This is a genomic window from Alicyclobacillus sp. ALC3 (assembly GCF_028751195.1).
Classification (GTDB): domain Bacteria; phylum Bacillota; class Bacilli; order Alicyclobacillales; family Alicyclobacillaceae; genus Alicyclobacillus_L.
Map to the genome: position 1 here is coordinate 4434439 of NZ_CP066784.1, position 55390 is coordinate 4489828.

At 52.2% G+C, this 55390-nt stretch carries 69 protein-coding genes, 3 pseudogenes, 2 riboswitches and 1 other annotated feature (1 of these 75 cut by a window edge); of the genes and pseudogenes, 56 read left to right on the forward strand and 16 right to left on the reverse strand.

What is annotated here, in order from left to right:
* Positions 1–116, forward strand: the 3' portion of a protein-coding gene (locus tag JC200_RS20685; RefSeq protein WP_274433603.1) for a class I SAM-dependent methyltransferase. Its footprint begins 622 nt before the window's first position; only the last 116 of its 738 coding nucleotides appear in the window; its start codon lies off the left edge, out of view; its stop codon occupies positions 114–116.
* 42 nt (positions 117–158) lie between these two features.
* Here JC200_RS20685 and JC200_RS20690 read toward each other — a convergent pair whose 3' ends face one another.
* A complete protein-coding gene (locus JC200_RS20690; RefSeq protein WP_274433604.1) occupies positions 159–1121 on the reverse strand; it encodes a phosphotransferase enzyme family protein in 963 nt (320 codons plus the stop codon).
* A 294-nt stretch (positions 1122–1415) separates the two neighbouring features.
* On the opposite strand from JC200_RS20690, the gene JC200_RS20695 reads away from it, so the two are divergent.
* The 7 genes from JC200_RS20695 (at position 1416) to JC200_RS20725 (ending at position 7456) form a co-directional block, all read left to right on the forward strand.
* Positions 1416–1982 (forward strand): GNAT family N-acetyltransferase, encoded by a 567-nt coding sequence (locus tag JC200_RS20695; RefSeq protein ID WP_274436615.1) that lies wholly within the window; start codon positions 1416–1418, stop codon positions 1980–1982.
* Positions 1983–2024: 42 nt separating this feature from the next.
* Positions 2025–2290 (forward strand) — a binding site (T-box leader).
* Between the two features lie 155 nt (positions 2291–2445).
* Positions 2446–3468 carry a tryptophan--tRNA ligase gene (gene trpS, locus JC200_RS20700; protein WP_274433605.1) on the forward strand — a complete coding sequence of 341 codons (1023 nt, stop codon included), beginning with the start codon at positions 2446–2448 and terminating at the stop codon, positions 3466–3468.
* Positions 3468–4685 carry an MFS transporter gene (locus JC200_RS20705; RefSeq protein ID WP_274433606.1) on the forward strand — a complete coding sequence of 406 codons (1218 nt, stop codon included), beginning with the start codon at positions 3468–3470 and terminating at the stop codon, positions 4683–4685. Before trpS ends, JC200_RS20705 begins: the two co-directional genes overlap by 1 nt.
* Before the next feature lie 45 nt (positions 4686–4730).
* Positions 4731–5444 (forward strand): methyltransferase domain-containing protein, encoded by a 714-nt coding sequence (locus JC200_RS20710; protein WP_274433607.1) that lies wholly within the window; start codon positions 4731–4733, stop codon positions 5442–5444.
* A complete protein-coding gene (locus JC200_RS20715) occupies positions 5441–6070 on the forward strand; it encodes an HAD family hydrolase (protein ID WP_274433608.1) in 630 nt (209 codons plus the stop codon). Before JC200_RS20710 ends, JC200_RS20715 begins: the two co-directional genes overlap by 4 nt.
* Positions 6071–6072: 2 nt before the next feature.
* Entirely contained in the window at positions 6073–6861 is a 789-nt protein-coding gene (locus tag JC200_RS20720) for a class I SAM-dependent methyltransferase (protein ID WP_274433609.1), read from the forward strand.
* Between the two features lie 94 nt (positions 6862–6955).
* The gene (locus JC200_RS20725; RefSeq protein WP_274436616.1) at positions 6956–7456 is read left to right on the forward strand and encodes a GrpB family protein; all 501 of its coding nucleotides are present in this window, start codon (positions 6956–6958) and stop codon (positions 7454–7456) included.
* A 15-nt stretch (positions 7457–7471) separates the two neighbouring features.
* On the opposite strand, the gene JC200_RS20730 is transcribed toward JC200_RS20725, so the two are convergent.
* Entirely contained in the window at positions 7472–7906 is a 435-nt protein-coding gene (locus JC200_RS20730) for a GNAT family N-acetyltransferase (RefSeq protein WP_274433610.1), read from the reverse strand.
* A 186-nt stretch (positions 7907–8092) separates the two neighbouring features.
* On the opposite strand from JC200_RS20730, the gene JC200_RS20735 reads away from it, so the two are divergent.
* From JC200_RS20735 to JC200_RS20745, 3 genes are all read left to right on the forward strand, one after another.
* The gene (locus tag JC200_RS20735) at positions 8093–8617 is read left to right on the forward strand and encodes a YfiT family bacillithiol transferase (protein ID WP_274433611.1); all 525 of its coding nucleotides are present in this window, start codon (positions 8093–8095) and stop codon (positions 8615–8617) included.
* Positions 8618–8722: 105 nt separating this feature from the next.
* On the forward strand, positions 8723–9661 hold the full coding sequence (locus JC200_RS20740; protein WP_274433612.1) for a sigma-70 family RNA polymerase sigma factor: 939 nt from the start codon (positions 8723–8725) through the stop codon (positions 9659–9661).
* Between the two features lie 119 nt (positions 9662–9780).
* Positions 9781–10248 carry a hypothetical protein gene (locus JC200_RS20745; RefSeq protein ID WP_274433613.1) on the forward strand — a complete coding sequence of 156 codons (468 nt, stop codon included), beginning with the start codon at positions 9781–9783 and terminating at the stop codon, positions 10246–10248.
* 222 nt (positions 10249–10470) lie between these two features.
* On the opposite strand, the gene JC200_RS20750 is transcribed toward JC200_RS20745, so the two are convergent.
* Positions 10471–10812 carry a VOC family protein gene (locus tag JC200_RS20750; RefSeq protein WP_274433614.1) on the reverse strand — a complete coding sequence of 114 codons (342 nt, stop codon included), beginning with the start codon at positions 10810–10812 and terminating at the stop codon, positions 10471–10473.
* A 132-nt stretch (positions 10813–10944) separates the two neighbouring features.
* Here JC200_RS20750 and JC200_RS20755 point away from each other — a divergent pair, with 132 nt between their 5' ends.
* From JC200_RS20755 to JC200_RS20805, 11 genes and pseudogenes are all read left to right on the forward strand, one after another.
* Positions 10945–11448 carry a TetR/AcrR family transcriptional regulator gene (locus tag JC200_RS20755; RefSeq protein WP_274433615.1) on the forward strand — a complete coding sequence of 168 codons (504 nt, stop codon included), beginning with the start codon at positions 10945–10947 and terminating at the stop codon, positions 11446–11448.
* 151 nt (positions 11449–11599) lie between these two features.
* The gene (locus JC200_RS20760; RefSeq protein WP_274433616.1) at positions 11600–12004 is read left to right on the forward strand and encodes a hypothetical protein; all 405 of its coding nucleotides are present in this window, start codon (positions 11600–11602) and stop codon (positions 12002–12004) included.
* A gap of 95 nt (positions 12005–12099) precedes the next feature.
* Positions 12100–12492 carry a hypothetical protein gene (locus tag JC200_RS20765; protein ID WP_274433617.1) on the forward strand — a complete coding sequence of 131 codons (393 nt, stop codon included), beginning with the start codon at positions 12100–12102 and terminating at the stop codon, positions 12490–12492.
* 528 nt (positions 12493–13020) lie between these two features.
* Positions 13021–13401 carry a VOC family protein gene (locus tag JC200_RS20770; RefSeq protein ID WP_274436617.1) on the forward strand — a complete coding sequence of 127 codons (381 nt, stop codon included), beginning with the start codon at positions 13021–13023 and terminating at the stop codon, positions 13399–13401.
* A complete protein-coding gene (locus JC200_RS20775) occupies positions 13398–14003 on the forward strand; it encodes a nucleotidyltransferase family protein (protein WP_274433618.1) in 606 nt (201 codons plus the stop codon). The genes JC200_RS20770 and JC200_RS20775 overlap by 4 nt, the downstream gene beginning before the upstream one ends.
* Positions 13997–14443, forward strand: coding sequence for a DinB family protein (locus JC200_RS20780; protein WP_274433619.1), 447 nt, complete (start codon positions 13997–13999; stop codon positions 14441–14443). Before JC200_RS20775 ends, JC200_RS20780 begins: the two co-directional genes overlap by 7 nt.
* Before the next feature lie 68 nt (positions 14444–14511).
* Positions 14512–15090, forward strand: a complete 579-nt coding sequence (locus JC200_RS20785; RefSeq protein ID WP_274433620.1) for a 2-phosphosulfolactate phosphatase — start codon at positions 14512–14514, stop codon at positions 15088–15090.
* Position 15091: 1 nt separating this feature from the next.
* A pseudogene (locus JC200_RS20790) lies at positions 15092–15629 on the forward strand (GNAT family N-acetyltransferase).
* A 35-nt stretch (positions 15630–15664) separates the two neighbouring features.
* The gene (locus tag JC200_RS20795; RefSeq protein WP_274433621.1) at positions 15665–16369 is read left to right on the forward strand and encodes a Type 1 glutamine amidotransferase-like domain-containing protein; all 705 of its coding nucleotides are present in this window, start codon (positions 15665–15667) and stop codon (positions 16367–16369) included.
* Positions 16366–16875 (forward strand): annotated as a pseudogene (locus JC200_RS20800) (GNAT family N-acetyltransferase); the annotation flags it as partial. The gene JC200_RS20795 and the pseudogene JC200_RS20800, both read left to right, overlap by 4 nt.
* Before the next feature lie 18 nt (positions 16876–16893).
* A complete protein-coding gene (locus tag JC200_RS20805) occupies positions 16894–17322 on the forward strand; it encodes a VOC family protein (protein WP_274436618.1) in 429 nt (142 codons plus the stop codon).
* A gap of 377 nt (positions 17323–17699) precedes the next feature.
* Here JC200_RS20805 and JC200_RS20810 read toward each other — a convergent pair whose 3' ends face one another.
* On the reverse strand, positions 17700–18083 hold the full coding sequence (locus tag JC200_RS20810; RefSeq protein ID WP_274433622.1) for a type II toxin-antitoxin system VapC family toxin: 384 nt from the start codon (positions 18081–18083) through the stop codon (positions 17700–17702).
* Positions 18074–18325 (reverse strand): hypothetical protein, encoded by a 252-nt coding sequence (locus JC200_RS20815; RefSeq protein ID WP_274433623.1) that lies wholly within the window; start codon positions 18323–18325, stop codon positions 18074–18076. Before JC200_RS20815 ends, JC200_RS20810 begins: the two co-directional genes overlap by 10 nt.
* A gap of 324 nt (positions 18326–18649) precedes the next feature.
* On the opposite strand from JC200_RS20815, the gene JC200_RS20820 reads away from it, so the two are divergent.
* From JC200_RS20820 to JC200_RS20860, 9 genes are all read left to right on the forward strand, one after another.
* On the forward strand, positions 18650–18841 hold the full coding sequence (locus JC200_RS20820; protein WP_274433624.1) for a hypothetical protein: 192 nt from the start codon (positions 18650–18652) through the stop codon (positions 18839–18841).
* On the forward strand, positions 18828–19379 hold the full coding sequence (locus JC200_RS20825) for a GNAT family N-acetyltransferase (protein WP_274433625.1): 552 nt from the start codon (positions 18828–18830) through the stop codon (positions 19377–19379). The genes JC200_RS20820 and JC200_RS20825 overlap by 14 nt, the downstream gene beginning before the upstream one ends.
* A gap of 118 nt (positions 19380–19497) precedes the next feature.
* Complete coding sequence (locus tag JC200_RS20830; protein WP_274433626.1) at positions 19498–20052, forward strand: MFS transporter; 555 nt, start codon at positions 19498–19500, stop codon at positions 20050–20052.
* 82 nt (positions 20053–20134) lie between these two features.
* Positions 20135–20560 (forward strand): MarR family winged helix-turn-helix transcriptional regulator, encoded by a 426-nt coding sequence (locus JC200_RS20835; RefSeq protein WP_274433627.1) that lies wholly within the window; start codon positions 20135–20137, stop codon positions 20558–20560.
* On the forward strand, positions 20557–20889 hold the full coding sequence (locus tag JC200_RS20840) for a DUF3147 family protein (protein ID WP_274433628.1): 333 nt from the start codon (positions 20557–20559) through the stop codon (positions 20887–20889). The genes JC200_RS20835 and JC200_RS20840 overlap by 4 nt, the downstream gene beginning before the upstream one ends.
* Positions 20890–21362: 473 nt before the next feature.
* Entirely contained in the window at positions 21363–21506 is a 144-nt protein-coding gene (locus tag JC200_RS20845) for a hypothetical protein (RefSeq protein WP_274433629.1), read from the forward strand.
* A gap of 20 nt (positions 21507–21526) precedes the next feature.
* Positions 21527–22072, forward strand: a complete 546-nt coding sequence (locus tag JC200_RS20850) for a DUF1572 family protein (protein ID WP_274433630.1) — start codon at positions 21527–21529, stop codon at positions 22070–22072.
* Positions 22073–22183: 111 nt separating this feature from the next.
* Positions 22184–22702 (forward strand): GNAT family N-acetyltransferase, encoded by a 519-nt coding sequence (locus JC200_RS20855; RefSeq protein ID WP_274433631.1) that lies wholly within the window; start codon positions 22184–22186, stop codon positions 22700–22702.
* Between the two features lie 5 nt (positions 22703–22707).
* Positions 22708–23178 carry a DinB family protein gene (locus JC200_RS20860; RefSeq protein ID WP_274433632.1) on the forward strand — a complete coding sequence of 157 codons (471 nt, stop codon included), beginning with the start codon at positions 22708–22710 and terminating at the stop codon, positions 23176–23178.
* A gap of 22 nt (positions 23179–23200) precedes the next feature.
* Here JC200_RS20860 and JC200_RS20865 read toward each other — a convergent pair whose 3' ends face one another.
* Positions 23201–23743 carry a GNAT family N-acetyltransferase gene (locus JC200_RS20865; protein WP_274433633.1) on the reverse strand — a complete coding sequence of 181 codons (543 nt, stop codon included), beginning with the start codon at positions 23741–23743 and terminating at the stop codon, positions 23201–23203.
* A 309-nt stretch (positions 23744–24052) separates the two neighbouring features.
* On the opposite strand from JC200_RS20865, the gene JC200_RS20870 reads away from it, so the two are divergent.
* The 8 genes from JC200_RS20870 to JC200_RS20900 all read left to right on the forward strand — a co-directional run bounded on the left by JC200_RS20870 (position 24053) and on the right by JC200_RS20900 (position 29170).
* On the forward strand, positions 24053–24421 hold the full coding sequence (locus JC200_RS20870) for a VOC family protein (RefSeq protein ID WP_274433634.1): 369 nt from the start codon (positions 24053–24055) through the stop codon (positions 24419–24421).
* Positions 24422–24541: 120 nt separating this feature from the next.
* A complete protein-coding gene (locus JC200_RS20875; protein WP_274433635.1) occupies positions 24542–25156 on the forward strand; it encodes a class I SAM-dependent methyltransferase in 615 nt (204 codons plus the stop codon).
* Between the two features lie 75 nt (positions 25157–25231).
* Positions 25232–25414: riboswitch (FMN riboswitch) on the forward strand.
* 105 nt (positions 25415–25519) lie between these two features.
* Positions 25520–26377 (forward strand): DMT family transporter, encoded by an 858-nt coding sequence (locus JC200_RS20880; RefSeq protein WP_274433636.1) that lies wholly within the window; start codon positions 25520–25522, stop codon positions 26375–26377.
* A gap of 51 nt (positions 26378–26428) precedes the next feature.
* Positions 26429–26851 (forward strand): GNAT family N-acetyltransferase, encoded by a 423-nt coding sequence (locus JC200_RS20885; RefSeq protein WP_338000185.1) that lies wholly within the window; start codon positions 26429–26431, stop codon positions 26849–26851.
* Between the two features lie 145 nt (positions 26852–26996).
* Entirely contained in the window at positions 26997–27446 is a 450-nt protein-coding gene (locus JC200_RS20890; protein ID WP_274433637.1) for a GNAT family N-acetyltransferase, read from the forward strand.
* A gap of 629 nt (positions 27447–28075) precedes the next feature.
* Positions 28076–28486, forward strand: a complete 411-nt coding sequence (locus JC200_RS20895; protein ID WP_274433638.1) for a hypothetical protein — start codon at positions 28076–28078, stop codon at positions 28484–28486.
* Positions 28487–28604: 118 nt separating this feature from the next.
* Positions 28605–28832, forward strand: a complete 228-nt coding sequence (locus JC200_RS24590) for a class I SAM-dependent methyltransferase (protein WP_443111851.1) — start codon at positions 28605–28607, stop codon at positions 28830–28832.
* The gene (locus tag JC200_RS20900; protein WP_274433639.1) at positions 28832–29170 is read left to right on the forward strand and encodes a hypothetical protein; all 339 of its coding nucleotides are present in this window, start codon (positions 28832–28834) and stop codon (positions 29168–29170) included. Before JC200_RS24590 ends, JC200_RS20900 begins: the two co-directional genes overlap by 1 nt.
* Positions 29171–29239: 69 nt before the next feature.
* Here JC200_RS20900 and JC200_RS20905 read toward each other — a convergent pair whose 3' ends face one another.
* From JC200_RS20905 to JC200_RS20915, 3 genes are all read right to left on the reverse strand, one after another.
* Positions 29240–29752: a methylated-DNA--[protein]-cysteine S-methyltransferase gene (locus JC200_RS20905; RefSeq protein ID WP_274433640.1), complete on the reverse strand. Its 513-nt coding sequence runs from the start codon at positions 29750–29752 to the stop codon at positions 29240–29242.
* Positions 29749–30324: a bifunctional transcriptional activator/DNA repair enzyme AdaA gene (locus JC200_RS20910; protein ID WP_274433641.1), complete on the reverse strand. Its 576-nt coding sequence runs from the start codon at positions 30322–30324 to the stop codon at positions 29749–29751. The genes JC200_RS20905 and JC200_RS20910 overlap by 4 nt, the downstream gene beginning before the upstream one ends.
* Before the next feature lie 160 nt (positions 30325–30484).
* On the reverse strand, positions 30485–30946 hold the full coding sequence (locus tag JC200_RS20915) for an Lrp/AsnC family transcriptional regulator (RefSeq protein WP_274433642.1): 462 nt from the start codon (positions 30944–30946) through the stop codon (positions 30485–30487).
* A 147-nt stretch (positions 30947–31093) separates the two neighbouring features.
* On the opposite strand from JC200_RS20915, the gene JC200_RS20920 reads away from it, so the two are divergent.
* Both JC200_RS20920 and JC200_RS20925 read left to right on the forward strand, forming a co-directional pair.
* Positions 31094–32404, forward strand: a complete 1311-nt coding sequence (locus JC200_RS20920; protein ID WP_274433643.1) for an APC family permease — start codon at positions 31094–31096, stop codon at positions 32402–32404.
* Positions 32405–32462: 58 nt separating this feature from the next.
* Positions 32463–33368, forward strand: coding sequence for a DNA-3-methyladenine glycosylase family protein (locus JC200_RS20925; protein ID WP_274433644.1), 906 nt, complete (start codon positions 32463–32465; stop codon positions 33366–33368).
* Here JC200_RS20925 and JC200_RS20930 read toward each other — a convergent pair.
* Complete coding sequence (locus JC200_RS20930; RefSeq protein ID WP_274436619.1) at positions 33365–33970, reverse strand: aminotransferase class I/II-fold pyridoxal phosphate-dependent enzyme; 606 nt, start codon at positions 33968–33970, stop codon at positions 33365–33367. The two genes, JC200_RS20925 and JC200_RS20930, sit on opposite strands and share 4 nt — an antisense overlap.
* Positions 33971–33992: 22 nt before the next feature.
* Positions 33993–34802 (reverse strand): aminotransferase-like domain-containing protein, encoded by an 810-nt coding sequence (locus JC200_RS20935; protein ID WP_274433645.1) that lies wholly within the window; start codon positions 34800–34802, stop codon positions 33993–33995.
* 105 nt (positions 34803–34907) lie between these two features.
* Here JC200_RS20935 and JC200_RS20940 point away from each other — a divergent pair, with 105 nt between their 5' ends.
* The 7 genes and pseudogenes from JC200_RS20940 to JC200_RS20970 all read left to right on the forward strand — a co-directional run bounded on the left by JC200_RS20940 (position 34908) and on the right by JC200_RS20970 (position 43358).
* Entirely contained in the window at positions 34908–35894 is a 987-nt protein-coding gene (locus tag JC200_RS20940; protein ID WP_274433646.1) for a DMT family transporter, read from the forward strand.
* A 105-nt stretch (positions 35895–35999) separates the two neighbouring features.
* Positions 36000–36857 carry a GNAT family N-acetyltransferase gene (locus JC200_RS20945; protein WP_274433647.1) on the forward strand — a complete coding sequence of 286 codons (858 nt, stop codon included), beginning with the start codon at positions 36000–36002 and terminating at the stop codon, positions 36855–36857.
* Positions 36858–36898: 41 nt separating this feature from the next.
* Positions 36899–37893, forward strand: a pseudogene (locus tag JC200_RS20950) (zinc-dependent alcohol dehydrogenase family protein).
* A 78-nt stretch (positions 37894–37971) separates the two neighbouring features.
* Complete coding sequence (locus JC200_RS20955; protein WP_274433648.1) at positions 37972–39195, forward strand: MFS transporter; 1224 nt, start codon at positions 37972–37974, stop codon at positions 39193–39195.
* A 4-nt stretch (positions 39196–39199) separates the two neighbouring features.
* Positions 39200–40441: an MFS transporter gene (locus JC200_RS20960; RefSeq protein WP_274433649.1), complete on the forward strand. Its 1242-nt coding sequence runs from the start codon at positions 39200–39202 to the stop codon at positions 40439–40441.
* 18 nt (positions 40442–40459) lie between these two features.
* Positions 40460–41671, forward strand: a complete 1212-nt coding sequence (locus JC200_RS20965; RefSeq protein WP_274433650.1) for an MFS transporter — start codon at positions 40460–40462, stop codon at positions 41669–41671.
* A gap of 421 nt (positions 41672–42092) precedes the next feature.
* Entirely contained in the window at positions 42093–43358 is a 1266-nt protein-coding gene (locus JC200_RS20970; RefSeq protein WP_274433651.1) for an MFS transporter, read from the forward strand.
* 65 nt (positions 43359–43423) lie between these two features.
* On the opposite strand, the gene JC200_RS20975 is transcribed toward JC200_RS20970, so the two are convergent.
* Positions 43424–43804, reverse strand: a complete 381-nt coding sequence (locus tag JC200_RS20975) for an LptM family lipoprotein (RefSeq protein WP_274433652.1) — start codon at positions 43802–43804, stop codon at positions 43424–43426.
* A 350-nt stretch (positions 43805–44154) separates the two neighbouring features.
* On the opposite strand from JC200_RS20975, the gene JC200_RS20980 reads away from it, so the two are divergent.
* From JC200_RS20980 to JC200_RS20990, 3 genes are all read left to right on the forward strand, one after another.
* Positions 44155–45363: an MFS transporter gene (locus JC200_RS20980; RefSeq protein ID WP_274433653.1), complete on the forward strand. Its 1209-nt coding sequence runs from the start codon at positions 44155–44157 to the stop codon at positions 45361–45363.
* A 147-nt stretch (positions 45364–45510) separates the two neighbouring features.
* Positions 45511–46227, forward strand: coding sequence for an ArsR/SmtB family transcription factor (locus JC200_RS20985; RefSeq protein ID WP_274433654.1), 717 nt, complete (start codon positions 45511–45513; stop codon positions 46225–46227).
* A complete protein-coding gene (locus tag JC200_RS20990) occupies positions 46208–47533 on the forward strand; it encodes an MFS transporter (RefSeq protein ID WP_274433655.1) in 1326 nt (441 codons plus the stop codon). Before JC200_RS20985 ends, JC200_RS20990 begins: the two co-directional genes overlap by 20 nt.
* Positions 47534–47707: 174 nt before the next feature.
* On the opposite strand, the gene JC200_RS20995 is transcribed toward JC200_RS20990, so the two are convergent.
* Positions 47708–48970: an MFS transporter gene (locus JC200_RS20995; protein ID WP_274433656.1), complete on the reverse strand. Its 1263-nt coding sequence runs from the start codon at positions 48968–48970 to the stop codon at positions 47708–47710.
* Positions 48967–49548, reverse strand: a complete 582-nt coding sequence (locus tag JC200_RS21000; protein ID WP_274433657.1) for a DUF2087 domain-containing protein — start codon at positions 49546–49548, stop codon at positions 48967–48969. Before JC200_RS21000 ends, JC200_RS20995 begins: the two co-directional genes overlap by 4 nt.
* A 152-nt stretch (positions 49549–49700) precedes the next feature.
* Between JC200_RS21000 and JC200_RS21005 the strand changes: the two genes are divergently transcribed.
* The 3 genes from JC200_RS21005 to JC200_RS21015 all read left to right on the forward strand — a co-directional run bounded on the left by JC200_RS21005 (position 49701) and on the right by JC200_RS21015 (position 52859).
* On the forward strand, positions 49701–50693 hold the full coding sequence (locus JC200_RS21005) for a phosphotransferase (RefSeq protein WP_274433658.1): 993 nt from the start codon (positions 49701–49703) through the stop codon (positions 50691–50693).
* A 106-nt stretch (positions 50694–50799) separates the two neighbouring features.
* Complete coding sequence (locus tag JC200_RS21010) at positions 50800–52287, forward strand: class I SAM-dependent methyltransferase (RefSeq protein WP_274433659.1); 1488 nt, start codon at positions 50800–50802, stop codon at positions 52285–52287.
* 34 nt (positions 52288–52321) lie between these two features.
* Positions 52322–52410, forward strand: a riboswitch (cyclic di-GMP riboswitch).
* Between the two features lie 62 nt (positions 52411–52472).
* Positions 52473–52859, forward strand: a complete 387-nt coding sequence (locus JC200_RS21015) for a winged helix-turn-helix domain-containing protein (protein WP_274433660.1) — start codon at positions 52473–52475, stop codon at positions 52857–52859.
* 39 nt (positions 52860–52898) lie between these two features.
* Here the strand turns inward: JC200_RS21015 and JC200_RS21020 are convergent, their stop codons facing one another.
* Positions 52899–53474, reverse strand: a complete 576-nt coding sequence (locus JC200_RS21020; protein WP_274433662.1) for a helix-turn-helix domain-containing protein — start codon at positions 53472–53474, stop codon at positions 52899–52901.
* 159 nt (positions 53475–53633) lie between these two features.
* On the opposite strand from JC200_RS21020, the gene JC200_RS21025 reads away from it, so the two are divergent.
* Together JC200_RS21025 and JC200_RS21030 are read left to right on the forward strand one after the other, a co-directional pair.
* A complete protein-coding gene (locus JC200_RS21025) occupies positions 53634–53906 on the forward strand; it encodes a helix-turn-helix transcriptional regulator (RefSeq protein WP_274433663.1) in 273 nt (90 codons plus the stop codon).
* 147 nt (positions 53907–54053) lie between these two features.
* Positions 54054–54512: a hypothetical protein gene (locus tag JC200_RS21030; RefSeq protein WP_274433665.1), complete on the forward strand. Its 459-nt coding sequence runs from the start codon at positions 54054–54056 to the stop codon at positions 54510–54512.
* Here JC200_RS21030 and JC200_RS21035 read toward each other — a convergent pair.
* Positions 54503–54724, reverse strand: coding sequence for a hypothetical protein (locus JC200_RS21035; protein ID WP_274433666.1), 222 nt, complete (start codon positions 54722–54724; stop codon positions 54503–54505). The two genes, JC200_RS21030 and JC200_RS21035, sit on opposite strands and share 10 nt — an antisense overlap.
* Positions 54725–55390: the final 666 nt, after the last annotated feature.

Consider the following 55390-nt stretch of genomic DNA (forward strand, 5'->3'; position numbering starts at 1 on the left):
TGCGTGTCCAATCGCTTCGGGAATCCCGACCTTCACCGTCCGAGCTGGAGCACGACGAGTATCTTCGCAGGCTGAGAATCCCGCTCTTTTTGTTCATTTCGGCGTACAAGGATTAGGACCACGCAACAAATTGTGTAGTATCTGGGTGTCCCCGCCCTTCAGCACTTAATATAAGGTTCATCTCTCTCAACCTCTGCCTTCATCGTCATGATTGCCTTCCAGGTGTCGTCGTCCACCCCAAACGTTCCAGCATGGTGTAGAAAGAATACCAGCGAAAACAGGCGGCGATACTCGATAAACTTTGGAATAAGTTGTATCCATTCGGGCTCAAGATTGTGACGGGACAGATAACCTTCCAGAAAGGCAGATATAAATTGCTTAGCAAATGTAGTCCGGTCCTCAAGTGACACTGTTTGAACTGCATGATAGGCCGAGATGGCAATGTCGTACGAGAACCACCCATACTCACAATCGCCAAAATCAAACAACACGAGGCCCTGATCTAGCACGTGGAAATTATAGTGGTGCAGATCGTTGTGTATGAGCCCGAACGCACCGGGTGGTGTCGGCAAGGAGTGTAGCCATTCTGCGGCGTCTATCCACTTTTTCCGGACCATCTCTCCGCCTGATTTAGGAAAATCGTTCAGGTTGTTGAATAAGGCGTACTCGTACCAATAGGGTCTTCGGATCGCCGGATGTGATGGCCGAAACTGTGTGGCAGCGGCGTGCATGGTGCCCATGGCGGCGCCCCACGTTCGAAACAAGTTTTGGTTCCAATTGGGCCCTTTTGGCCCTACGGAGACACCTTGTGACTTTTCAAAACACAGAGCATGGTACATTAGGTCACCAGATACGATGTTTTCCACGAATTGTCCTTGCCTGGATAGCGTCGGTGAACACACTTTCAAACCTCTGGAGCCCAGAAACCTGACCCATTCCAGCTCAGACATGATAGCGTCCACATCAGCTATCGTTCTGGGCATTATCTTCAGGATAACGGGGTGATGGTCTTGGTACGCTTCAAAAACATTGTTGTATGAACTCTCCATAAGCCGTAGCGGCCCCAGGCATCCAAAGAAATCCGAGGCTTGTCTTATTACCTGTTCCGGAATTTGTTCCACAATGACACCTCTCTCCAATGTCTTCAACTCCATGATAATGTTCACCGTGACAGATGTCTCAGATTCTAAAGAGAGACACTTGGCTGTTCCCGCCGGAGCCATGAATTGATATACAATGTAGTTACCTAAGAAGGAGCGTGACGCTTATGGGATTCACCACATCCAAAGTATCTACGGGCGATATTGAGCACAGGCAGCGAGAAACATCGGAGAGCGTGATCGGAACCTTTGGTGTAACCTGCCAAAACTGAGGGTAGGGCTTCGACGGGTGCCTCCGATAGGGAGGTTTAAATCATACAAGGACAGAGAGTAACTCTCAAACCCTTTACGAGGGAAGCGTACCGACAAAGGTACGATTGGCAAACGGATCCTGACGTGTCGTACTACGCTCATGGACAAAAGTATGCTGTCACGGCGCCGGTTGACGCCTTTATGAACGGATATGAGCGCTGCCTGGCTGAGGACCCGAGTCGATCCGGATTGTTTGCCGTGTACGGTGACGGTGATGAATTGATTGGGGAAGTCGATTACCGTGAGATGGATCTTGTAACCCGGTCAGCGGTCATCGGAGTTACGCTCGGCAAGAAGGAAATCTGGGGTAAGGGTTACGGAACAGATGCGGTCCGAACCTTGTGCATATTTCTCTTCGAACGATTTGCTCTGGAGCGGATTCAGCTCGACACATGGGCTGAAAACACTCGTGCGATTCGGAGCTATGAAAAGGTTGGTTTTCAAATTGAGGGGACATTGCGCAAGGCAACGCTGGTCAATGGAGTGCCGTCGGATGTGGTGATCATGGGCTTGCTACGAGACGAACTCAAAGTGCGGCGGAATAAGTCGTCGTATGGTCGCACCGATTGACGAATCGAATGGTCCCCGTGTATCATGAAACAAATTCCATTTTGAACGACTTTGACGAAGACGAGTACGCATGCCACGTGCGTTTCAGAGAGTCGGCGGCTGGTGCGAGCCGATACGTGCAGGATACCGAATGGACTTCTGAGTTGCTCGCCGAACCCATGTTTATGGCAGTAGGTGTTGCCGGGAGTGCCTCTCCGTTACCAAGAGGCAGGTATCGAGATCACGCTTGTTTCAGTGACTCCGTACTGTAAAGTGCGTCAGGCAATTCCTGGCGAATTAGGGTGGCACCACGGTCTCACGTCCCTTACGGATGTGGGGCCTTTTTGTATTCACTTTTTGACCGAGAAGGGGCCTGATACCCAGTGGGTATTGTTTAGGCCCGTGAAACGAGGAGGTGGTGGTGTGAGCGATGGTTGGTGGTGGTGCAAATGGCAGTTCAATTCACATATCAGGAGTGATCTGAATGCAAAGCAATCACACGGAACGGGTGCTGACCGGAGACCGCACCACCGGGAAGCTCCACCTCGGTCATTATGTGGGAAGTCTCAAAAATCGTATTGAGATGCAACGGAAATACGATACGTTCATTCTGCTCGCAGATGTTCAAGCGCTGACTACGCACTTTGAGGCGCCGAAAGAAATGGGACGACATTTACACCAAATTGCGCTTGACTATCTGGCTGCGGGCATCGATCCGGAAAAGGCCACAATTTTTGTGCAATCCCTCGTGCCCGAAATCGCCGAACTCACGATCTTCTACTCCATGTTTGTCACGGTCAATTCGCTGCGCCATAACCCTACGGTGAAATCAGAGGCAGCCGAACGTGGTTACAACCAACTGTATTATGGCTTCCTGGGGTATCCGGTCAGCCAGGCCGCCGACATCACATTCTGCAAGGCAACGTTGATCCCAGTTGGTGAAGACCAGGTGCCTCACATTGAACAGACCCGAAAGATCGTTCGCCGCTTCAATGAGCTGTATGCGCCAGTTCTAATTGAGCCGAAGGCCGTCGTCGGAGATGTGCCGAGGCTTGTTGGTCTTGATGGCAAGAACAAAATGAGTAAGAGCATGGGCAATGCGATTACGCTGGATGCCTCGGCCCTAGAAGTGCGGGAGAAGATTCAAGTCGCAGTTACGGATCCTGCCCGAATTCGTAAGTCGGATCCCGGCCATCCAGAAGTGTGTCCTGTTTTCTCATATCATCAGGCATTCGCTTCGGGCACAGCGGATGAGATCGCCGCTGGATGCAGGTCGGGAGCAATGGGTTGCGTGGAGTGTAAGCAGCGGATTGTCGGTAGAATCAATGAATTACTGGAACCCATGCGTGAGCGCCGAGTGGCCTATGAAACCAATCCACGCATGGTTGATGAAATCCTGACTGCCGGTACAAAACGTGCGAGGGAAATCGCAAAGGAAACGATGCGGGAAGTTCGTGAGGCAATGGGATTGAATTATCGTTTTGACTACGATGAGGTTCGTGGTTGATGGGGGGCGGCGAACAGAAGATGTGTTTTGGCAACGGCGTTATCCCACAAGAACACGCCCGCACGTTCGTCTCCCTGATCTGCGCTGCAATGGCGGTGACGTTCAGTCAGGGGCTGATGATTCCGTGGATGGCATCTGTGGAAGCGGGGCACATCTCTCCGCTGATGAACAGCCTGAGCACCAGTGATACCTATGCCGGTTTGCTGGTCGCCATGGCTTTTGTTGGACGACTCTCTCGGCGAATTGGACTGCACAGTCTGTTGGTATGGGCGCTTGCAGCGGGAACATTGTCGATCTGCACGTTCGTGGTAGCAGACAACGTGCAATGGTGGTTGCTGTTTCGTGTCGTGTTTGGCTTGTCACTTGGGGCCATCCACTTTGGCACGCAGTCTTGGATTGGACGCCTTGCCACTCCGGAACATCGAGGGAAACAGATGGCGCTATATGGTTTGGCTACTGGAATCGGATTTGCGGTTGGTCCGATGTTTCTGGGGACTGGAAAACTAGCGGAGTGGCTGCCGTTCATCCTGTCGGCCTGTACTTTTGTCATCTCATTGGTGCTTGTCATGCGTTTACCACGAATCGGAAAACTTCATCAGGCTCGTGGTGCCCAACTGATGAGTATCCGGCGGATTTATCGAGTTGCTCTGCCGGCGCTTGCACTGCCGCTGGTTTTCGGATTCATGGAATCAACGTTGAATGGCGACCTTCCCTTGTTTGCCGAGCGGGTTCATTTGCCTCTTGCAGTCGTATCAGCATCTTTGGCGGGATTCGTTGTCGGGAGCCTCGTATTTCAACTTCCGCTGGGCCACTTGAGTGACCGCTTGGGGCGGCGAACGGTGCTCATTGGATGCTCGGCTGTTGGTGTTGTATTGTTCGGGGTTCTGCCATGGGTGGCTGGGTCAAACGTGACCTTTATCGCCTTGTGCTTCGTTGTCGGTGCGTTTCTTGACACGTTGTTCAGCCTCAGCCTTGGATTTTTGGGCGATCTCGTTGGGGGAAACAACCTTCCAACAGCCAATCAGTTAGCGGTGACTCACCTTGGTCTTGGCCTTATGATTGGGCCGATGGTTGGTGGTTTGACGATGGCTTGGCTCGGACCCGGCGGAATGTTCTGGGCAATGGCGTTTCTGTACCTGATCTTCGTAGGGATCATCATGATTTGGCGGCCGATTGCCACCAGTGACCATTACGAATCGATGAATGCGTCCGTCTAAACGATATACGGCCGATTACGAGCTAAAAACGAGAGGAGTCGAGAGATGAGCAAAGAAGGTCATTTGAGCTTGGACGATTTCATCTTCATCGGTCGAACTTACGACGAATACGTGCGCATGTTTGACTTGAGAGAGGCGGACATAGCGGGTAAACGGATCCTCGATTGCCCTGGTGGAGCCTGCTCCTTCGCAGCCCATGCATCGTCGCTGGGAACTGAAGTTATGGCGGCAGATGTGTTGTATGAGCTTGACGGGCCAGTGCTGCTTGCAAAAGGGGCGGCAGACCTACAAAGGCTCCGCAAGGGCATGGCCGGTGCAAAAGAGGACTACGTATGGGATGAGTTTTGCAACGTGGATGGGCTCATTCAGACCCGGCAAAACGCATTGGCAGATTTCATCAAAGATTATCAAGGGAATCGGCAACGGTATATTGCGGCTACGCTGCCGCATCTCCCGTTTGCAGATAATCAGTTCGATATCGTTCTCTCTGCACATTTTCTCTTTTGCTATGCTGAAATCATCGGGTTTGATCTTCATCTCGCCACCGTGAAAGAACTGCTGCGGGTTACCGAGAATGAGGTTCGCATTTTCCCACTTGTGAGCAACGGCGGGGTAGTGTATCCATTTTTGTCCGAATTATTGGCTGAACTGGAGTTGCTCGGCCACAGAGCGGAGGTTATCGCTGTACCGTATCAATTTCAGCGTGGTGCCAGTGAGATGTTGCGCATCAGCAAACGAAAGGGCGGAGCGGTCGAGTGAAAGCGTTCCTATTCGATCTGGATGGCACATTGCATGACAGTGAAAGCCTTGGAAGTAAGGCATACAGTGTTGCAATTCAAACAGTTCTCGGTCGGAAGCTGTCAGAGGAAGAACGGATACAGTTGATGGGCAAGCCTTTCTCCGTCCTAAGCGAGTTGTTTCCAGGACAGGAGGGTCTCATCGTCGAACAGACACTTTCATTCTATGAGCAGCGAAATCACGAGATAGAGGCCTACCCCGGCGTGTCAGAAGTGCTTGAGCACTTGAAAGCCAGAAATTATCGAATGGGAGTGGTCACTTCAAAGTTGAAGCGTAATGCTCTCAAGGAACTGCGTTGCACAGGATTGATAGACAACTTTGAAGTGATTCTCACACAGGAGGATACCGTGGTTCACAAACCCGATCCGCTACCATTGCTTGTTGCCGCCCAAAAGATGGGACTCACTCCGGCTGAGTGTTTCTATATCGGGGATCAACCGACAGATATTGAGGCATCGAATGCGGCAGGAATGCGGAGTATAGCGGCACTATGGGGAGAAGGGCAGTTGAGCAGGATGTCCCCATTCCAGCCGGAATTCATCGCCCAAACACCAGCGGATGTCTTCACAATTGTTATGGAGGATTAGCCATGGAAGTATACGATTCAATCGGCAGGTCATATAGTGCAACTCGCCATGCAGACTCAAGAATTGTTCAGCGACTGATCACGCTGCTTAATCTGCCTGCCGGTGCAACCGTAGCTGACATCGGCGCAGGAACAGGTAACTACAGCGTGGAATTAGCGGTTCATGGTTACAACGTGATCGCAGTTGAACCGTCCGCCATGATGCGGAACCAGGGAAGGACTCATACAAACCTCCATTGGATGGCGGGCATTGCAGAAAAACTCCCGCTTCAGGACAATTCCGTTGATGGCGTAATCAGTACGCTGACGATTCATCATTTTTCAGATGTCGAAACAAGCTTCAAGGAAATGATCCGGGTGGTTCGTCCCGGCGGGCCGATCGTTCTTTTCGTGTCAGATCCTCGTCTATGCCAAAACGAATGTTGGTTGGTCGACTATTTCCACCCCATCTTCACGCAATCCTACGAAGTCTATCCAGAACTGCAACATCTGGTTGAAACATTAGCACAAGTGAGCGGTTGTCAGGTTCAAATCGAAACGTTTCTGTTGCCGCCAGATATGGAAGACAGGTTCTTCATGACAGGGTGGAGGCATCCACAATTGTATCTCGATCCGCTGTTTCGGCAGGGTGTTTCTCCGTTGGCCAATGCGCCCGTTGAGCTGGTAGAACGTTGCGTGAGGCGCCTGAGGTACGACTTGGCGGCAGGAATATGGCAGGGAAAGTATGGGGGGACACTGAACCAGTCTGAATATGATGGCGGATATCGATTTTTGATCGCTCAAAATGGATGAATCGGTCCTGGGGCAGAAGACTTGCATTCCGACTTTTCTAAGCTACACAGTGTGGTTGAGCCAGGGTGAATAGGGGAAGACTGCGTTGCCGAGTGTGACAGTGGTGCCATACGATCCCGATTGGAGCCGGATTTTTGAATTGGTTTTGAACCAAATCAGCCCGGTCTTGTCTGACATCGCAAGTGAGATAGAGCACGTAGGTAGCACGTCGGTTCCGGGGCTTGCGGCCAAGCCAATTGTAGACGTGGATGTTGCGGTAGCGAATCGAGATGATGTGTATATTGCAATTCGCAGACTGGCGGGGATCGGGTATATCCACGAAGGCGATCTGGGGGTTGAAGGGCGGGAAGCCTTTATTCCCCCTATTGGATTACCTCAGCATCATTTGTACGTTTGTACGGTTGATAATGCAGAGTATGAGCGGGATATTCTGTTCCGGGACTATTTGCGAAACCATCCGGAGGAAACCAAACGGTATGGTGAGCTGAAACTTGAGTTGGCCCATCAATTCCCGAATGATCGAGTTTCGTACACGACCGGCAAAAGCGATTTCGTGAACGAGATACTCAAACGGGCGGGGTGGCAACGCAAATGATTCAGTTCGTCCGCCCTACAATTCAGCAAGGACTTTCTGATAGTGATACTGTGTCTTGGTTCTCTCGTATCCTAGTTTCGGATAGAAGTGATGTGATTCGGGGCGCTCAGACCCGGATCTGAGTCGCACGACTCGATACCCATTTTCCAGTGACCACTGTTCAGCCTTCAGCATCAACAAGCGGCCTACGCCATGTTGCCGATGTTGATGGTCAACTACGATACCTCGAATCTCGGCGTAGGGCGGAGAACTGAGCGAATGGATGCCCTGAACATGGATCCATCCCATAACGGCAGAAGTGCCTATAGCGACGAAGAGCTGGTGCTCTGGAAACCGGTTCAAACACTGGAACCGTTCCCCGACTTCCTCGGGACGAGCGGGATAACCAAACTGCTCGCACAGTAGCGTAACCTGCCCAATATCTTGCGATTCCATCTTTCGAATCTCCATTCGACCACTCCTCAAACTTTGATTTCTCCTCTGGGTTCGTGTTTCCTCTAGGCGTTGCTGATCGAGCCTTGGATGAACAGGTCTAACGGCAGGAAATGTATGGAGAGGTATGGAAAGAGTCTGCGAACATGACAACTTCAAAATGACCACCGATCCGTGAACGAGCGTCTCAAGGAGATGTTACAGATGAACGACTTGAGATATCCTATTGGGACATACGAGCCAAGCTCCGAATTGACAATCGAAGACAGACAAGTGTTGATCCGAGAGGTTGAGACGCAACCTAGCCTGCTTCGACAGATTGTTGAGCCATTGACAAGTGAACAACTTGATACGCCGTATCGTCCCGGAGGTTGGACCGTGCAACAAGTAGTTCATCATCTGGCGGATAACAACATGAATGCGTACATTCGGTTCAAGAGGGGTCTGACCGAAGATGCCCCGAGTTCGCCGCCTTATCGAGAGGATCTATGGGCTGAACTCCCCGACTATCGGCTGTTGTCGGTGGGGGAGTCCTTGGTGCTACTGAACGTACTGCAAAAGCGCTTTGTGGTGTTACTGTCCTCATTGGAACCACAAGAATTTCGCCGTACTTTGAATCATTCGTTCCTGGGGCAGATTACGCTCGACGGAGCATTACATCGGTTTGTTTGGCACAACCGACATCACATTTTACAGATAACGAGCTTGTGCGAGCGGATGGGGTGGTGAATCTGACAGTTTCTAATATGACTTCGACCTGATTTGAATTTTGATCGTATCTTTTGACCCAGTTGGTTCGTCATGTAGAAGACGAATGCGAAAGGGTGGATGTTTGTGCAATCACTTCAAAAAGGGGCACGGAATTTACGAAATGAATTTGAGGAACTCATTGTCCAGTTTCGCCCGGACTTATGGAAGTATTGTCTGTATTTAACCCGTTCCCCGTGGGACGCTGAAGATTTGTCACAAGACACTATCATCAAAGCGTTTTCTCACATGTCGCACCTCTATCAAGTCGTAAACCTCAAGTCCTACCTCTTCCGGATTGCAAGCAATCTCTGGATAGACTGGTGTCGCCGTGCCAAGCGATTCCAGCAGACTAGCGCAGCTCTCGAGGAATCTTTGCTTCCTTCGACCGAAGTAGACCAGCTTGATGTATTGGATTCTATAGAGGTATTGATTCGATATCTACCTCCCAAGCAGCGAATTGCGGTGTTGTTGGCGGATGTGTTCGAGTTCAGACTTCGGGAAACGGCAGACATGCTCTCGACGACGGAGGGGGCAATCAAAGCTGCACTGTCTCGGGCTCGTTCAACGCTCCGCAGCAGTTCCCTCGAGGAACCAAAGACTGCGGTCAAAATGAAAGTTCCGTCCCCCCTTATCGATGCATACTTGAGAGCGTTCAATGAGCGAGATCCTGATGCCATTGCTGCGTTACTAAACGAAAATGCAGTCGCAGATATCGTTGGAGTGTCGCAAGAATACGGAAGAGACACCATTCGAAGTAACTCTTTGGCCGATTGGGTACGGGATCCTGTTCCTAGCCGTGCTGTTTACCTCGAACTGGACGGTACATCCTTCGTCGCCGTCTACTCAGTACGGGATGGTCAAGATGTCCTAGAAACGTTGATCCGGCTTGATGAAACTGACGGTCTGATCACCTATACGAACGAATACTACTTCTGTCCGGAACTGTTGATCTGGGTGGCTCACCTGCTATATGTAGAAGCCGATACGCATGGTTATTTCTGGGGTGACCGAGGTGAAGAATGATTCCGGTAGTGTTCAGGATATTTTCGGAAGAATTATGGTAGAGCCGGTGTGAGTTCGCCTACGCACGATCAAACAGGGATGTGGTTATAGTATTTGCGTTCTGCCGAGGAGGAATGGATATGAACAATCCACTGAAAACCTCGTTACGGAACATGCTGAGGGAGGCATTCGAAGGCCCAGCTAATCCGAAGCAGACTTGGTTCACAAATAATGAACCGAATTCAGGGTTTTTCGGGGTGTTGGACGAGCTGTCTGCCAACGAAGCTTCAACATTCGTTTATGGAACCACATTGGCTGCGCACGCCAATCACGTTCGCTATCACATCTCGGGAACCAATGAGCTATTAAAGAGCGGCCAATATCCAGAAATGAACTGGGTGAAGAGTTGGGCCACGACCTCTGTTACTGAGCAGCGCTGGAACAAAATTCGGGAAGAGCTGCGAAGCGAATATTCAACACTCATGGAGGCGTTCGACGGTATTCAGTGGAATGAGCAACTTTCCAATGAAGTCTTGGCCTCGTTGGCTCATTCAACCTATCATCTTGGAGCCATACAGCAGATGTTGAAAGTTGTAAAGCACGATTAAACCGTAGAGTTCTGGCCGCCAAGACAGTCCTTAAAACAAATCTCACCAGGGGAAATTTTGTAGTACGTGTGCCTCCCTCTCATTACGTGGCGAGAATGGCAGCTTTGCTCAATGAGAAGATTCGTTGCGAAGAGTCATTTATACGAAACAGCGAGAGAAGGCTTGTATCAAGCGGACAGCCTTCTCCCTCTTTCTGTCCTGTAGACATTCCGGTTCTGACATTCAGTTATCTTTGCTATTGTCAAAAATTCGCACTGGGTTTCCGGCAGGATCCACGAAGACTGCATAGCGCCCAGGTGGAATGTCCGCCGGTGCCTGAACAAAACTGATACTTTCCTGGTGTTCACTATAGAATTCATCCACACTGGGAACTTCGAAAAATCCTCCTGACTTCGAGTTTGCATCATCTTGATCTAAGAGAAGTCCAATTTCACTGCCTGGAATACGAAGACAAATTGTCAAATCACGTTCTCGCCAAACCTCCTCCCATCCAAAGTGATCCCGATCAAACCTTGCGGCTTCGACTGCGTTCGGTACTGGGTAAAACAAGAATCTTAGTTTCAACGAAGAACCCTCCTTGGTGTGTACGTAAATGATTTACGGAAAGCATAAGTCCTTTACGAAACAATGTCAATGGGATAGAATGAGGGCATGGACTGGATACCTACACCCGGCAGCGCAAAGGGTCGCCTGGTCTTGGCGGCTTTAGATGAATTCTCCACTCATGGATTCGATGGCGTGAATGTGGTGGAATTGACCAAACACATCGGCCTGACGACAGGGGTGCTTTACCACCACTTTGGATCAAAGACAGGACTGTACAACTTTGTCCGTGAGGAATTAGAGCGTCGTGTTGTGGATCGAATGGAAGGAGCGTTTGAGGCCCTGCGGGAGGACGACATACATCAAGCCATTTCAAAGGCAACGCTTGTGGGATTTGATGCTGCCGTGAAACTAAATGCGTGTAGAATCTTTTCGGAAACTCCGCAAGTAGGGGCGCTTGATTTAGTTGCAGGTTTATTTACAGATATTTGCGATGAGCAGCGTTCCGGGCTTGGGGCCATCGTGTTGGCATGCTGGAGGGCTGCACTCTGTTCAGTCGCAGACGGATTAGAGACGGCCACAGCACGGGAAGCGTTAGAATGGATATTTACGAAGCAGGAAACAAAGCCCGGTGTCGGAACGAATGACGATTTTTAAGGAAGATGAGTGTGCTGATATTGAGCTTGCAGATTAGCCTTACTTCCCTCGGTGGATGTTAGGCTTTTTACATTGTGGAGAAATGGATTAAATTTTTGAGGGTATGTGATAGGATTTTTACAACAAATCGTGTGCGTTGGAGGTTGGGGACTTGGTTGCAGAGAGGGGAACCGTGGAAGAGTTTTGCCATTTACATGATGCTTACATATCTGACTGGGGCCGGGCAATGGAGACAGGTGATACGGAACAAATCGAGCATTTCTATTCGGAGGCATACTTTGTTACCTTCCTTGGGAAACCAGGCACAAAACCGAACATTGAGGGCAGAGTGACGGCTGTAGACGGCATGCGTCAATCCGTAGCGGCGCTCCGAGGTGCAGTAAAACGATTTGATGGAAGAATCGTCAGAGTTCGGAACGCACAGAGCGTCGTGGTCTTTTACGAACTCATCATTGAACGAGACGGCGCAGCATTGGCTCACATGTTTACCGTCGAAGATTGGCGGTTGTTCGCACATGGCTGGCAAATCGAAAGGGAAATGGTAGAGGTTGTATAGGGGGCGTGTAAGTCTTCCATGAGCCTTCAACTTCCGAAATGGATTGCGTGCCGCAGAGTGAGAAATGAAGAACGTTACCAAGGAGGAACGAAGGGATGAATGTTCTGGAGCAATTTATTTCAGTACACGATCAAATGCTTGATATGCTCGGCAAGGCGTACACGTCGGGAGACATTTCAAAGGTCAGGCTGTCTTTCTACGAAACGTATCATGGATATTTTGGCACCCCTGGCGCAGACAAGGCTGAACCATATGGAGCTGAAGAAGCGATCGCCGGTATTCTCAAAACGGGACAGGCAATGCCGGGTGTTCGTCAGGAGTGTACGAATCGACACGTGCAAATGTCTGGCGACAATGAAGCAGTCGTGCTTTATGAGAAATCTATGCATTATGACTCGGGAGTGGCACGTGCCTACGTCATGGAAGTATGGCGGCGTGTAAATGATAGTTGGAAGATCGTTAGAGAGGTCGTAGAAACGATTCGGTGACGCTCGATGTCCAAGAGAATGGGTGGCCGTCAGAGCCTATAGCATATCAGAGGTGGAACACTTATGACGATACTCGAGGCAAAGCAAGCTGTTACGGATTTCCGTGGTCTCATGAACCAGGGGCGTGTAGCTGAAACGAACGCCTTAGTTACTGATGATTTCTTTGCCGTCTTTTCTCTTGGTAAGCCCAGCGAATTCGAGACCTATGATGCAGTTCAATATCGACAGGGGAAAGTGGACGCAAAGGAATACTATGCTGGCAAGACTCCTCATTGGGGGTACACCGATCTGAGTTGGGGTATGAGGGACAATTCGGAGTTTGTCATATCATCAACCTTAGACTTCACGTTGAACGGTGAATTGATCATGAAGGCATTGGTAACGGAGGTTTATCGGTTAGACGGTGGACGCTGGAAACTTTTACGGCAATACATGGAGAAGTACCGCCCAGACAACTCAAGTGGGTCCGAATCGGAATGCCAGCCTCTTCCTTGCGGTGACACTACCTCTTCTGCCAATGTTGGCACATTGCACCACGTCGAAATCAACGTATCGAACCTTCAACGGTCATTGGAGTTTTGGGGTTGGCTGTTGGAGTACCTCGGCTATGAACCCTTTCAAAACTGGCCGGAAGGACGGAGTTGGCGAAAGGGCGAGACATATCTGGTATTCGTGCAGACCGAATCTCATTACTCGGACGTGGAATTTCACAGAAAGCGGACAGGGTTGAATCATCTTGCCTTTCATGCGGATTCCCGTACTCAAGTGGACGAGCTAACAATTTTGCTTCGGGCCAAAGGGATTCCGATTTTGTACGAGGACCGACATCCACATGCAGGTGGTCCAGACCATTATGCCGTGTTCTTTGAGGATCGAGATCGGATGAAGGTCGAGATAGTTGCGCCATGAATGTGCATGGTGAGTACGAGCACCATTTGTGGAGGTTGTTGCAGTCGACTGGCTGGTTTATGCAAGCTCTGCGTGTGTTACGAACATGCAACCCGCCAGATTGGTTGGTCGGTGGCGGCGTCATTCGTACGCTGGTATGGGATTGGTTACACGATTATTCCAAGCCGACACCGCTCAATGATGTCGATTTGGCGTTTTTTGATCCCACTGACCTACGATCGGAGAGAGACTTGGAGATTGAACGAGATCTCTACCATCTCATGCCAGATATTCCTTGGCAGGCAAAGAACCAGGCAGCGGTTCACCTCTGGTACGAACGAAAGTTTGGGTTTCCTGTTGAGCCCCTAATGTCAAGCGCAGACGGGGTGGGTACTTGGCCGGAAACAGCGACAAGCGTCGCAGTCCGTCTTCTCGACAATGACGATTTGTTGATTGTTGCACCGTGCGGATTGAGCGATCTGTTTGAGCTCGTATGTCGTAGGAATACCCGCCGGGTGACCCAACAGATCTTCGAGAAGCGCCTCGCCGACAAACATATCGTGCAGACATGGCCGAAGGTAAGAGTCATCCATGATGAGCAGTGGGAGGGTCCGAGTTGCTGACACTATTTCGCTATAACTGGCAGGTTCGAGACGAATGGTTTGATTGGTGTGACGGTGTTCCTCCGGGCGAGCTCACACGCCAACGCAAGGGTGGAGTAGGCAGTATCCTGCGAACCCTGTTTCACATTGTGGATGTGGAGCAGGCGTGGATCCTTCAAGGATTGCAAGGGAAGCCCGAATTCCACTACTGCTACGAGGACTACCACTCACTAAATGCAGTACGGGAACTGTCAGTCACCTGCCATCCAAAGATAAAAGAATTCGTTGAGAGCTGGTCAGACGACATCGAAGATCGCAAACTGGATGATTTCACATACGGCGAAGTTCTTCGTCACGTTATCACTCATGAAATTCACCACATGGGTCAACTATCGGTGTGGGCAAGGGAAGTCGGCATGGAGCCCGTATCGGCGAATTTGATTGGTAGAAAGCTGGTGTGAGATCACGACCACGATGAATGAAGTGTTTGAACCATTATACCAAATCCGCTTTGAATGGGGGCTGGAGGGTGGAGGGGCTTCAATGCCTAGCTCCCAAGTTGGACATTGTAGTCATCGTGGATGTCCTCTCTTTCACGACTGCTGTCAGCGTTGCGGTGGAGAGAGGAGCGACCGTGTACCCATATCGATGGGCAGATGACTCAGCAGCCTCTTTTGCGGAGAGCAAGGCTGCCATACTTCTTGGCAGGCGTGAGGAGAGAGGTCTGTCCCTTTCACCTGCATCATTGGCACATGTTGAATCTGGCCAACGACTTGTCATGCCGTCCCCAAATGGTTCGATGCTTTCGTTTGTCGCAGCTTCATTCGGAAAACAGGTGATTGCTGGAAGTCTCCGCAATGCCAAGGCGGCTGCGGACACCATACGGGAACAGGGCCACTTGTCGCCAGAGGCGAAGATGGCCGTGGCTGCGTTCCGAGCCGTTGAAGCTGACTTAAACGCTACCCTCATGGACTGCATATCTGGCCGGGAACTGGTCGCACGAGGCTTCAAGAATGACGTTGAGATTGCAAGCCGCCTGAACGAGGGTGCTGGTGTTCCAATGTTGGTCGATGGTGCATACACAGTCGAGAAACTCACGGGGGCATGAAATGACGGAGCTACATGGAACTCATGTGATTCTAAGAAACATTGCCGAAGCCGACTTGGCGGCGTTGTGGCAGATGATTTATGGCGATGAGTCGCCCGAGTGGAAGAAGTGGGATGCGCCGTATTATCCACTCGAGCGGATCGACTTGGAGCAGTACAGGCAGCAGATGACCGAACGCCTGACGGCCGATGGTGGTGTTCCCAGCCGTCTGGGATATCATCGGAACCGTCTCCTACTACTGGGAACACCAACCGTCGCTATGGACGGAAGTCGGAATTGTTATCTACAAACCGGCGTATTGGAACGGCGGATATGGCACGGAAGCTCTAAAGTTCTGGATTGATCATCTCTTCACATCAATGCCACTCGTGCGGATTGGGTTGGCAACGTGGTCCGGAAATCATCGGATGATCCGCTGCGCCGAGAAACTGGGTATGCAAATAGAAGCTCGGATTCGCAAGGCAAGGCTATACGATGGTGTTTATTACGACTCCATTCGTATGGGAGTGCTACGAGAACTGTGGGAAAAAAGAGCATGAATAAAGGCGTAGGTGAACTCGGGGAGGATGATAAAGTGCGACAAATCATTGCCATGGGTGGCGGCGGATTCTCAATGGAACCGGATAATCCGTTACTTGACCAATACGTTCTTCGCCAGTCGCATAAAGCCTGTCCAAAGGTTTGCTTTGTTCCAACGGCCAGCGGTGACGCTGACGGATACGTCGAACGCTTTTATGCCTCATTCCAAAAACTCAACTGTGTACCATCGCATTTGTCCTTGTTTCGTCCGCCGACCAACGATTTGGAATCGTTCGTCTTGGAGAAAGACGTTATCTACGTGGGTGGCGGCAATACGAAGAATCTCCTTGCTCTATGGCAGGACTGGGGGTTGGACGGTATTTTGCGATCCGCTTGGGAGTCAGGAACCGTCTTAGCAGGCGTGAGTGCGGGATCGATTTGCTGGTTTGAGGAAGGCATCACAGATTCGTTCGGCACGAAGCTGGACCGGTTATCATGCTTAGGCTTCTTACCAGGTTCCAACTGTCCACATTACGACGGGGAATCCGAACGGCGTCCGACGTTCCATCGTTTGCTTCAAGATGGGAGGATTGGACCTGGACTGGCTGCGGATGATGGTGTGGCGTTCCACTTCGTTGGTAATGAATTGAAGGTGACCGTCAGCTCTCGACCGGACGCTCGAGGATATCGATTGTCAATGGGGGAGAACGGTGTGCTAGAAGAGGAGGTTGTACCAGAGTACCTCAGAGAGATGCGATGAAAGAGAGCCACCACGGAGGGAGGTACGGTATAATAGACATCCGTATCTTGACGGCAATGGATGCATCCGCATATCGGGATCTTCGGATTCAAGCCCTCAGAACGAATCCCGAGGCGTTCGCAACCACATACGAGGATTACCTATCAAGATCCACCGAGCAAGTGGCCTTACAGCTTGAACCGGATACTGAACACTTCACACTCGGCGCATTCAGAGAAGATAGGTCTGATGAACTTGTCGGGACCGCAACACTTGTGCGGGAGCGCTCACCCAAGATGCACCATATTGCCAACGTTGTCGCCATGTATGTAGCGCCGGATGCTCGGCGGCAGGGTGTCGGTCGGCACTTGCTAACCGAAGTCATTCGCAGGGCAAGGCAGCTTGACGGACTGGATCAATTAAGGCTGTGTGTCATCCAGGACAACGATGCAGCGACACGCCTGTATCGGTCCGTGGGATTTCAGACCTATGGTGTTGAACCGAATGCGCTCAAGGCAGCGGAGGGATCCTGGGATGAGGTTCATATGGTCTTGCCGCTAAGAGGCGAGGGGCAGGCTCCGTTCTACGAAACGAAAGGCTTCAGCCATGTGACCATCAACGTATCCAACTTGGAGCCATCTCTTCGGTTCTACACCGGGACACTTGGCATGAAGCTGGTTCATCAAGGGCGACAGGACGCCTACCTCGAGTGGGGAACGGCATGGATCTGCCTGCAAGAGCGGCCAGAGTTGATGTCGCAGCAGTTCCAGCTCGGCGTGGACCATGTGGCGCTGTATGTCACTCCAGCCGAGTTTCACTCGATGGTGGAACTGCTTCTGGAAGCCAATACCCCGATTGTGCGAGGTCCCGTTGAACGTGGCGGCGGCTGGATCGTCAACTTTCTTGATCCCGACGGTACACAGCTTGAGTTTCACACGGGCACCCTGACGGAGCGAATGAAGGTATGGAAGTGAGCGAAGGAGCACAGTCGGTTGGGCGGGCAGCTCAGTCTCTTCGCTCTTCCCTGACCTCGAGATGAACTATATCTCATTACTCGGTGAAGGCTGGGATAGCGTTGCGTATCTGGTCAACGATAGCATCGTCGTCCGGGTTCCCAGGCGACCGGCAGTGGGACAGCAGATGGAAAAGGAAGTTCGGGTGACTCGAAGCGATTCGACCATACTTTAGCCTTCGGATCCCGTTCATCGAATGGGTCGGCCAGCCACAGGGGGACTTCGCTGTTTCAGCGATCGGATACCGGAAGCTGTCGGGCACACCGCTTCCGGCGATTGAACCGGGAACGGCGAGAGACAGTGCGCTTCGACAGGTTGGCCGATCACTAGGTATGTCCTTAGAGAGTGGATATGAGATGCACACCAAATTCGTCTGCACTTTTCATGTGGGCGCCCCGAGACACGAGTGTAAGATGTCTCGCTTTGGCTGTTGCCAAAATCAGGGCATCAGGTGTTTTCAGTCTTCGCTGCCGGCGAAACCCTGCCGCCATACGTGCAATTTCGGAATCCACAGCGATGCATTTTGCTGGAGAAAACATAGATTCAGCTATCTGCACTTTAACTGGTTCTAACTTTGAAAAGACTTCACATTCTGTGATGGTCGAGAAATACACCGGCTGTTTGCTTTCAATCAAGAATTTCTTCACCTGTTGTTCACCAGCTAAAGCGGCAATCAAAATATTGGTATCGAAGAGAAAACCGGAAGAGATTTCTAGTTCCACTCGTCGTTCCGCTCCCTTCGCACCTCATCTATGATTCTGGCAGCATCTTGCTCAGATAAGATCCCCATAGCATCAAGAATGTGTTGGTTGTCTGGAATTCCGGCCATTTCTTCGGGTTCTTCAACTTCGAAACTTTCAGCTTCAATATCCACTACAATTTTACGAGTAGAGATGTTGTTTCTTTTCAGAAATTCCTTCAAACGTTGAACAAGTTCCGGGTCTAGTTTATTCGGCATTCCCATTGCAGATAGCTCCCTCCACCAATGTTTGTCTCTATTGTACCGCATGTTTTCGTTTTCTCCGTAATAGATCAAACGCCTATTTGAGGTCTTTTCGTCTAAGACATAGCCACTCTTCTATGATGCGATCCGTGAACGTTCGCAGTCCTGCTTCCCAGCCGCCTGGGCTGTTAACACTGTTGTCGCCCGTCGATCGAAACCAGGGCACATCCACGTCGTTCATAACACTCGTCGGGATGGCGTAACGGGTTCACTTTTGAGGTGCAAAGTATAGAAAGGACACTCTAAATGACATGAAAAAAGTTTCCGGGAGGTGAACATGCAGGTATGGATGGCGATATAGACACTGAAATCTTCCCACCAACAGGAGAAGACGAGCATCGGTGGCTTGGAGCAATCGATGAGGCGAGACGTATCAAACCGTCGATCCCGCTCATCGGCGATTACGGCATCAAGATCCACGATGAGATGGAACTGGCGAAGTCCTTGGAAGGTGGTATGCTGTATGATGGAACTTGAGACGGGTCGGCTGCTTCTTCGTCCCTACACAATGGACGACCTCGACTTCTTCGCCAGCCTATGGGAAGACCCTGAAGTTGTGAGATACATCGGCGAGGGTGTAACGAGAACCCGAGCAGAAGCCGAAGACAGGCTGCGACGTATCATGGACGGGTATGCGTCCGGATACGGACTCCTGGCGATGTGGCACACGCAGAATCGCAGGTTGGTCGGGCATGCCGGCTTGGTGCGGCAAGAGGTAGATGGCAAGAGCGAGATCGAGCTGGGGTACTGGCTCGCTCGTGACTCTTGGGGGCATGGCTTGGCTACGGAGGCGGCGGTGGCGTTGCGGGATCATGCGTTTAATGACATCAGCCTTCATCGCATCATCTCATTGATCCAGCCGGCGAATGCAGCATCCATCGCCGTGGCGGAGCGGGTCGGGATGAAGCTCGAACGAGAAGCCACTTTCAAGGGACAGGCGGTATGCGTGTATTCGATGCTCCCAGAAGCCCACCGTTCCAACAACAGTTCACATTCTGGCCTATCATGTAACTAGTAGGCAAGAACAGGAGGTTACGAGCGTGATCCATCGTCCAATCTAAGCCACCTCAGGGGCATCGCCCCGTAATCGGACAACGAACGGCTCCCGATGCGGGGCCTCTGAGGTGATAACAATGAAATATGGCCGAATTCTTCGGCAACGGGACTTCCTTCTCATGACCGCTGGTACAGGCCTCTCTACGCTGGGTGACCAGATCGGCTGGCTCGCTGTCTTGTGGCTTGTGATGACCTTGAGCGGATGGTCTGCGCAGATGGGGCTGGCCGGACTCTGTTACGGTCTCCCGAGTGTCGTAGCCGGGATGTTCGCCGGCGTGTTGGTCGACCGATCCCCGGCATTGCGGCTCATGGTGCTCGATAACGTGGGGCAGGGACTGCTGTTCGTTGCGATCCCGCTGTTGTACTGGATGCACGTGCTCCCGTTTTGGCTGCTGTGTGTGCTCCTGGTCTGCGCTGGCACGCTTAGCCCGTTGACGTTGGTCGGGGCCATGGCGACCGTACCGGATCTTGTGCCGGCAGAGCTGCTGTCAAAAGCCAATGCCTGGGACGAGACCCTGTGGCAGGGCGCCTATCTGGCAGGGCCGCTTCGCTCATGGCTTCTGGCTTTCGGTGCTGCTGATGTTGAGCGCCGGTCTGTGTTTTGGCCCGTATGCGCCGCTTGCTCGTTTTGATGATGTCTGAGCCGCTACGCTTGCATAAATATCGTTTATGGCGATATAATCGTTGTTGCATATGGCTGTGGAGGTGTTCCCTGTGCGTACTGAAGAACTCGCCGAGCAGATATCCGTTGCATTTTCGAAAGTCTATTTTCACTGTCATCCGACTTTTGATATTGAGTTGTCCCATCAGGCTGTACGGGCGTTACAATTTGTTCAGATGAACGGACAAGCAACGATTCAACAAATAGCTGACCACCTGGCATGCGCTCAAAATACGGCTTCGGAGATCGTTCGCCGCCTTCGGCAGAAGGGACTCGCCGAAAAACGTCGGCGTAGCGACGATGAGCGAGTGGTAGAGGTGTACCTGACCGACGCTGGACTTCGGGCGGTACTCCAGAACACAGGGCTCGATGTGGAACACCTCAGTGCCCAGTTGGCGCAGGTGTCGGCCGAGGATCGTGATCGGATTGAACAAGGGCTGTTGCTGCTTCTAAAGGCCGTCGGGGGTGACGGAGAGTGATTGCGACAATCGTCAAGGTCCTGGTATCGGCCCTGATTGTGACGGTGGTGACTGCCATATCGAAGCAACATCCTGGAATCGGTGGATGGATTGCAGCACTGCCCATCGTTAGCATCTTGTCTGCTGCTTGGTTGGTGGCAGGGCATCAGCCCTCTGCGGAAGTGTCCGGATTTCTCGTTGGCGTGGTAAAGGGGCTTGTACCAACTGCAATCCTGTTACTGGTCGTGGTCATGTTTCTCCGGCGAGGGTGGCCTTTCACAGGAGCCCTTGGGTTGGCGGTCATAACTTGGGGAGCGAGCTCATTTATGCTACAGAGAATGGGGTTCTAAGGACGGAGGAGATAGAGATATCCGACTCTAGTCGGAGGCGAAACTCCTTCTGACAGCCGATGCCGTCCGGGATTCACAGCCAATGCCGCACGGAGTTGATTGATGAGACAATCAACTTGCAGATATTGAACCGCCTGTTTTCGACGGTTGCCGGGGTGACCAACATCAAATACCAATTCCCGCTTTCTCCCACAGGTTGCTGTCGGTCCGTTCCTCGGTGCGCTTGCCGATCGATGGAACCGCAAACGCATGATGCAGGCGTGCAGCGTGATTCAAGCCATGCTGACCGGCGTATTGATTGCATCTGACGCAAAGGGTGCGGTGATGCGGTCAGCGGATCGCTATCTTGAGGCGCTGAAAAGGACCGAAGAACGCTGATATATCGATTTTGTAAATCAGGATGCTGAAAATGGAGGCGTGAAGGATGATCGAGGGTTCTTCCATCTATTTCAACGATCCGGATGGGAATTTACTTGAGTTCATCACACCACTCGGTCTACTTCTCGGACCCGGACGGACATGCACTGGAACTGATCTCTGTACTCGGTGACGAACCGCAGCCAAAACTCGGTGTCCTTTCGTGGTCCAAGTGGCAGGAGTCCATAACGAACGAGTGAGTTAGAGGGAGGCAGGAGAAATGGATCTCGGACTTGTGTATCTGGACTGTGCGCTGGAGAATTTCCGGAATACGAAGAGAACGGCTGAGCGGGCGATGGAGCAACTGAATCTTGAAGAGTTGCACTGGGCTCCCGATGAGGAGTCGAACAGCATTGCACGTATCGTGAAACACATGGCCGGCAACATGATGTCGAGATGGACCGACTTTCTCACAACGGACGGGGAAAAGGCGACCCGCAATCGGGACGAAGAGTTCGAGGGAGGGTACGGATCCCGTGTAGAGATGACGGCCGCTTGGGAAGCGGGATGGAAGAAACTTTTTGAGGCGATTGGCTCACTTGGCCCAGAGGACCTGCTAAAGACCGTGACCATCCGTTCGGAGCCGCACTCCGTTGTCAAGGCGATTGAGCGACAGGTGTACCACCTCTCATACCATACGGGCCAGATCGTCTACCTGGCCAAGCAAATTCGGGGAGCGAATTGGGAGACGCTGACCATTCCCCGTGGCGAGTCAAAGGAGTATCTGAAGAACATGGAGAATCACTTTGGCGAGAAGGGGTCATAAGGGACGGTGCATGACCGGGATTTGAATGAGTGGTACGCACAGTTATCAACAGGAGGTTGTGGATAACTCCGAACGTTGGCTTATGAAAGCGCTGCGTAGGGAGGGAGACTTGTGCGAGAGGATATGAAGATTCTGCAAGACAAAGAAGTTCGATTGCGGCCCTTCCGAGGCGAATGTGACGTTGATGCTTCCACCACTTGGTATCAGGAACCGGAAGTCCTGCGTTACTCCGAGGGCGAAGGTACAGAACCGTACGATCGGGGAACTATTGAGCGAATGTACCACTTTTTGTCCGAGCACGGGGAGCTTTATATCATCGAAGTGTGGGAGAATGGGGTATGGCACCCCATTGGAGATGTCACGTTATGTCCGGACATGATCCCGATTGTTATCGGTGAGGCTCAGTATCGTGGTCACGGAATTGGGCGACGAGTAATTAAGCTGCTGATGGAGCGAGCAAATGCACGGGGGCGGGAACGGATTGTCGTGAGCAAGATCTATAGCTACAACAAACGAAGCAGACGGATGTTTGAGTCGCTCGGATTTCACTGTGCGGGGTCGTTCATTGATAACAAAGGACGATCTTGTATTAAGATGGAATTGATCTTGGGCTCGAACAAAGGGGAGTGATTCCGATGCGGGCAACAGAACTTGCTGCCCTGAACTTGACCGAGGTACGGAGAAGAAGCGGTCTCGTTTGGCGTTCAATACCTGACTCATGGTTATCATGGAAACCAGATGACGCAGCCATGTCGATGGGGGAAGTAATTCGTCATGTGTGGACGTCGCAAGTTTACTACCACGAGGCTCTGAAGTGCGGCGGCTCTGTTCCAGACTATCGTGAGCCACACGAAGGACACCCAGTCAGAGGCGTGGAGGAAGAATTATCGCTATCCCAACGTTACTTTGAGCGATTCCTAGACTACGTAGGTGGTTTATCCGACGATGAGTTGGCCACTCGTATGATTGACCGATCGAATGTTGGGTACATTCGGAGTGTCGGCGACATGCTGGCCAGAATTGCATATCATGAGTCTGTCCATACAGGGCAACTGCTGCAATACATGCGAATGGCGGGGGTGGAACGCCCGCAGATATGGGATTAGGTGCGGCCATTGTGGCGGCCAATCATGTCCTCCACCATGATGCGAATACCACATGCTCGTTCGTGTCCAAATCAAGCCTCCTAACCAGTCCGACCCTTTCGGCTACCTTCATAGACGAAAGGTTGGTTGGCCGGGTTCGTGCGATTACAGGTAACTCTGGAAAGTATTCCTGTGCGACTTCTATAGCCTCAGAGGCAACTTCTGTCGCATACCCCTTGCCCCAGGCTGCCGGACCGTACCGGTAGTACAGGTTCAATACTTGCCGTCCCGACCATTCCATAACCCTTACGCCGCTAACGCCAATGACTTGTGCCCCGTCGAGTTCCGTGACACGCCAATATCCGATTCCATCGTCAGCCCAATCCCGAATCCACCCTGTGATACGTTCCTTTGCCTCGACTAAATCTTTCATCGGACCGGCGGGGTTATGCCGATTCGTCTCTGGATTGCCGTGAATGGCGAAAACATCCGCAGAATCATCAAGTCGTGGGATGCGAAGGACAAGGCGATTGGTTTGGATGCATCCAAATGGGGAAGGCGTGGAGATTTTGAAATCATCGGTCACGGTATTTTCCTCCCAATCAAATCGGCATAGAACTCCTATTGCAAAGTTCCGCTACCGTACTAGACGGTATAAGCTTTGCTGGTGCCGTGCGGAATGGACTCGCTGCCATGGAATCTTTCGAAGCCGTGTGTTTCTTTGACATGTATCTTAACATTTAGTATATCAAACTCAATGAAGTGATTTTCAGATACGATTCACGAGCACGACGCACTTTCTGATACCGAGATTGGATGATTGGATACCCGCTGTGAGACCTCGCCACCGATGAATTACACTTAGCTCGTCAATCTAGGGAGAGGGGATCCTGTCATGCACTCATTCTACGGTATCGATCACGTTCAACTCGCTGGCCCCGCCGGTTGCGAGGATGAGGCACGCCGCTTCTTCGGCGACATTCTCAGTATGGAGGAGATTGAAAAGCCGGAAGCGTTGAAGCGAAACGGTGGCGTCTGGTTTCGCTGCGGAAGTAATCAGGTTCATATCGGGATCGACAAAAACTTCGTCCCGGCGAAAAAGGCGCATCCGGCGATTCATGTGCAGAATTTGGCGGCGTTGAAGGAACGGATCGTCAGCCATGGCATCCACGTTCAGGATGACGAACTGCTGCCCGGTTCGGATCGATTCTACGTGGATGATCCATTCGGCAATCGGCTCGAGCTCCTTGAGTGGAGGGAATGATAGGCTTGCCCATCAACTTCCATGACGAGAAGAATCGCCACTTGTACGCAAGCCGTAGCGCTGATGAGACTTGGACAAATACAGATTGATCAATCAATCTATGGACGAGGAGAGGATGGCTTGAAATCGTATGATGAGGTGTATGTGGGTGACGGCTATTACTGGGGGACGGATCCAAATTCACTATGCAGGAGTGTAGTTGAGGCCATGAGCCCTCGTGGTACGACGGGGATGAAAGTGATTGATCTCGGGTGCGGAGAGGGGAAAGACGTCCTCCACTTTGCGAAACACGGCATGGTGCCGACAGCGGTGGACATTGCCCTGCCCGGATTAAACAAGGCGGAGCAATGGGCGGCGAGAGAAGGGGTATCCATACATACCGTCCAGGCGGATTTGGGCCGATACCGCCTCTCCGAAATGTTTGACGTGGTGTACTCCAGCGGCAGTCTCACCTATATTCCACCGCATCTGCGGGAAGAGGCGTTTGAGAACTACAGACAGTGGACGAATCCGGGGGGGCTCAACGCATTCAATGCTTTTGTGGAAAAGCCCTTCATTGAAACGCCTCCGGACTGGGGAGAAGACGAACATTTTAATCGGTCTGGCGATTTACTTCGGTTCTACTGGGATTGGGAGATCCTTTCATTTTCCGAGGTGATCTTTGATTGCGATTCGAGTGGCGTACCGCACCAACATGCCATGGATGTGATGATTGCCCGAAAACCTATGGTTTGATACGGGACCCGGATGTTCGCAATCATCGTCCCCAGCGCCCCTGGGTGATATATGTGATAATCTGAGAGCAACCGAATAGACCTTCAGGGCAGGGTGAGGCCGCTGTGATCAATGGCCAATTCCCGATCGGTGGTGATGCAGCAGCGTCTGATGAGCCCACGAGCCCATAGGTTATCGTCGCTTTTGCGAGGATAACCAAAGGCAGCAGCGGGTGAGAATCCCCTGCCGACGGTATAGTCCGGATAGAAGAAGGTTTTGCAAACGGAGTGAGCGGTTCTTCGCCCGAATCGTTCGGTGATAGATGAAACGCTTCTTCGGCGTTGCAATTGGATCCCTGAAGAGTCTCCAGATAGGAGGCTCGTTTTGTTTACTGTTGCGATTTTCCTCGTTGTCTCATCTGGTTTGTTGCACGCCGTGTGGAATCTATTTGCGAAGCAGAGTTTGAACAAAGTCGTGTTCCTTTGGTCGATCCAGTGGGCGGCTGTGTTTTTGTATCTGCCTTGGGCGCTGACGGCCGTTTGGAATCACAACATACCGTTCCGAGGATGCCTGTTTCTCGTGGTCACCGCCGCTTTACACGGTTTCTACGTGATCCTGCTGTCCAAAACGTATAGCGCCGGTGATCTCTCACAGGTGTATCCGTTGATGCGTGGTGTAAGTCCACTATTGGTGCCGATCCTCGGAGTATCTGTCCTTGGCGAGAAACTGTCGGCATTAGGTTGGTTAGGCGTAGCTTGTGTGGTAGTCGGTATCTGGATTCTTGGGGACTGGAGATTTGGCCGTGGTGCCAGACAAACACAGATGTCCGCAAGAGGAACCTGGCTTGCCTTGGCGGTCGGATTGTCGATTACGGCTTATACTACGTTCGACAAGATCACGCTGCATTACTTTCCGGCCGTAACACTAAACGACGCTAGCAACCTCGGAAACTTGATCGTCCTGTCATGGTTGGCCATTCGGTCGGGAGCCATCAAGGCAGAATGGCGAGCCAATTGGAGGACGATACTCCTTGGCGGCATCATTTCGCCGGGTGGATACCTCCTCTTTTTGTTGGCGCTTCATATGGCTCCAGTAGCACAAATGGCTCCAATGCGGGAAATCGGGACTGTGTTCGGTACAATACTGGGGGTTGTGGTGCTGAGAGAAGCACAAGGGACACGAAGGATTGCCGCAGCGGGGCTGATAACGTCCGGGGTGATTTTACTTGGCACTTTTGGATAATGACAGAAGAAGATTTAATAAAGGAGCAGGGCTGGATAGGTGGGGTGAAACTTGAGACTACAGTCAAAGGGAATCTACCTGCGTCTGTTGAACCTGGATGACGCTCGAGATTTGCTTGATCTCCGGGTTCGCAACCGGGCATTCTTGCAGCCATGGGAACCGATACAATCCGACGACCATTTCACCCTGGCAAGGCAAACAGATGTGATCGAGAAGGCGATTGCCAACTGGGGATCAGGGTCAGGATACGCATTCGGGATCTTTCTCGTCGATACGGACGATCTTATTGGCCGAGTGAACCTGAGTAATGTGGTTCGAGGGGCCTGGGAAAGCTGCAGGATCGGCTACTTTCTGGACCAGCCATACAATGGTCGTGGATATATGACGGAAGCTGTGCGATTGGCAGTGCGGTTCGCTTTTGATGAAGCAAATCTGCACCGGGTTCAAGCTGCCGTGATGCCCCGCAACAAGTGATCGATTCGAGTGCTGGAGAAGGTTGGATTCCGTTATGAAGGATATGCCGAATACCACTTGAAGATCAGCGGCGTTTGGGAACGTCACAATATCTACAGCATCACACGGGAGAACTGGTGAGAGTCGACGAAGGATGGATGATCTGATGATGAATGAATACCTGAGCTTCGAGGGTTTGCCTGAACCCGGATGCTGGAACGGTCTTTGCCGCTTGCATGACAGCATCTTCACAGGTCAGGGGTCGAGTACCCTATCGCAAGAATTGAAGAAGAGATCCTGTTGTCTCGTCCAAGTGGCGATGGCGGCCGATGTCGTCGTAGGCTACAAGATTGGTTATGAGGATCGCACGCACCGTTTCTACAGTTGGCTTGGCGGCGTTGATCCAGCGTTTCGTGGTCGGGGCATTGCGTCCGAGTTGATGCGGCGCCAGCATGAATGGTGTCGTGATCACGGCTATCACGCCATCCGAACGCACACGAAGAACAAATGGCGAGACATGCTGATTCTGAACATACGGCACGGATTCGATGTAATTGGGACGTACACTGACGGGAAAGGAGAATCGAAGATCATTTTAGAGAAGCGATTAGGATAAATCATCATCGCAGTACGGTAACACCCGATTCCGCTGCCCATCTTTTGATGGCAAGCGGAATATGCTGTCGGTCTCGCTTGAGCAGCGTCACAATGATCGGCATCCTTTTATGACGAACAGTCAAAACAATTCGACGCCCGTCCCAGGATACCGATTCAATTTCGAATTTGTTGTAGTGGGTTTTGCCAATTTGGATCCCATCAGGGCGCAGAACGATCCAATGTGGTATCCAACGATTGCTACCGAAGAGCACCCACCATACACAAATTACATAGAACCCTACGACAGCACATGTAATCCAGATCCCTTTCGGCAAGAACGACTCGACGCCGACTCCCAGAAAGATCAGTATCGCAGGCACGAACGACACGCTAGGATGGTGAGACCGAAATCTGCATTCGGTATCATCGGGCATAAAGGCACCCTCTTTTGGGTCATTGATGGCTCCATGAGTCTCGAGGCTGATATCATCATTGTATAGGAATCACGAACAAGGATGACGGCCAATGGTCTGGCTGCCATGAAGAGTTGATGCTGTTGCAACCATCGAAGAGGGCAAAATTCGCTGATAAAGTTGAAGAGACGGGCCGCTTGAACGAGCGTCCAAGTTGAATCGGGTGATAAAGGTAATGGGGAAAGGCGGCTCTCGTTGGTTCCAAGTGCGGATTACAAGAAGTCCTTCGCTATTGTTGGCCATCATTTTGAACTTGTTTGTGTCCATGGTGGCTAATCGGATCCCTGATGATATCGCCGTCGGCCTGTCGTGCTGCTCCGGAGTTATGCTGATATGGTCCTCAATGGGTGCGTTTTGGCTATTGCCAATGAGAGTGAACGTCGATGGCATCCGTGTAGGTGTGCGAGTGTATCGGCCGACGCAGATCAGGTCGTTGTTCGTGGCGGAAACCAAGCGATACATCATGATCAGGACCGGGGATGGATTGTTGGGTAGCCAGTATATCTATGTTCGCAAGCAGGACTGGGACGCCGTGAAGGGGGCAGTGTTGAAGTGGGCGAAGACAAACGGGATTCGGACGTGGTGAATCGTACAGATAAGAGTCCGTTTCGGGGTGCATGACGAAAGTGCAGCTACTGTGTAACTATTGGTGAAACTGGCTGTGGCTCCTCTGCACTACAAAAATTACGATTTTACAAGGGAAGGTGACCACGATAAATCAACAGGATCGCTGGAACGAAAAATACACCAATCGGGGCCGAAACTTGTTCCAACCGGAGGAGTTCCATGTTCAACGGGTACATCTCTTGCGTACGGGATCGGTGCTGGATGTCGCTTGTGGGGACGGCAGGCATGCAATATTCCTGGCCCGACGTGGATTCTCTGTAACGGGAGTTGACTTTTCGAAGCAGGGTCTAAAGCGTCTCGAATAATGACAGCGAACGAAGGGGTGCATGTGAGGGCTCATCATCGTGACCTGAACGCAGAAGGCGCACTCGTTGGTATGGGAGTATTTAACAATATCATCGTCATCCATTTCAAGCCCAAGATACATACCTTCAACGAAATGGCTAACATTCTTCGATCTGATGGCAGTTTGCTCATGACCTCCTTCAACACGAGGCAACATGAAGAGAAAGGATTCCGCAAAGATTTCTGCTATACCGAGGGCGAGTACGTTGATGTGAATGAAACCCTTGAACTGGTGGAGTACACCGCCTACGACGACATACGTGGTTATTTTGATGGGTACGTTTTTCGCAAGAAATAGAGACCATCGAGGAGAGGTGGACCTAACGATTCCTTTCGACTGGTCGATCCGCCGATCTCGATACCTTCCCTAGACGCCCTCCAGCATGAGCAATCTTGCCTTCATATCCACACCGCCACGATATCCGGTGAGATTCCCACTCTTTCCAATCACTCGATGGCACGGCACCACAATCGGGATCGGGTTGGCCCCATTCGTTGCTCCCACGGCTCTGACAGCAGTGGGATTCCCAATGCTTTCGCCAATCTGCGAATAGCTCCGTGTTGCGCCAAACGGGATGTCGAGCAGCGTACGCCAGACACGGATTTGAAACGGCGTACCCCTCAGGTCCAACGGGACAGAAAAATCCTTTCGCTGTCCTGATAGATACTCTTCGATTTGCTCGATATATGGCCGGAGTTTAACCGGATCCCGAACTAGATCGGAACCAGGTGCGTGTTTCTTGCACCACTGCTGCAACGCATCAAACTTCTCGTTGGGCAACGTGATGCGGCAAATCCCCCTATCTGTCGCTGCCACATGGAAGGTCCATTCATCGTATTCAAACCTGTCCCAATAAACAAATGGCGGCTCTGGTGTCATTTTGCCACGGCTCCCTTTCGAATTTGAGTCTCCGCCTGCTCCCGGTACTCCGTTGGTGTATGCCCCGTCTTTCGTTGAAAAACGGTCGAGAAGTGCGCTGCACTCCGAAACCCCACTGCAAGGGCGATGTCGGTTATCGTATGCTGGGGGTTCGTGCAAATCATTTCCTTCGCTGCCTCGATGCGTTTGTGAACCACATAATCAGCCAGCGTGATCCCGGTCGAGCGTTTGAATACCCGGTGCAAATGATACGGGCTGATGGTCAACTCAGATGCCAGGATGTCCAACGTCAATGGTTCTTGATAGCGTTGGTGAATGACCTGTTTCGCAGCCTGCACAAGTTCTTCGTGCGGCGCCAGGCGATGTTCGGCTGGTCGGCATCGTTTGCAGGGTCGAAAGCCGGCCGTCAACGCTTCGTCGACGCTTGAAAAGATCCGAACGTTTTCCGGGATCGGAGTACGTGAGTGGCAGGACGGTCGGCAGAATATTCCTGTCGTGATCACGCCGTAGAAGAACTCTCCATCGAACGTGGTTTCGCAGTTGACGATTGCGTGCCAAAGCGTCTCGTTCACGTCCTTCACCTCCTACTGCCACTATACCCCCAACGCATCTCGGAAGTAAGCATCTGGGAATATGACAGCAAGATCACGAAAGCCAGCACGACCGACGTCGTGATACATAAAGATTACGCCTAGTTACACCAGGGAAGGAGGCTGGAATCCGGTGGGTTCCTCACTCCGCTTGGTAGGAAGGCTCAACATTCGGCGGAAGCATTGGGCGAAACTTGATTGGCGAGGAGAGCACAACCGAGGTGTTCACTCGTCCAAACGGAATTAGGCGATCCACTAAGGACTCCAAGCCAGCCATTGAAGAGACGGCAGCCTTCATGTAGTAGCTGACCGAACCGGTGATTCTATGGCACTCGATGACATCGAGATCGTTGGCAACGAAATCTTCGAATTTGCGACATGGGACGTTGAGTTCGCCGACTTGGATCAGAACCAGGACATCACGACCAACGCCTGAAGGAGAAACTTGGGCGGCAAAGCCCGTGATGACATTTTGCTCTTCCAACCGGCGGAGACGTTCGGTCACACTGGGGCGACTGAGATTCAACGCTTTCGACAAGTCGCTGAGGGTCATTCGCCCGTCCGCCTGAAGCAGTTCCAAAAGTCGAATATCAATGTGGTCCATGAACGTCACCTTCACTATGCAGGATAAGAAATCCATATAGGTTCGGATTGATGGGAATAACCCGGATATGGATTCATGATTGCATGTGATTCTAGCGGATAAACCTTTATTCTGTCTACACACAACAGGTTTTAGGAGGAAAATGACATGTCAGGTACGTTGCAACGAACCATTTCTGTATGGCAAGGCATCGCTTTGTATGTAGGGGCGGTGATTGGGTCTGGCATTCTGATCTTGCCGGGGATGACAGCGGGGATTGCCGGGGCAGACGCTCTGTTTTCGTGGGGGGCAATGATCTTTCTCAGTATTCCACTCTCCTACACATTCGCATTCTTGGCGAGAGAGTACCCCAGCGCTGGCGGAGTTTCCACCTTCGTCGAGAAGGCGTTCGGGCGATACGCAGGCGGATTGATTGGCTGGTTTTATTTCATTGCCGCTTCGGCTGGCCAGTTTATTGTTCCGTTGACAGGTGGGGTTTACGTCGCATACGTTTTCCATTTGCGCCAAGAAGTCGCATTTATCATCGCCGCCGTCTTGTTGATTGGGGCTGTCACCGCCAATTATCTTGGACTCCGGACAAGTGGCAAGGTGCAATTGGCGACGAGCGGGCTCATTGTTGTCGTTTTGCTTACGACGATCCTGTTGGCGATTCCGTCCATGCATGTGACGGGCTTCACTTCACCACTCTCTCCGGCCACCTGGCGGCCGATTGGCAGGGGAGCGATGCTTATCTTCTGGTCGTTCTTTGGGTGGGAGGCCATTGCGAGCCTCGCACCCGAGTTTCATTACCCGAAGCGGGATGTCATGCGGGCCACCTGGGGCGCAGTGGTGATTGTTGGTATGCTGTACTTCGGGATTGCCTTGGCGGTGGTTGGTACACATTCATACTCGGCAGGGCATCAAACGATGACCCAGGCGATGAATAACGCATCGCTGGCGCAGGTTATGGCGAATACAGTGGGCAAAGGCGGAGCAGTCGTAACGGCCATGATTGCGCTAGTGATCTGTTTGGGCACAACCAATGCGTTTGTAGCAAGCATCAGCCGCTTAGCGTATTCGCTGTCCTATGAGAAGCTGGCACCGGCTTTCTTTGCCCACATCAACGACCGACGATCTACTCCGCAAAGAGCGGTCCTGTTGGTCGGCGTGTTGGCTGGAATCGGACTCATTGTTACGTTCGTGTTCCACCTCAGCATGAGCCAGTTGGTTTACATCCCAAATTCGCTTGGGATTGCAACTTATGTTCTGGGAACGGCGGCTGGGGTACGGCTCATCCGCCCATGGGTCGGCAAGGTCTGTGCAACGATCGCCTGCATTCTGTGTCTTGTCGCCTATCCGTTTGTCGGGACATACATCGAGATCCCAATTGTGGTGGGGGCGCTTTGCGTTGGATACGTATTGTGGCGGACTCGGCATGAGAGACGAAAAAGGCAAGCGGCTGTCACGAAGGTGGTGTGAAGGCACGGTATAATCAAATGGGTGTCGATGTCGAATCGTTTGAAAGGACGCATCCATGATGGACGAAGAATGGATTGTTACGCCACCATTTGACTTCCGCCAAATGCTGCGACGGCCGATGTCCAGGCCATCTAAGGTCACGGTGATTGATCCCGATACTCCCTCGTACACGAGGGTCATCCGGCTACGCACACGGGCTGTTCCGGTCACAGTGATGGGCAAAGAGGGCACCGCTGGCGATCCGACACTGCGATTGGAAATGCCGGATGGTTTGTCGAGCGGAGAACGAGTGGAGGTTCGGGAACGAGTCGGACGAATATTTTCTACAGATATGCCGGTGCAGGGGTTTTATTCACACATGCGGCGTTACTCAGAGTGGTCCGGTCTCATTGAACGCTTGCATGGCCTGCGCCCCATTCAAGATGCCGACCTGTTCGAATCGGTGATTAAGGTCATCATCGGACAGCAGCTCAATGTCGAGTTTGCCGCAACTCTGGTCGAGCGGTTGGTGGACTTTGGCGGGGAGACGGTAGAGTGGAACAGTCGACTTTTGCCTGTGTTTCCTTCGGTAGAACGGGTGGCTGGTTGGTCGTACGATGACCTTCGGACACTTTCCTTCAGCCAGCGAAAGGCAGAGTACGTCATCGATTTTGCCCGTGCTGTGATTGACGCCCGGATTGATCTGGAGGGACTGCGGGACATGTCGGATGGCGAAATTGCCGAAGTGCTCATGTCACTCCGGGGGATCGGTCGCTGGACGGTTGAATGCTTTCTTCTATTTGGCATGGGAAGGCGAGACCTGATGCCTGCTGCGGATATTGGGGTGCAGAATGCGGTGCAGAAGCTGTATGGGATGGAGCGGCGGCCAAAAGAGGAGGAAATCAGGCAGATTGCCGAACCCTGGGCACCGTGGCGAAGCTATGCAACGTATTACCTGTGGCAGAGCTTGATTCCCGTCAGTTAGGTTTTCGTTAGTGCCGCATGTAGCCGACGAACGCCTTCTGCAATCTCCGTTTCCGATGAACTGGCGTATGTCAGGCGGACATATCCTGGATCGGCTCCGTATACCGAACCCGGTGCCACTACAACAGCGTGCTGCACAGCCGTTTCAACGAGCTCCTTGTCTCGAAACTGATTTTGGAGCCTCGCCCAGACATGGTAGCCGCCTTCTGGAATGGTAAACGCCAATCCGCCTCCGAAATACCTGACCAAGGCACTTACCATGCGATCCCGGCGCCTTGTCAATTCGGACCGGAGTCGTCTTACATTTTGCTGCCAGATGTCCGTTTGCAGCACCTGTTCGGCGATGGCCTGGGTGATCCCGCTGATGCCAAAATCCATCTGCTCTCGAATTCCAGCGATCCGGTCGATGACGGATGTAGGGCCCGTCATCCACCCGACCCGCAGTCCGGGCGCAAACGTTTTGGATAGTGTTCCGAGATAAATGACTTGTTGATCGGCTCCCGACATGGCTGCCAGTGGCTTCGGTGGTTGTGGAGAGCCATCCAAGGTAAGATTCCCGTGCGCATCGTCCTCCACAATCGGGATTCGGAGGTCCGTGCAGATTTCAACGAGTCTTTGCCGACGTTCAAGGGTGAGGACGGTGCCCGTCGGGTTCTGGTAGGTTGGGCGTGACGAACACCATCCGGATTTTGTGCCTGCGGTGGAGGGTCACCACTTCATCCGGGATCAAGCCCCCCTCGTCTACGGGGATGGGGAACATGCTTACGCCAGTCGACGCAAAGAGCGGAAGAGAGTAGGCGTAGGATGGCTTCTCCAACGCAACAGCGTCGCCGGGGCGAAGCAGGCTCTGAATAACGAGGAGAAGTCCTTGTTGGGAGCCTGCCGTGATTAAAATTCGGTTGTCAGGGACTCGAATTCCATGCTCGGTGACCAAGTGTCTGGCAACGGCGGACCGTACCCGTTCTTCGCCACGAGGGTCGCCGTAGCCAAGCTGTACATGGGATGGGAGTTGCCTTGTCAGGGTGTGTATTTTCTCTGTCGGCCAGAGCTCGGATGACATTTCTCCCCGAGCCAAGTTGATATTCGTTGCTCGTCGATTCTCCTCCCAAATGCGGCGGACCAAGGGGAGCGTTGGCTGAAAAGTCCCCTGTGACATGTAGCCTGCCCAGTCTGGCGACCGGAAGTCGAGACCCCAAGCATCCTCGCTGACTCGAGTTCCGCTGCCTTGTCGGGATCGGATGAGCCCCTTGGACCGCAGTTCATCATAGGCTACGCTGACGGTGCTTCGATTGACATTTAGAAGATCCGCCAATTTACGTTCGGTGGGCAAAAGGGTTCCAGGTGGCAGTTCACCGCTCAATACCCGTTGCTCGATTTGTTTGACAATCTGTCGGTATGCCGCTTCGTTTTCACCCAACTTCAGATGCCAGTCCATCCACCCTTCTCCCCTCACGCCTTTATGGTATCGAATTGGCGGGTAAAAGTCATCGCCAATTGGCTGGATACAACTGGACCGGACGCCGTTATGATGAGGGCAAACATGATGAAGAAACGAGGCGGTTATGTGAGCAAGACGGCAGTAGAACCAACTATCAAATCACAGGCGAAGATGGAATCCCTGGGACTCGTATATGGATTGGTGGGTGTACTTGTTTTCAGCTTGACGCTTCCGGCATCTAAGGTGGCGGTTGGGTCATTCGGTGCGCTCATTGTCGGTCCTGGCCGTGCGCTGATTGCTGCCGTGTTCGCCGCTTTGATGTTGTGGGTCAAACGTGAGAAATGGCCCAAGCGGAAATACCTGCCGGGGCTCGTCATCATCGCAGTTGGCGCCATTTTTGGCTTTCCTCTCCTCACGGCGTGGGCGATGAATCGTGTACCTGCTTCGCACGGCGCAGTCGAGCTTGCATTGCTTCCGCTGGCGACTGCCGCTGTTTCAGCACTTCGGTACGGTGAACGGCCCTCGTGGCTGTTCTGGGTGTGCAGCGTTGGCGGCGCTTTAACCGTGGTCGCATACACGTGGTTGACCGGTATCGGGGGCATACACATGGCGGATCTGGCGTTGCTCGGTGCTGTGATTGTCGTAGCATTCGCTTATGCGGAAGGTGGAAGGATGGCGGGCGGTCTTGGTGGATGGCAGGTGATTGCGTGGTCGGTTGTGCTTGCTGCTCCGGCCGTGATTCTCTTATTGGTTGCGGATTTCTCAATTGTGGGAATGACGAACGTGCTGCACGCTTCGATGGCTGCGTGGGCTGGACTCCTGTATCTTGGTATTGGCAGCCAATTCTTTGGGTTTGTCGCCTGGTATACAGGGATGGGCCTCGGTGGAGTGGCGAGAGTGAGTCAGATGCAATACCTACAGCCGTTTTTCACAATTGTCTTTTCATGGGTGCTGCTCGACGAGAGGCTGACCATTCCAACCATCGTGGCTGCTTTGGTGGTCGTACTGTGGGTGGCGGCTGGCAAACGGGCGACGATTCGCAGACAAGTGGCTGGTTACCCTGACGGGTCTGTAAAAGAACATCCATGATGCCATGATGAATTGCGTTTCATCAATTCCTTTGGAATGATGGTTTGTTTGTTGGTGCTATCATCTTGATTGTAGGGAGGTTGGCGAGGAGGGTCAAAGCAGCAAATGCAGCCTGAGATATTGCTCGAGAACTTACGGGAAAGAGATGCCGGGGATTTACAGACCTTGGCCATGAGCGTCGGATGGAATTTCACGCTGGGTCAGGCCGGGTTATTTCTCGCAGCAAAGGGCACTGTACTCGGCTACCGACATGGTGGCCAATTGATTGCGAGTGCCGGGCTTTATACATACGGAAGGAAGTTGGCGTCCCTTGGTATCGTGATCGTCCATAGAGCCTATCAACGGAAAGGATTCGCTAAGCGAATCGTGACGGAGTGCCTCAGAGAAGCGGAAAGGGCCGATTCGCCGGTCACACTTGTAGCAACGGAACAGGGATTTCCATTGTACCAGTCACTTGGGTTCCGGACCGTCGGACAAGTTCATCGCTTTGAGTCAGACTCCATTCCCTTTGGTGGGATGGAGACTCGAGAGGCAAACGCATCGATGCTTGAAGCGAGTGATTTGTTGGACGTGCTCCGCCTCGATGAAACCGCATTTGGAGCGAATAGACATGGGGTCTATGAAGCGCAGTTCCGATTCATGCATGCGGGTGCAGTGCTACGTGATGGGTTGGGCACTGTGAGCGGTTTTGCCATCTGCGTTAGAAGAGATGACCTGCTTGTTATCGGACCTGTGATTGCGCCAAGCGGGACGGTAGCCATCAACCTGGTTCGAAGCCTCTGCTCGGAGTGGAAGGGGCGGGTGCGGATTGATGTTCCGAACGAGCAGGATTCCTTCAAGGAACAACTATTAAAATGGGGCTTCCGTGAAAAGATGGTCTCTCCCGTAATGATCTTCGGTGCGACCCACTTACCGGGCGCACGCAGCCAGCTTTTTGGACTGGCCGATCCCGTGTTTGGATGATTCACACCTGCGTACTTGAACTTGCGAAAAGAGGAACAGAAATGCGATCAACCACTGTCCGGTTTTACAGATTTGGGGAACCACAACAGGTTCTGAGCGTGGAGCAGAATCAGGCATCATTACCGTGCCCCGGAGAAGTTCTGGTCCGCATGACTGCCACCCCCATCAATCCATCCGACTTGATCCCGATTCGTGGCGCATACAGGCACCGAACATCTCTGCCCGGTATCCCTGGGTACGAGGGTGTTGGTGTCGTGGAGGAGGTTGGCCAAGGAGTATCGCCATCTTTCATCGGTAAACGTGTCTTGCCGCTGCGTGGAGAAGGGACGTGGCAGGAGTATGTACGCACGTCCGCTGAGCTGGTCGTCCCCGTGCCTGCCGCCATCGACGACGATTCGGCATGTCAACTGTATATCAATCCCATAACAGCATGGCTGATTTGCGCTGAGGAGCTGCGACTCAAGCCAGATGATGTTCTTGTAGTGAACGCTGGTGGTTCCGCCATAGGCCGGATTTTTGCGCAGCTTTCGAAGGTGTTCGGCTACCAATTGATTTCCGTTGTCCGTAACCCCCGTTATACACAGGAGTTGCTTGCACTCGGAGCATGGAAAGTGGTCGATACGACGGTAGATTCACTCCATGAAATCGTGCTGGATCTCACACATGGCAAAGGTGCAAGAGCAGCCATCGACTCCATCGGTGGGATGGATGGCACTGAACTCATTCGCTGTACCGAGCGTGGGGTACGGTGTTGAGCATTGGGTTGTTATCGGGGAGCCAGGCCGATTGGTCTATCGCTCGTGAGAAAGGAGTCAGTGCAAAGCCGTATTGGTTGCGGCAATGGGTTCAGGGTGTCTCCGTCAAACGGTGGCAAGAGACGTTTCGCCATGTGATGGAACTGGTTGAACAAGGTCGGCTCCAAATGGCGCCAGTTCGGCAGACATACGAGTTGCGGGACGTGAAGGGAGCAGTACGGGCGGCTGAGACGCCGGGGAGGGGCGGGAAGGTTGTGTTGCGTGTGTCCAACAAGTCTTAGGCCCAAAGAGGTATATGAACTCCAAAATAAGAATGCTACGGTGAGGTGGAGCAACGGCGGTGAGGAAGAGGGCTAACCATGAACGGTACACAATTGTTGCGTTCCAATCGACACTATCGCAATCTGTGGCTGGCGTCGATAGGAAGTCAGTTTGGCAATTGGTTCAACGAAGTGGCACTCGCACAAGTCACGCTCATTCTAACGCACTCCCCGGCAGCCATGGGATTTGTCCTGCTTTGCCGGTCGTTGCCGTCCGTCATGCTGGGACCGTTTGCCGGTCCTTTCGTCGATCGGTTCCCGAAGAAGCGGATACTGGCGCTGACCGATTTTGTACGTGCGGTCTTCGCCCTGGCGCTCATTTTGCCGGTACTGCTTCACGTAAACTGGATCCTGTATCTTGATTCGGCGCTGCTCGGCACATCCGGGGTTCTTTTCGGTCCTGCACGCAATTCCGTAATTCCCCTCATTGTTTCCGACGATGGTTTGGCTGCAGCTAACGGACTTGAATCTCAGGCCAGCGGGTTCATCCAGATCATCGGCGCAGCAACTGGCGGGGCTGTGGCGGCAACGATTGGTTCCATCGCATGTTTCTGCATCAATGCAGCATCATACCTCTGGTCTGCATGGTACATCCTACAATGCCGCTGGGAGGAAAAGGAGATTACGACTCAACAGGGTACGGGATATCTCCAAGCCCTTCGAGTTGGCTTTCGGGAGGCGCTTCATAACCGAGTCGCCCGGTCCATCATCCTTATTGGGATTAGTTGGGGATTGGCCGGTGGCGGGTATTATATCCTTATCCCGGTCCTCGGCCAGCAGGTGTACCACATGGGCGGGCTTGGCATCGGGCTCCTATATGTGATTGACGGGGTAGGCGTCCTTATCGGTGCATACGCAGTAAACCGATACGTTGGACATCGCCACCGCAGAGCTGTTGTCTGGTACGGCGTGGCGTACGTAACTCAGGCCCTGTTCTTTGGTGTGATGACGCAGTTCACCGTTTTCGCCTGGGGAGCGCTGATGCTCCTGCTGATGCGGATCAGTTCCGGCATCATCATTCCACTGGATACATACATGCTCCAAACAAACACCGACCCGAAGGTTCGAGGCAGAATATTTGCTCTTCATGGGTCGACGTACGGGGGTGTGATGCAGCTTTCTTACGCCGTCATGGGGCTGGCACTGTCCAGATTCGGGGTCCCGGTGATAGGTTTGGTCATCGGGGCGATATCACTCTTATGCGGCGTGACTTGGTTGGCGCAGTTTGGACGGAAAAGTGACGGGGTCGCCTATGGGGGCTGACAACTTGTTTCGGAAATTATCCACGCTCAACCGAGAATTCCTGGTGTTGATAGGCGGTCAAAGCCTCTCATCCCTCGGCACTGCGATCACCAACTTTGCGCTGCCGTGGTTGCTCCTCCAAGTGACCGGATCGGCCTTGCAAATGGGCATCGGCTTCGCCATCGAAACGATTCCGTATCTGGTGCTGAGCATTCCGGCCGGAGTGTGGGCGGATCGCTACAACAGAAAGCGATTGATGATGAGGATGGATGCGTTACGTCTGATAATTATCGTGTCATTGCCAGTCATCCATCTATTCTCGAGCATCCAGGTTTTCGAGATTTACGGTGTCTTGGTTTTGATGAGTGCGAGTTCGGCCGTATTCGACGCCTCGTACGGAGCGGCTTTACCGTTGGTGATGGGCAAGGATTTTCTGAAGGAAGGCAATGTGTTGCGTTCCGTAGGGACGTCGACAGCCAGGGTTTTGGGACCGGCAATTGGGGGTGCGCTTGTTGTATGGCTTGGGGCCACCAACACCTTGAATGTGGATGCTGGGTCTTACCTGGCATCACTGATAAGCCTCGCTGTCATCCGGAAACCGTTTTCCGAAGGTGTTGCGGGACAAAGGCTATCCAGTCGTTTTCTAGTCGAGGCTCGTGAAGGCATGAGGTATCTGTTTGGGCATCCATTGATCCGTAAGCTGGTTTTACTGGCCAGCATCATAAACCTGTGGGGAGAGGCTGTATTTTCAGTGTTGTTGTACCATATGCGCAGTGAGCTACATATTGGGGCAACCTGGTCGGGTGTAGTGATGACGTTTGTAGGAGTAGGAATTCTGATTGGCTCGCTGAGTTCGCTGTGGATAATGAACCATACTCCGGTAGTCACCAGTATCACGGGACTATTGATCTTGCAGGTAGCTATGCCAGCCACTCTGTCGTTTACAGCGTACCCGGCGCTGATTGCTCTCTGCGTGCTGGTGTACGCCAGTACATCGGGAATCTGGAGTGTCTTGTCATCTGTGATTCGACAGTCCGTTGTCCCGAATCAGCTTCTGGGACGGGTAGGTAGCGCAAATCGCCTGTTTTCGTGGATTGCGATGCCCGTTGGTTCGGCTTCCGGTGGCGCAATTGCGCAAGAGTTCGGCGCATGGAACGTATTTAGGGGGAGTTCCATCCTCCAAGTGCTGATGATTGGTTGGTGGGCGCTTGGGCTCAAACAAGTCTCATCGAATGAGAAATCGGATTCACCTAAGGCAAGGGGGTGATGGCACATTCAACCCTATTTGAAACTCCTGCGGAATCGAAACTTTGTCGTATATTGGACCGGATCGACCATGGTTCAGATGGGCCTGCAATTCAGTACCATCGCACTCACGTGGTTTGTACTACAAACCACGGGCTCAGCCGCCCGAATCGGCGTCGTACTCGCACTGTTTCCCATTTCGAGAATGGTTACCAGCCCGTTCATCGGATACGTCCTCGACCGACTCCCACGCAGGGCACTCATGGTGACGGATAACCTATGTCAGGCGATTTTATATCTCTTCATTCCTATTCTTGCGTGGACACACACTCTGTCGTTTGGGACGCTGCTCGTCATCGTAGGATTGGCGGGAGCTTTGTCTCCTTTGTCGATGATCGGAAGGGGCGTGATCTTGCCAAACATTGTAGCGATCGACGAACTGGAGCTGGCGAACGGGTTCTCGCAACTGCGGATGAGTTTGGTTTCGTTGCTCGGCCCCGCCTTGGGCGGTGTATTGGTCGCTTTCTTTGGGGCGCCCATGACGTTGCTCATCACAGCCGGTTGCTACGGGCTGTACGTGGGGTCCTTGTTACTGATTCCTTCATCCCGCTACCGTTCGGCAGATGCGTCCGATGCCGGTGGTAATGATGCAGAATCAAAATTGAACGGCTTGCAGTTTTTGTTTCGAGTTCCATTGCTGGTGTTGCTGATTGTTATCACATTATTTTTCAACCTTACATACGGTCCGTTGGAACCTGCTCTGCCGGTGCTGGTGTCCAGGGAGTTCCATACTGGTGCATCCGTACTTGGACTGATTTGGAGCAGCTTTGCGGTAGGTTCCCTGCTTGGGACGATGCTGTGGAGTCGATTCCGTCCACAATGGTCACTCCGACTGTCCATCTCTGGCATCATTCTGTGCTGGGGCGCTTTCAGCGGCGGTGTTGGTATCTCTGGACACCCGTGGCAGGCAATGCTCATGATGTTTCTTGGAGGTGTGACGTTCGCACCATACAACATATTGGCGGCCACGATGCAACAGAAACTCATTCCCGACCGCCATCGGGGGAAGGTGTACGGGGTGATGCAGTCCATAACCAGCGTTGGCTTGCCAATCGGTCAAATGGCGGGTGGATTCCTCGTCAAGGGCATCGGAGCAGGCTCCACCATCCTCGTTGGTGGGATAGCGACGGTGATGTTAGGAATTGTGGTTGCATCACTCCGTAGGGCGTGGAGAACGGCAGCTAGAGTGTGATTGGTGGCGAAATAAGGGTAGTATTAAGATAACAACTAAACAAAGGGGGGGACCATGGGGTGTTACAAACGTACGAACAATTCAACGATATTGGAATTCTCCATCGCCCGAATGAGATGACAATCCCGAGGTGGCGGCAAGATGACGTATACAAGCTGATCCTCGGATTCAAGGGACCCATTATTTATGAAACACCTCAGTCAAAGTTCAACGTCAGGGCAGGCCAATTTCTGTTACTCAATCCCGGAGATAAACATCAACAGGTGCGATGTGACGGAGACAAATTCCTCGTTGAGTTCTCTCCAAAAGTGGTGAATGAGGGTCACGCAGGATTTCCCAATGGACGTAGCTAGCTTGCGCTTAACAATATATTCCACACACGCCTAAGTGGTCAGCCAAATAGCAGAGAGGTGCGATGTCTTTGGACGAGGTAAGCACGAGTCCCTCTAAAAAGTCCCACACTCTTTTATGGAAACATGCAGATTTTATGAAACTGTGGTTAGGTCAAACAATATCAGAATTTGGCTCCCAGATAACGGGATTAGCACTTTCACTAACCGCTGTTATAGTCCTGCACGCCACGGCGAATGACATGGGCGTTCTGGAAGCCTTACAAGGCATTCCGTTTCTATTTGCCCTCTTTGCGGGAGTGTTGGCGGACAGGGTTCGTCGCCGTCCGTTGTTGATATTTGCTGACTCTGGACGCTTTGTTCTTCTCATCTTAATTCCATTAGCTGTATTGTTTCATGTTCTAAATATGGGGTTCTTGTTTGTTGTCGTCTTTGGCGTCGGCTGCTTGACAGTATTGTTCGATGTTGCCTACCAAAGCTATTTACCCAGTGTCGTATCAAGCTCCGAACTCGTAGAGGGAAACAGTAAGTTAGAGAGCACGAGAGCTGTTAGTGCTATTGCCGGACCTGCATTGGCAGGGGTTCTTGTTCAATGGCTGACAGCACCTTTCGCATTGCTGATCGATGCAGGGTCATATCTCGTATCAGTAATATCCATCATAGTCATTCGGCGTTCTGAATCGATCGAAACATTGCCACATCAACTAGGGATTTGGACGCAAATCCGTGAAGGCATGGCGTTTGTGGTAAAAAATTCATTTTTACGGTCCATTGTTATAACAACAGCTCTCGGAAATTTTTTCTCGGGGATTACGGGTGCGGTAATGATCTTGTTTGCTGTACGTGGAATCGGTATGAATGCGTCATTGTTGGGCGTCGTTTACGCCCTGGATGCAATTGGGGCAGCAGTTGGAGCAATCATGGGAGGCCGCTTGGGGAGGTCTGTGGGACTTGGTCGGGCAATTATCATTGCTCAGACATCATCCACCATTGGCGGATTTCTTCTACCGTTGGCGCATCGTCCGGTTGTGGTAGGTTTCTCCCTATATGTGGCTTCCGGTGTATTGATCAGCTTTGGAGCGGTTGCATATAACGTAAATCAGGTGAGTGCTCGCCAAGCTATCACGCCAGCGCAACTCTTAGGGCGAATGACGGCCAGCATTCGATTCATCATATGGGGAATTATACCGTTCGGTTCCCTCCTTGGTGGTATCTTAGGTTCACACATCGGTCTACGACCGACACTCATGATATCGGCTGCTGGGGGAGTCCTTCCTGTGTTGTGGGCGGTGCTGTCACCCATTAGGGCGATGAGGAGTGTAAGTGAGATAGGTTGATCGCCAACCAGTCCAGTTGTGCCATAAAAAGTGCTATCACGGGCTTGGACATAAATTCGTTTCGTTCAGTTAGTTGAGCTGCCTATTTGTCCGTAAGCCCCCGTATCAACAAGTTTAACGTATCCGTCTTTGGTTCGAACTGCGAAAGCAGTGCGTGTTGGGACGTTCGGGATTTCGAAAATCTTTGTTCCGACAGGAAAGAAGTTAGAGAAAGTGCCTGTCTGTGGCGTGCTTTCAACGGTAGAGTAATTCGTTACAAATCCGATTCGTTTTCCAACTGTGTTTACTTGTTCGAAAGTCAATTTGTAGATGTGGTTGTGCCAGTTGATCAGTTTGTACGCCCACGAACTTGAAGAGCCACTCGATGTGGGCGGAGATTGCGATGGTGATTGTCCGCACCCAGTCAAGGCAAAGACGGTTACGATAAGCAGAAGCATTTTCTTCATATGCTTCGACCCCCTTTGTCTATGTAGACGCTCCAATTGGATATTAGTTACACTTATACGGCAAAAGGTACTACGGCAAGATCCCAAGCGGCCGCAAGTACGAGTGCATCTCCATAACGATTCTCACATCAAGAACGTTCACGTGGATGCTGGTTCGATCCAGGCCTCCGGATTACCAAGCAGTCGGGGCCATGTCAGACAAAACAGCCGTACGCAATCATTGGATGCTATCGGCGGTAAGAATATTGAAACGGCGAGATGAGCCCATAGATGGAATGGAACTCGGAGAAAGCAAACAATGTAGTATCATAATCTTCATACATTGTTCCATCAGACTGGGGGCCACCACATTGAGACTCAAACACCCCAATGTTCTTCAAAGGAATCCGCTGCTCGCCCGCCTATGGCTCTCCAGATTCTTGAATGCCAACGGGGCGGGAATCGGTCAGTTCGCTATCCAGTGGGTCGCAACAGCGTTTCCGCAACCCGCCATTGCGCTGGCCTATTCGAACACGCTTGGTCGAATCAGTCAGGTTTTCAGTTTGTATATCATCGGTTGGCTGTCTGACAACATATCTCCCGTTCTCTTGATGATTCTCGGGAACTTGTTCGGAGGAATATTCACGATTGGGATGGGACTGCTATTGCGGCAGTACCATACACTCCCCTTGTTGCTTGCATTGGTCGTTGTTTGGACGGCATTTTCCCTCACATCATCGGCTGCTTCGAAGTTGGTTCCGCAGATGACGGACAAGTCCAATCTGCCAAGGGTCAACTCATTCATGGGGATGATTGCACCACTTCAGCAATTTCTGGCAAGCGGTCTTGGCGGGATTCTCATCGCAGCAGGCATCATGCATGCGTTTATCGCAGCGGCGATTGCCATGGGACTGGCCGCAGGGAGCCTTGTCACGAAGAAGAGGTGGCCGAGTTCATCGCAGCCTCGTCAGATTCAGCCACGAAGTGTTTCGCTTGGGATCCGGACAGTCTTTGGCGACCACACGCTCCGGCGTATGGTCACTTTTATTTCGCTATTGAACTTCGGGTTCAGTTTCTATTTGGGCGACTACCTGTTGTTTCTGAGGCGCACCGATCATCTGTCTGCGGCATCCATCGGTGTCGGCTCCACGCTTGCCACTGTGGGAACGGGGATGGCCCTGATACTCGGTCCCATGGTATTGAGGCGGAGAATCAAGATCACCGTGATGGTCACACCTGTTGTGATGGCGGTCGGCATCATTTTGATATCCCTGTGGACAGGGATATCTGGCTTCGTGATTGGAGCGGCACTGGTTGAAATCGGTGCCGGAGTATCCGGGCAATACGTGTCATTAATCAGGCAACGCACCGTACCTATTGAGGTGATGGGGTCGGTGGCTGGTGCGCTGTCGATGTTCCAAACGATTTTGGTTCCACTCGGTATGGCGCTGGCCGGGGTTGTGGCCTCACGGTGGGGTGTTCAAGTAACGCTGTTCGTTTCTGGAACATTGGTTTTGATTGCCCTCATACCGTCCATTCCGTTGGCCATATCCGTCGAGAAGCGACTCCGGGCCGCATAAGGACCCTGATTCTGAATATCGCTGATGATCGACATGCGTCCGCATCTATACACGAGGATGAGGAATATGTTAATCTTATCTCACACATGCAAAATAATTTGAACGTCGTCGGAAAATTGAATGTCGGTATATGCAGGAGATGACCTGATGAAACGTTACTTCGTCATCGATACTCCGGAACAACTCAAGGCACTAAGCGACCCACTTCGGATTCGGATTCTGACCAGAATTATCGTCAGGGAAGCCACGGGCAAGCAGTTGGCGGATGAGTTCCAAATGTCCGCTTCCAAGGTTCACTATCATCTGCGTGAACTCGAGAATCATGGACTAGCCGAAATTGTTCGCACGGAAGAAAAGAACGGGATCATACAAAAGTTTTATCGAGCAGTCGCCGTCGATTACGTAGTGAGTGAGAGCCTGCTTCCTTCAGGTCAGTGGGACTCTTCCATGATGCAAGAGGTGATGGCGAACCAGTTGCGCATCGCACTTGCGAGGGTGTACGAGACAGACGAGCAATTCTTTCAGGTATCACCAAGTGAGGGAGGCGAAGTGCGACCACTGATTCACGGAATTTGGGAGGTAAGGGCAAGTCGACAGCCCCTGCTGGAATGGAAGAAGAAGTTCCGTGCGTTAATGGATGAACTCAGTGACTTGGAAAAGACGTCGACGAAGGTCTCGCCGGATGATCAAAGTACCGATGCAAACGAATTGTTCTTCATGACGACGATTGGTTTCCTCACGGATGTTGAGAGCTTCCAAGTGGATAAACCTGGGGGGCCGGACGGCTATCAGTTGCATGTCGATCCCGCCACAGGAGAAGTCACAGCAAGACAGGAGAAGGACGATGATACCGATCATGAGTGAATCGGAACGAACGGGATCATCCGTCTCGTTTCGCCTGTGGCGGGACCGAAATTTCCTGAGCCTTATGTGCGGAACGCTGTTTTCCGTAATTGGGGATGGGTCATACTTCATCGTTTTGGGATGGTTTGTGCTAAGCGTGACGGGTTCAGAGTTTGCACTCGGGACTACGCTCACCTTTGCTTCTATTCCCCGGATTGTCTTCATGCTCCTTGGCGGCGCAGTTGCAGATCGCATCGACAGGAAACTGGTTCTTGTTACTTCATTGTTGTTCCGTGCGGTGATCTTGGGCTGCTTCGTTGCCGAATTGTTCGGCATGCATGAAAAGCCAGCACTATGGCTGATCGACATGATGGCCGTTTTCTTCGGAACGATTGACGCCTTCTATTACCCAGCGAACAGTTCGGTTGTACCTGTCGCTGTTCCTTCATGGGTTCTTGACAGGGCAAATAGTCTCGTCCAAACGGTTCAGCAGATGAGCACCGTTTTGGGTCCGTTGCTTGCCGCAGGACTGTTATGGATGCATGGCTATCCGAGCATGTTTGGAACCATTGCCGTCATCTTTGCCGTCAGTTCAGTCATCCTATCCTTCTTGCGATTGCGCATAGGAGAGCAGGTATTGGCGCAACGACAACAAAATGAGTCATCTTCCATATGGAAAGACATCGTTGAGGGAATTCGCTTTGTGCTCACGGTTCGAATTCTGATTTTGGTGATGGTTGTCACCCTCGGAATCAATCTGCTGTTCATGGGACCCATCAATATTGGGATCCCGATCTTCGTGAAGAGCATGGGGTGGTCAGGAAGCACTTACGGTGGCTATGAATCGGGGTTCGGCATAGGTACGGTGGTTGGTGGGGTGCTTGTATCCGTCCTGCGAGGGTTCCGGGGAAAATTTTTGTGGCTCGGGGCATTGGGAGCGATGATGGGGATTGCCATGGCCGGAATCGGATTTGTTCACGTGTCTTGGGGTGGTATTGTTTTAATGGGCATTATGGGTGTCGCCGTAAGCGTTGTAGACATCCCGTTCATCACGTATATACAGACCATCGTTCCTCCGGACAAATTGGGGAGGACAATGTCGTTGCTGACGATGATGTCTGTGGGATTGGTGCCAGTGAGCTACGCTGCTTCATCGTTTGTTTTGCAGCAGCATCAAATCAGCACTCAAGGACTTTTGCTTGGATGCGGCATTGCGGTGGCAGTTTTGTTTGGAGCGCTGTATCTGTTTCGAGATTTTCGACAGGTTGAGTCTCATCCATTGTGGAACGTGAAGACGAATGAGGGCATGGGAAACGTGACGGGATAGGAATTTTTTATGTTTAGGAATATTGGGTGTTCGACGAAGTGCAGGCAGCCGCCGAGAGGATCCGGCGAACCGGGGTCCCCATGGCAGAGGACTTCGCAGAACACGTGCTCAATTCTCCGATGGAGGGACCATGACTATCGTTGCATCTGAGGTGTCGTTTCCACAGACGTTTCTTCACGAAGATAGCGCTCGTTCTTCGGTCACATCACCAAGGTCCGGCGAGGAGTTGACTCGCAATAAGGGCACTCCAGTCACAAGTGACGCCAGGACGATAAGCAACCCAGCACAAAGTCCGATTGTTCTGGCGGGAAAGTCATTGAGCAATACACCAGTGGCCAGCATCGAGGCAGCGATCGTCACACTGGACGTTGTATCAAACATCGCAAACACCCTGCCGTGGAATTCTTTGCTCGTCGCCTGCATGACAAGCGTGATGATGGACGCATTGCCGACACCTGCTCCAAGGGTGGCGATGAACAAGAAGATGGACGCAAACCACAGGCTCGGAGATTGGCTGACTATGACATGGCATAGCCCCTCGATGACAAATCCAACGGCGGCCGCCAGCCGAACCCATTTTGTAAATCGGCGTACCAGGAACCCGCTGACGAGAAAGCCGACGCCGAGCGAGCCATACATCACGCCAACACCAATGCTTCCGCTGTGAAACACCTGATAGCCGTATACGCTGAGCAATACATTGATGGCGCCACCGCCAATGGGCCACAAAAGCGACTGCAAGGCAATGATTTGAATGAGCCGGGGTCGAAGAAATACTGACCAGAAGGACGTTCGATTCGAGGATGGTCGGGACGGATGCACAGACGGATGGATGTCCCCGTGATCTGTCAAATGGTCGGCCGGAATGGGAATCGACCAGCACAACAGTCCCGATGCCAGGAACGACGCTCCGTTAATAACGAAAGCCACATCGGTGCCAAAGGCGGCTGTAGCAATGCCACCAAGGGCGGATCCTAGCGCCATGACCAGTCCGCCTGTCGATTGTTCCAGACCATTTGCCTGGGATATACGGTCTGGTTGAACGAGTTGCGGTATTACAGCGGTTCTGGCTGGCGAAAACAGGGCTGAAAAGACGACCAATGCAAACGTCTCGGCATAGGCAATCCACACTTCACTTGCCTGATGAATAAGCAGAAATGACAACGCCAGTCCGGCTCGGGCAAAGTCCGAGACAAGAAGAATGGTCTTTCGATTGAAGCGATCCGCCAGAATCCCACCGATCGGCCCCATGAAGAGATACGGCAGCGTGCGCACGGCCAGGATAAGCCCGACTGCCAAACCGGATCCGGTGATGTGCAGGAGCAGGCTCAGCAATGCGATGCTGTTGAACCAGTCGCCGAGGCCGCTGATGAAGCTGGCGGAGAGCAGCCGACGATAACGGGGCTCGGCCCGCAACAGCAGCAGCGTTTCCATCATTCGCTTGACTCCGACTGCATTTCACTGCGGATCCGCCAGTATACAGCGTTCTCCCTCTCCATCAGCCTGTTGCCAATGAACTCACGGCGGATGGTCGCAAAGTCTGGGTGATGGCGTTTGATGATTTCGTTGACCTGTGATTCGGGATAACGGACACCCCACTCGAACTGATCTGCCAGCCATTTCAGGATCACGAGTCGTTTCTTGCGGCTCGCCGGAATCTCTTTGAGTCGTTCCTCAATCAGGAAATCATTCAGCACCTTCTGTTCCCAGGCATCGCCTTCGGCGGTTGCCAGGGCGGCCAATCTTTCAGGTTGAAGCAGTCGATTCAATCTACGTAGGGATTCGGGCTCAAACTTGTAGAAATGAACATTTCCTTCCGCCCGCATTGTAACGAGTCCGAGATCCCGCAGCCGACCTAAGTGATGAGATACGGTGGGCGGCTTGATACCCAGGTAGGCGGACAAATCATCCACGCTGGCTTCATGGTCAGCGAGGATGCCAAGGATGCGGATGCGACTCTCGTCTGCCAACGCTTTCAACAACTGAATCAGGACTTGGCTGTCTTCTTCGGTCATATGATGATGCCTCCATCATGCGGGAATATTGTTGTTCATAAACATACACCAATGACGAAATTCGATCAACATCGAATTTACATGTTGATGTAACCACTGTGAAGGAACATCGGGCGTCATGTCGAATGGGGCTATCGTAACGGGGTGATGTGATGTCGGAAAACGGGATCGGACTACCACATGCATTACTGGCTTTTGTACATCCAATATTTGGTAACGTGACACATACGGAGGCCTTGTCCGGCATTGCAGGTGACGGCGGTGCCACACGTCTTCAGTTCGACGGTGGAAGGACTGTTATCGTCAAATCGTCAGCCTCTTCGAGAGAACGTAACTTCTACGAACATCACGCCAATTTCCTTCGCCATGCTGGCGTAGGCATCCCCGACCTCTATTGGTCCGGATGTGATGATGCGGAACGGCATTGGATCGTCATTGAAGATATCCCGAACCCCTTCCCACAGGAGCGGTGGGGATACGACCAGCAACAGATCGAAATGCTGTTTCGGTTGCATTCAGGCACCTGGAAAGGCAGACGGTTTACATTGAGTCCCAAAGCATACGAGCCGGGGTGGGATGAGGAAATGACCGAGCGAGCATCCGAGTGGTTCGCCGATGGCTCGGAACGAGAGCACGTGGCGAATCAACTGACGACGCTGCAACGGGAAGCCCAGGTTCTCTTTCAGCCCCTGTGCTGCATATCTGCCGATCCGAACCCAACAAACTGGCGCGTGCGGGAGAACGGGGAACTAGTTCTCATTGACTGGGAACGCTTTTCGTATGGGCATCCAGCAATTGATCTGGCCATTACGATGCCAGGGCTCGGAAGCAGGGACGGTGAACTGGAATATAGGCTTGCCCAGCTATACAGGGGGTTTTGGGAGAAGACCATTGGAAATACTCCGCCAGAGTTGGATGGCTTGGAGCGAATGGTGCGAGTGGCCAAGTTGTGGACGGTGGTTGAGTTTCTGGCTAATGCGAGGTTGAAGCCAGTACAGTACCCGGAGGAAACGGTGAGATTTATCGTTCGTGAGCTTCCAGACCTTCTGGAACGACTTGGGGAAACTACGGATGGCCGTAGTGTAGGAACGATGCAAAATCCTCACGGGTCACGTGGTTCAGAATGTAGAGTCATCGGCGATTAGGAGCGTGTCCCCGCCCTCTTAATAAAGCAGTTTTAGGGGATAAAGGATAATTGAAAAATCTGTCGAATTAGAATGGCAATTATTATCGGGGGAAGGATGCGAGTGTATGTTCATCTACCCAGATATGAAAGAAGCACTCCAACAGCTATCCGCAATGGGGCTGGTTATCAGTCCCTGGCTTGCGGACATGAACGGAGACGGGCGATTTGATCCGCTGGTTCATGAATACCTCAGCAACCGGGCTCGTGAGTGCGCGTACACGCATTGGACGGAGATGGAACGTGGCTATGTGCTAAACGATTTACCGGCACCAGAGCGAATTGCACAGGTGGCCGTGTACGAAATTGCAGCGTCGACCGCTGCGTATATGGCACATGAGTCCACTGGGGAATTGGATGTAGATGAAGCATTGGCTCGGGGAGCCATGGATCGCGTGGAATCTTTCGTAGAACGGTACCGGTTCGGAACGCTGCTTCAACTGTACATGCTAGTAACGAGTTGGGAAAATCATAATGCGCTGCGTCATTATGGCGAGATCCCGGAACGTGAATTCGTACGAGGAACTTGGCATCGCCCTTGGGTAGATTACAGTCTGGGTGAAGAACTGATGTTTGCCACACACATTGGGAATATCCGTATTGAGCGCCGGGGGGACCAGCGTTTTGTGCAATTAACGGATGAAGGCCACCAAGTATTGAAACAAACGACAGACGTACTGGCATCCGTTGGCTACTTCCGTCAGCGCCTCAATATGCTACATATCTCCCAATTCAATCGATTTGAAGACTATGAGCAGTTGGCAAGCGAAATTTGGCCGAATTCCATGGAGTTACGTCGGGAATTTCTGCGCTTTGTAGGGATAGCGGATGGCATGCAAGTTGTCGAACTTGGCTGCGCCAACGGTGTGTTTACGTTCGATGGGGGATTGGCGGAAACAGTGGGGCCATCTGGTTATGTTGTCGCGGTCGATCCCGCTACAGCGATGCTGGCCCGGGCGGGGGTAAAGCAAAACCGGCTGGGCATACCGTGGGTGTCGTTTCGGCAAGGTCGGGCCGAGGAACTGCCCATTGGGGAAGAGCAGTTCGACGCCGCCATAGGGGTCGGATTTTTACACTTCACCCATCGCCAGCAAGCTCTTGCAGAAATGAAGCGCGTGGTCCGTCCTGGTGGCATCATCGCCAGCATGCATCCGTTGCAAGCGAACCTTGACATACCGTTCTTTCGTGAGTGGTTTGCTCCCATATTGCAACTGGCAGCGAAGCGGCAGGAACGCCCGAAAAGTTATCTACTCGAACCGAATGTGGTTCAAGAGGACTTCATCCATGCTGGTTTGACAGAGATCGAAGCACGAATTATGCCGATGCCATCGGTATTCTTTGATCCACAAAAGGCCGTTCAGCATTTTGTCCGAGGTGTTGGGTGGTTTGGCGAAGAACTCTCATCTCTCCCATGGCAGGCCAGGGAGGATTTGATTCAGGAACTCATTGATCGCGGGCGATTCGTGTGTGAGCGGTATCCAGAGAATGAAAGAGTTCTACATACCTCCATGCAGGCCGTAAAGGCTCGCGTATCGCTTGGTGATTCAGACAAATAGTCAAATAGTCAAGTAGATAAAATTCTGCAATTGAATAAACCATGGGCAAACCCAGTGAAAGTTGGGGACGCAAAGCTATAGGGACTAAGGACCGGAATGGTCTATTGTCAGCCAGTTGCCACGGCGCGGTTCTGTGTAGCCTTGCCCCCTCACTCGCACAGGGTTCCATATAGGGGGCTTGGGTGATGAGTGGTGAAATCGAGAGCCGAATCTCTCTGGGAGACGATTGTTATCTGAACCTAAACGGCGCGGTCCTCGTCAAAGATGGAGACACCAAGTACCTCACACCAATTGAGTTTCGGCTCCTTCGCTATTTGGCAGAGCATATGGGGGAAGTTGTTTCAAGCAACGACCTGATTGTGCGTGGATGGGGAGAAAACACCATGGCACAAAGGGATGAGCTGTATGTGTTCATCCGACAGATCCGTATTCAGTTGGAGGACAACCCTGACGAGCCAACGTGTCTTCAAACCATCCGAAGGCGTGGCTACGTCCTGTATCCACGACAAAAGCCTGCAGAACCGTGTGCTTCCGTATCGAACGACGTTACGCAAAGTATAAGAGAACGATGATGGAGTGGGTTATTCCGGATGTCTTTTCTGATCCCCACTCTATCGGGACGAACCGGAACTAGACAAATCGAGGACTTTACGGACGAGATCGTGGACAAAATCTCGCTGCTCCGGTGTCAGTGGCGTACCATTGTACGATATGTTTTCCTGCTCAAGGAGTACGCCGAGATCCAATGCGGTGGCCTCTGGGCGATCGGCGAATCCGAGAAGATAATCGGCCGTCACTTGAAGATGAGCCGCCAAGCGTTCGACGGTTTGGCGGCTGGGGAATTGGCTTGCGCCGGATTCCCACCGTTCAATCGTTTTGGGAGACAAACCGCATGCTGCAGCCAGGTCCGGTATGTCGATTTGTCGTTCAAGTCGAATGCTTCGCAAGCGATGCGCAAAGAGTAGGCTGTGACTGTCCAAATAACCTGCGGCACGGAGCATTTCCCCATACGGAATCCCAAGGGCAAGAGCCAAAGGCGACAGGGACTCCGCTTTGGGCTTACGCTTCCCGTTTTCAAGCAGCGAAAGGTGCCCAATCCCCATCTTGGATCGGGCTGCCACAGTTCGCAGGGTTAGTTTTCGTTCCTTGCGTTGTCGTCGTAACCACGAACCGAACTCTTCATTCATCGCCGTTCAACCACACCCTTCATGCTCTTTGCCGATGATACCATTCAACTTCATGAAAGTACACCATAAAGTTATCAAAAGTGAACAAAGATGTGGTTGCCAATCGAAAGATCCAGGAATTATCATGAGATTACACAAAGGTAGACAGGGGGCGGTCAAGTGTCGAAGCGTATCGGACTCATTCGGGTGAAAACGCCTTCATTCACGCGGGCACGTGTCTTGAGGGGACTGTCACAAAGGGATCTGGCACAGGTTGTCGATTACAGTGTCGGCTATGTCAGTCAGGTAGAGCGAGGGATCAGTCATCCAAGTCCACAAGCGGCGCAGCAGTTCTGTCGTGCACTGGACAAGCCTTTCGACGAGCTTTTTTATCTTGATGATGTTTACAAAAGTGAACATCAGAGAGCGGAGGGTGCTGAAGGTGAAGGATGAACGGCAGTACCCAAAGACTCAGTCTCAACCGGCCCAACATGACCGGCGGTATCCGACGCAGCGGAAGGAGTATGAGAAGTTGATGCGGCACGACTCTTATCGGAGAATTCACCGGCGTTTACGTCAGACGAAGTGGGCGGATCGGACATGATCAACACACAGATGCGTGAAACAGAGGCGTGGTTGTATGCCTATCCGACGTGGCAACGAAAGTTGAAGAACCTCCGCGTACAACTGAACGATTACCCGCGCATGGGCTACGAGTTTGTCGCGGTTGCATCGTTCGCGAAGGGGCGGGAAAGTGACCCAACCTATGAAGCTGTCGAGCGACGGATGGAGATTGAGGAGCAGAAAATCCGCCCACTCGAATTCAAGGTACAGTTGCTGGAGAACGCCCTCTCTGTTCTGACAGAGGAAGAGATGGACTTGGTCCGGCTGAAGTACTTTGAGCAAAAGAACAATGCGATTACGTGGGAAGCGTTGTACCTCTCACGGCGGGCGTTCTTCCGTAAGCGCGTATCCATCTTGGAAAAGCTCTATGAGGCGCTGGGCGGGGACGGGGCGATCATCTGGAGGGGTCAAACCGGTTCCACTGTTCATTCGTGAGAGCCGGGTGGTGATGCAGCGTGTGCTTGGTTCTTGTGCACGACCTTCAGAAGAATTTCATGGAGGGTGCTTGTAAAGTTCGTGAGTGCGCTGGTGGAAGGGCGATTGCAGGTCACGGTGACCACCACGCCATCCAAATTGAGTTGAAAGGTCTTGGTTCCGACCTGCTCGTCGTCCCCTTGTCTTGGCGCCGGTGTCGATGTCTGTTTCATCGTCTTCTCAATCCTTTCGTGGGGGAATGCATCCGAATGGCAATGGCAGTGCGTGGACTTGACTTATGGATGCGTGGGAGGGAATCTTTTCCTGGTGACGAAGGTGTTTCAACAAGGTCATCGTACATTCGGCGGTCAGATGCGTGGTGCCTCAGGCGTGACAGGTGAGTGCCTGGATTCATCCGAATCTTCAAAGCTTAACAAATGGCACGTTGCTGGCACTTATCGGTTCTCTCTGGATGCTAGGCTTTCCATAACGAGAAATGGGAGGTGTGTGAAGTGACCCGGAAGCAAGTCGTCGTTCAATCAGTGGGGCGCAGGTTCGGAGTAGCTCTCGTACTTTGTCTCTTTGCAGGCACTCTCGCCGGATGAGGTTCTGCAACGCAAAGTCACCCACTGGATGATAGCGGAACTGGCAACGTTGCTGCCAATCGATCGGCGAATGTCACAAACAATGTGCCGGATAACCTCACGGTCAACATCATCGGAAATTCAGCTTCTTCCATTCCCAGCCCATCGAATCCTGCCACGAAACAGGAGAACAGCAAGGGAAGCAAAGGGGATCAAAGCGCTTCTTCAGCCTCATCGAAAGCAAATGTACCTTCGAAGTCCTCTGCGTCTTCCAAGCCATCGAAACAAGCCACATCAACATCCACGGGGAAAACT

Bases quoted from the DNA above. Each gene is read 5' to 3' on its own strand.
- trpS (WP_274433605.1), top strand. From the start codon at position 2,446: ATGCAAAGCAATCACACGGAACGGGTGCTGACCGGAGACCGCACCACC.
- JC200_RS20705 (WP_274433606.1), top strand. From the start codon at position 3,468: ATGGGGGGCGGCGAACAGAAGATGTGTTTTGGCAACGGCGTTATCCCA.
- JC200_RS20710 (WP_274433607.1), top strand. From the start codon at position 4,731: ATGAGCAAAGAAGGTCATTTGAGCTTGGACGATTTCATCTTCATCGGT.
- JC200_RS20720 (WP_274433609.1), top strand. From the start codon at position 6,073: ATGGAAGTATACGATTCAATCGGCAGGTCATATAGTGCAACTCGCCAT.
- JC200_RS20730 (WP_274433610.1), bottom strand. From the start codon at position 7,906: ATGGAGATTCGAAAGATGGAATCGCAAGATATTGGGCAGGTTACGCTA.
- JC200_RS20735 (WP_274433611.1), top strand. From the start codon at position 8,093: ATGAACGACTTGAGATATCCTATTGGGACATACGAGCCAAGCTCCGAA.
- JC200_RS20745 (WP_274433613.1), top strand. From the start codon at position 9,781: ATGAACAATCCACTGAAAACCTCGTTACGGAACATGCTGAGGGAGGCA.
- JC200_RS20765 (WP_274433617.1), top strand. From the start codon at position 12,100: ATGAATGTTCTGGAGCAATTTATTTCAGTACACGATCAAATGCTTGAT.
- JC200_RS20775 (WP_274433618.1), top strand. From the start codon at position 13,398: ATGAATGTGCATGGTGAGTACGAGCACCATTTGTGGAGGTTGTTGCAG.
- JC200_RS20805 (WP_274436618.1), top strand. From the start codon at position 16,894: ATGGTCTTGCCGCTAAGAGGCGAGGGGCAGGCTCCGTTCTACGAAACG.
- JC200_RS20815 (WP_274433623.1), bottom strand. From the start codon at position 18,325: ATGGGAATGCCGAATAAACTAGACCCGGAACTTGTTCAACGTTTGAAG.
- JC200_RS20820 (WP_274433624.1), top strand. From the start codon at position 18,650: ATGGATGGCGATATAGACACTGAAATCTTCCCACCAACAGGAGAAGAC.
- JC200_RS20825 (WP_274433625.1), top strand. From the start codon at position 18,828: ATGATGGAACTTGAGACGGGTCGGCTGCTTCTTCGTCCCTACACAATG.
- JC200_RS20830 (WP_274433626.1), top strand. From the start codon at position 19,498: ATGAAATATGGCCGAATTCTTCGGCAACGGGACTTCCTTCTCATGACC.
- JC200_RS20850 (WP_274433630.1), top strand. From the start codon at position 21,527: ATGGATCTCGGACTTGTGTATCTGGACTGTGCGCTGGAGAATTTCCGG.
- JC200_RS20860 (WP_274433632.1), top strand. From the start codon at position 22,708: ATGCGGGCAACAGAACTTGCTGCCCTGAACTTGACCGAGGTACGGAGA.
- JC200_RS20870 (WP_274433634.1), top strand. From the start codon at position 24,053: ATGCACTCATTCTACGGTATCGATCACGTTCAACTCGCTGGCCCCGCC.
- JC200_RS20890 (WP_274433637.1), top strand. From the start codon at position 26,997: ATGATGAATGAATACCTGAGCTTCGAGGGTTTGCCTGAACCCGGATGC.
- JC200_RS20895 (WP_274433638.1), top strand. From the start codon at position 28,076: ATGGGGAAAGGCGGCTCTCGTTGGTTCCAAGTGCGGATTACAAGAAGT.
- JC200_RS20900 (WP_274433639.1), top strand. From the start codon at position 28,832: ATGACAGCGAACGAAGGGGTGCATGTGAGGGCTCATCATCGTGACCTG.
- JC200_RS20905 (WP_274433640.1), bottom strand. From the start codon at position 29,752: ATGACACCAGAGCCGCCATTTGTTTATTGGGACAGGTTTGAATACGAT.
- JC200_RS20915 (WP_274433642.1), bottom strand. From the start codon at position 30,946: ATGGACCACATTGATATTCGACTTTTGGAACTGCTTCAGGCGGACGGG.
- JC200_RS20920 (WP_274433643.1), top strand. From the start codon at position 31,094: ATGTCAGGTACGTTGCAACGAACCATTTCTGTATGGCAAGGCATCGCT.
- JC200_RS20925 (WP_274433644.1), top strand. From the start codon at position 32,463: ATGGACGAAGAATGGATTGTTACGCCACCATTTGACTTCCGCCAAATG.
- JC200_RS20935 (WP_274433645.1), bottom strand. From the start codon at position 34,802: ATGGACTGGCATCTGAAGTTGGGTGAAAACGAAGCGGCATACCGACAG.
- JC200_RS20940 (WP_274433646.1), top strand. From the start codon at position 34,908: ATGATGAAGAAACGAGGCGGTTATGTGAGCAAGACGGCAGTAGAACCA.
- JC200_RS20945 (WP_274433647.1), top strand. From the start codon at position 36,000: ATGCAGCCTGAGATATTGCTCGAGAACTTACGGGAAAGAGATGCCGGG.
- JC200_RS20955 (WP_274433648.1), top strand. From the start codon at position 37,972: ATGAACGGTACACAATTGTTGCGTTCCAATCGACACTATCGCAATCTG.
- JC200_RS20975 (WP_274433652.1), bottom strand. From the start codon at position 43,804: ATGAAGAAAATGCTTCTGCTTATCGTAACCGTCTTTGCCTTGACTGGG.
- JC200_RS20985 (WP_274433654.1), top strand. From the start codon at position 45,511: ATGAAACGTTACTTCGTCATCGATACTCCGGAACAACTCAAGGCACTA.
- JC200_RS20990 (WP_274433655.1), top strand. From the start codon at position 46,208: ATGATACCGATCATGAGTGAATCGGAACGAACGGGATCATCCGTCTCG.
- JC200_RS20995 (WP_274433656.1), bottom strand. From the start codon at position 48,970: ATGATGGAAACGCTGCTGCTGTTGCGGGCCGAGCCCCGTTATCGTCGG.
- JC200_RS21000 (WP_274433657.1), bottom strand. From the start codon at position 49,548: ATGACCGAAGAAGACAGCCAAGTCCTGATTCAGTTGTTGAAAGCGTTG.
- JC200_RS21005 (WP_274433658.1), top strand. From the start codon at position 49,701: ATGTCGGAAAACGGGATCGGACTACCACATGCATTACTGGCTTTTGTA.
- JC200_RS21010 (WP_274433659.1), top strand. From the start codon at position 50,800: ATGTTCATCTACCCAGATATGAAAGAAGCACTCCAACAGCTATCCGCA.
- JC200_RS21015 (WP_274433660.1), top strand. From the start codon at position 52,473: ATGAGTGGTGAAATCGAGAGCCGAATCTCTCTGGGAGACGATTGTTAT.
- JC200_RS21020 (WP_274433662.1), bottom strand. From the start codon at position 53,474: ATGAATGAAGAGTTCGGTTCGTGGTTACGACGACAACGCAAGGAACGA.
- JC200_RS21030 (WP_274433665.1), top strand. From the start codon at position 54,054: ATGATCAACACACAGATGCGTGAAACAGAGGCGTGGTTGTATGCCTAT.
- JC200_RS21035 (WP_274433666.1), bottom strand. From the start codon at position 54,724: ATGAAACAGACATCGACACCGGCGCCAAGACAAGGGGACGACGAGCAG.